This window comes from Sphingobacterium paucimobilis HER1398 (assembly GCF_000416985.1).
Lineage (GTDB): Bacteria > Bacteroidota > Bacteroidia > Sphingobacteriales > Sphingobacteriaceae > Sphingobacterium > Sphingobacterium paucimobilis.
In genome coordinates, this window is sequence record NZ_ATDL01000015.1 from 1 (window position 1) to 57671 (window position 57671).

Here is a 57671-nt window from a genome sequence, read left to right on the forward strand (position 1 = left end):
GAAACTGAGCAAGGTTGACGGTACATATCTCAAGGAGCTGGAAAAACTGACCAAGTCGGAACTTTTGATACTCGATGACTTCGGACTGCAGGCCTTCGATAACCAGGATCGGGAAACATTGATGGATATCATAGACGATAGGCATGGCAAAAGATCCACCATAATATCTTCCCAGATACCGGTATCAGCCTGGTATGAAATCATCGGCGGTGAAGGGACTATCGCTGACGCAATACTGGACAGGATCGTAAACTCCTCGCATAGGATAGACCTGAAAGGTGAATCCTTAAGAAAAGGAATATTGAAAAAGGAATAATCACAGCTTTTTTATATAATTGTATGATCTTTTGAGTGGCACGGTTTGACCGAAATCACTGGCATCAACACTCCGAAATACCCACTATCTGAATATCTACGAATTTTATTTAAGTCTATACTTCTCATTCATACTGGTTTTAGGTTTCTCACGCCGTCCCCGATGAATGATAGTTCAAATTTAAACAAAAGAACCCAACACAACAAATTTGTTTTGTCTATTTTTTCATTTAATGCCGTTTTTTAGATAAAATGGATGAAAAAGAGTTACGTTTTAGGAGACTGCTTGGAGCAAGGATTCAGGAAATAAGACAAAAGAAGCCAATGACTCAACCTGAGTTAGCTATTCTCGTGGGCTACAAAGATTATCAAGCTATAAGTCGAATTGAAAATGGAGGTACTACTGCATCTGTATATACTATACATTTGATTGCAACCGCACTAGAGGTAGGTATAGAGGAACTTTTTATATTTGATTAGGCTTTCAAAGAGCTAATCCGTTGTTGAGAAAGCTCGACGACAATCCGTTCTAGGTCTTCTATTTTTTCAATCAGCTTTTCTACATCTACTCGTTCAACGAAATAGTCGTCTTTATACCTAGCATCGATATAGCTTTTTTGCAGAATAGTAAACAACCTATCTTCTTCCTGATTATCCGGAGGAAAACAGAACAGCTTGTTTATTTTATCAGAAATACTCTTTATATGATTCTGATATTCTTGGATACTATGTGTTTTTGGTTTATACCCTGTAAAGACCAAGCCAAGACCTGCATAGAGTTTTTCAGCAGTTTGATGAAGCAAGAACATAGTGTCATTCAATTCATACTCTTTTTGAATGGAATTTTGAAAAATAAGCTTCGTATGTTCCAACATCACAGAACCACTTTCTATCCACTTTTTATAATAATACTCCGCTTCTTCTAGCTGTTCTTCAACTGACAAAGGTCTTGCATCAGCAAATTGAAAATTTCCTGTATCGAACAATTCGATTCCTTCTTTAACAATTTCTGCGAAGAAATACTGTCCCCTTTCCAAACCAAAATTGACATGATCCATCTCATAAACATTAACGCTCACTGGATGTCTGTACTTCTTCGTTCTATTATTGATCTTACTTTTTATTTCAAATTCTTTTAGACGCGAGCCATTGGTCACGACCATAAAATCAAAATCACTTCGATAGGTATAAGTCACACCATTTTCAATATACTCATCATCCACCCAATTCCCACGAGCAAAACTACCATAAAGAATTATCTTCTCAGGCTCAGCGATATCCTTGATTACTTCAACGATTTCTGCGATATCTCTTTGCTTGTCTTCCGGTAAGTGGGCTAATTGATTCATATTGTAAATATATGGAATAAAGAAGTTGGAACCATAAAATATAGAAATATTGATGCTTTTGACGATATTGAATGACAAGTCGGTGATTGCTGGATTGTAATAACAGGTATGCAGATAGATATGTAATATTTACAAATTAACTTGAGCTAGTTATTACAATCAACTTGAACCCCATCTTTTGGAATCATATTAGAAAGGACTTTTTTAATTCAGTCTTTCTATCCTTTATAATACGCATCATACCATTCTTTCACTGCCTGACAGAAGGGAATGCCTTGCTCAATCGAATCAAACCAAAGCAAGTCCCGCGTATAAGGTTCCTGAAATTGTATCGTTCCATTTAATTTCGAAATGTAGTCACTTACCGATTCTCGACATTTGCCGAGAACTATAGACAATACCCTTCTATCCACTTAATCACGCGGCTTTGCCAAAAGCAAAGCAATGGAAATTTCCACTTTATAAGCGTTTTGAGCATCTATATTTTTCCGATACTACCGTAGGGCTAAATCCGCTGATAGCTTAACTAGCATGATGTCTAATCATGCTCCTTAAGCCAGGGTTAAAATTGCTGAAATACGATTTTTAATCATAAAATGAGCCAAGCCCTTTGCGCCAAATCGGCTTACTATAAATTAAGAACGCGATGAAAAGGTCCTTCCGTTACCAGGACCTACCATAAATCTTTTCCCGCTCTCCGTCTTGGACAACCCATTCATTGAAGCTTAATTCAATCGGCTGAAATTCCAGTCCAGTACATCCCGAATCTTCAATTGTCGCCTTAAGCTTTTCAGATACGATATATTTATTCCCACCTTCAACATACCGGACCAGAAAAAAGTCTTCCTGCACAGACTCCTTTATTTTAAGATTTTCAAACCGAAGTTTTCCTTCGAGATCCTTCCCGGTCAGCTCATCCATGAATTCTGCCAGTGATTCAAAATGTACCTCTTCCAGATACGACAAGCCATCGGGATTCCGTTTTGTTAAAACCACTTTCGAAGCTTTTACATCAATAAAGTCCATATCGGTTTCATACATGTTAAGCAGCCAAAAATCATCATAAAGTTGGTCACTTTTAATAACCGGGACATTGAAAAACTGCATTCCCGAAATTCGGTATTGCTCCAATATAGCTTTCAATTTTCCGCTTATGACCAACTGGTGGGCTATCGGTCCACCAGGTATAAGCAAATCATTGATCTTTGATTTTGCATACAGTTCTATACCCAACAGGATCGGTTCAAAATCTATTTTTTCAAGATGGACATTACCGATAAATCTAGGCTCCTGCCAAAACAAGTTACCATCTGCAATTTTAAGATGGTACTTCTTTATGTAATCATTCGTGCCTCTTATCTTTGGATTGGAAGTAAACCAGATCGCGTAATAGTTCATAGTTTAAAAGATTAAATCATTCAAGTGTACATTCGGATTCGCTAAGATAGCTTGTTTCGCCCCCGCTGGTACGAGCTTTAAGCTCGTATCCACATTAGGCTTTCGAATCATTAGCCTCCTATACGACTGGGATGCTCTCACACTCCTCTCCCTAAAAATAAACAGAAAACAGCAGATATGAAAAAGCACCATTCTTTTGGACAATAAGGCTATCCATCTAGCTTTAGGCAATCCGGACACCTAATTATCAGTTTCTTTCTCGATAGGATTTCGTTCTACATATCGATCTATACAAAAATAGAGTATCGAGGCTAACAATGTCCCTAAACCTAATAGAATCGTAAAAAGTTCTATCCGTCCTCGCATTTCCGTCAATGGTGCACGGAATAAGAAAGCGAAATTGGAGCTATTACTGCTACCAGATTCGCGATAAGTAAATTTCCGATAATCTTTCTAAACATAAAATTCTATAAACAATCAGTTCGAGTTTTTCTATACCTCTAAGTGCCACAGCTGCCTAACCTCCTTCTGATTCACTAAGTTAGCTATTCTCTTCTGAAAAGAGATCCAGACAACGCAATTATTGGTATACCAAGGAGAAGATAGTTAGACAATACCAAAATGTAGTAATTATCGCTTGTTTTACAATCAAACATTGAATACCTTAGAATAACGTATTTAGTGAAAAAGGTATACTTAAAAGTAAAGTTGCACCTATCAAGAAGCAAAATGGAGAATACGGCAAGAGAAAAGTCAATGTTTACTATTTATAATAATTCAACTATGATTATTAAATACTTAATTTCAGTAGCTTTTTTAGTTTTTACTGCAAATCTCTGTCTAGCGCAACTTCCTCAGAATCTAGCAAAAAGCGACTCGACTCTCCTAGAAAACTTCAACTATACAGTTGATGCTCCTCGGCCAAATGAGGCAAAGGCTGTAGCAGTCTTGATGCCTGGATTGTATGACCCTCCCTTTTCTATTTTCTTTGAATCAACCCTACCCCAACTCCTTAATAACTTAAACTATGCTGTGATTATCCCTGTGCTTTCTCAAAAAGGAGATCGCTTTGATCTCTCCTCGAAGTCTGTCCTTCAATTAAGCGGATTAATTAAACAGTACATTCAAACGTCAAATTTACCACAGGATATACCTGTAATTTTAGGAGGTTTTTCTATAGGTGGAATGAGAGTTCTCAAAGCCTGTACAGCCAAAGATAGCCCAATGAAGGAGTTGAACATTAGCCACGTCTTCGCTATAGATCCACCGCTGGATCTAAATAGGCTACTGGCATCCGAAGCCAAATATGGTCAGACTTTTTTAAAAGAAGTGCTCGAAAAGGAAATTGGCCAACTAGACAACGAAAAACTCGCCTCACTATCGTTAGTTAATATCAACAACATTGGGTCTATCGTCCCTCCTGCTATAAAAGACGTCAAAGTTAGAATCTACAATGAACCTGCCATTGAATGGCAGATCGAAAGCCGTAAGAGAGACCTGCTGGACTTGAACTTATTAGATCAATCCGTCTATGTAAACTTCTTAAAAAGAACCCATCCTGATGTCAACATTGAACTTGTGCTCAGCAAGATAGAAGGCATGAGAATACAAACTAAAGAAAGGAATCCGCACTCTTGGAATATCGTGGACACCGATGAATTTATTAAGTGGATAAGTAATTGATACCAGAGTCCTTCCCTCGTATCTGGAGCCGTCACAACGCTATGTGGCAAACACAAGAAACCTAAGTTCCTGCCTCACAGAAAGCTTCCCAAAACAGACGAGAAGTGACTGTTGTATAAAGAGCACCGTTCTAAGAACGGTACTCTTGTATGTATATAGACTGATAGCTATACTTTACTTAACACGTTTGGAAACTGAAGTCATCAACTCTTTACCACCGTCTACAAACTCTTCTTCCAGGAAAACCATGGTAAGAACATTATTCTTAATAGTAAATGGCGCCTCGATCACGATTTTTCCATCCTCTTCAGTCTCACCAGTCATGATAATCTTATCACTTTTTATCGTATAAGTAAACTCAATTGGATCAGAAGGTTCCCCATCTGCTTCGAAGTCAACAATCGTCATTGTGCCATTACTCCTGATGTCGTAATATGGTTTGTTAATATAGTCCTTATATTCTGTCACTCTTTTTTCATCCTTCAACTCGACACCTTTTGCATCATAGTACTGGAAAGTATTGGTAACAAACTCCCACTTGCCAACAATAGAAGGAGAACTTTCATCTTTGTCTTTTGAACAAGAGAATAAAACTAATGGAATTGTAAATAGTAATAGTAAATGTTTAATGTTCATAGTGTTTTATTTTTATAAATAATTTGAATAATCAAAAGTAAACATATAACAGCTCGCTCTATTACGGGAAACCGTAAAAGCTTCTCGTACTATGTAGCAGTTTGTCTACTCGAAACAGATAGTAAAAATCCCCTTTCTTGATTATCTACTGGCACGACGAAAGTTTGAAAACAGTTTTCTTGGTATCTACATTTCACACCAGTAGAGTGCCCTTTCTTTGAGATCATTCTATAATTGGTGTTTTTGACAGATGATCGAAGTCGAACACATAGTATCGGTGCGCAAACCTGATCGATTAGTTCTGTATACAGAAAAAAAGCCGTCCCGAAGTAATTTCGGAACGGCTATAGTGAAAGGTCAATTTTGGCTTCTTATCTCTCCAAGATATCCGCTAGAATCTGATCCACCTTGTCACTGAGACCTATTTCCTTAAAAACTATCTTTCCTTCAGGATCGAGCAAAAATAACGTAGGCACTGCTGTCACCAACAGTCGCTCCTGCATATGCTCGGATCTATCGATACCATTGATCCATGGAAGCTCATGCTTTTTATAAGCTTTTACCCAATCTTCCTCTTTCTTATCGATCGATATTCCCAATATTTCGAATCGCTCTCCTTTATACTTTTGATAGAGACTTCGAAGATGCGGAAATCCTTTGATACAGGGGCCGCACCAACTCGCCCAGAAATCCAGAAGCACATACTTGCCTTTTAGATCTGCAAGAGACTTCAACTCTCCCTCCTGGTCCGTATAGGTCAATGCACTGATATCACTTCCTACTCGAGCAAAGAGTGCATTGTCGATATAGCTCGCAATTTCTTTTCCTTTTTCTGTATTTTGCTGTTCAGAAGGCAACATGCTGTACATCCGCTGCAGCTCCTCAACATCTAAGAATGTCCTTACTTTGTCCAGCACAAAGACTGCTGCATATGAAGAACGATAGGTCTTCATGTATGCATTAAGGTCGGGAATAAGCAGTTTACCCAACTGTGCATTCCTCGTAACTCTATCGGAAGAAAAGCTTTTCAGGCTATCTTTCAGTGCAAAATAACGATCCAGAAAGATCTGATAGTCTACCATGCTCTGCATACCGCTCGCTCGTGCTTCATGCAATTGCCTGCTCGGGTCAATATTTTTGAGGTACAGTATCCCAGGCCGATCGATCACAAAAGGAAAGGGCTCCTGCATTCTTCCTGGTCGCATGTAGGCTTCCATAAAGAGATAGGGCTCCATTCCTGCTTTATAAGGAAGTCGGAGTTCAAACTGTCCATTCGTTATCACAGCAGAGTCTCGCCCTTCCGCACCATCCATCACATATACCCTATTGTACCCTTCAGTGTCACCGGATACTTCTCCTTTAAGGATCACTACTTCCTGAGACAGGGTCACTTGGGCAGACATACATAGACCAAGCGCCAGCAATATTAGTTTCGCTCCCATTTAGTACCGATTTTGTTCAATAGCACCATTGGAAGCCACAATTTCCTGTAAAGGAATAGCAACCGCATATTTGCGGTCTCCAGGTCCTAATTTATATTGGATCGGAGTACCATTATAGTCTACTGCACTGGCCTGAACAGAAAAAAACGTCTTGGTCACGGTCACATCATCAAAGCTGTCTGCATTAAAATTGATCCGTCTCAGATCAAACCAACGAACAGTATAGGGAAACTCTCGATGTCGTTCATTAAGTATCTTGAGTACAGCGTCATTCTTGTCCGTAGCCTGTAAGTTTATTATATCTTGTGGTGTTTGCTTATCAAAACGGAACGCTCTAAACTTATTCAGTTCGGTCATTGCTTGCTGAAAGTCTCCCAAGCGGGCCGTAGCCTCTATTTTTGTAAGCATCATCTCCACTACATTTGGAGCGATATTCGTATAGAAATTACCATGTTGATAGTATCCAGGAACTTTTACCGACTGATCGAAGTTATTTCCTACGAAGATCTTCATGCTGCTCACGTTTTTCATATCTTCTAGCACAAAGAATTTTTTCCGTAGGTCATACTGACCTTCACCATACAAACCCATCAGTTTGCTGCTTACTATAGGCATACAGGATTCAAACAGATAAATGGGCGTTCTATTATAATAGGCCCGATCCCAATCCGCCAAAAAGGTGGTGTGAAAATTGTCCACTATTGTATTGGAAGCCACTAACTGACCTGAGAACAAATCAACCTTTTGGGTAATCTCTCCTGATCCATAGTCTCTAACTTGGCTATCAAAGGAAAGTGCCTTCTCTGCTGTTTGCTTGGCCATACTATAGTTTTCAGTAGCCAAGTAAAAGCGAGCCGCTAAGGCATTGGCTGTTGCCGTCGTTTCTTTCCAACTCATGCGCTTGCCATCCTGAAATAAGGGCTCGTCCAATAGTAGGGCTTCTTTGATATCGGCTTCTATAAAATCATAGGTCTCCTGTAATGACACGCGTGTGGCATCCTCTTCATACCCTGTAGTCCTTTTGATCGGCAGTCCATGATCATCGCGGGTGGCTGCACCGTACGGTTGACAGTAATACTGTGCCAGTTCAAAGTAACTATAGCCTCGTAACAGATGTGCTCGAGCCTTTACTTTAGCTTTTTCAGCATCTGTTCCGCTTACTTTATCCAGATTGGTCAGCACCAGATTGGCCATATATACGCCCTCATAACAGGATCCCCAATAGCTTATCAGATGATTGGTATTTTCCGTATAAGGCATTTCCCATATACTCATCTGTATGATATCCATATCAGTACCCGTAAAACGAAACCCCTTAGCATACTGCTCCGGAGTCATTTCAAAGCTATCTGAACTGTACATGATGGCAGGTGCCATCTGTGTTCGATGGTCTGAAAAAGAAGCTTTGTTCAACAAGGCTTCTAAATGCTCTATCGTCTTAATCTCCACGCCTTTATTCTTGGAGGGTGGTTCAGCCAGGTATTTATCACACGAAGAAACTCCTATCGCCAACAAAGAAGCTAAAATTATATTTCTTATATACATTATCTTATTTTTTAAAATCCAACTTTAATCCCAAACATAAAACTTGGCAACAGACGCATCCTACCATATAAGAATTCGGGATCTTCTCCTTTGCCTTTTATAGTTAGATTGTTCGTTTGCAAATACAATTGAGCCCGATCTAACTTAAGCATATTCGAAAGTAACGGCTTCATATTGTAGCTTAAGGTGATATCATTGATCCGAAGGTGATTGGCACTCGTGGTCAGATAATCCATATAGGACGCATACGACACCGAGTACAGGTCATCATTTTCATTGTATGGCAGTGCTGGTAGCATCGCCTCCGGCTGAGCTGTCATCGCTTCCTGAAGCATGGAGTTTGCCTTGCCATTGCGCCCTGGGTGATTAAAAGGTGTTTTTCTATAAATATGTCCCAATTTGGCAATCAGCGAGAAGGATAGATCCAGATCCTTATAACCGAAAGCATGTCGCATGCCAAATGTGTATGGTGCTACTGCTGCACCCTGGTAAGCCATAAATTCGAGTCCGTCGAGTTGGGTCTGACCGTTGATGACATCCATTACATCGCCGTCTTTCAGGTGTACTGCAGGACGAATCTGTGGTGAGCTCTCCGTGCCAAAATCATGTGGCCCGGCATAGCGAAAGGAGTACACAGCAGACATAGGCTTGCCTTCTACATATGTCGTCCCACCCGAACCTGACAGGTGCCAGTAAGGATGACTGGATAAAAACAAACGTTTTACTTCATTGTGGTTGTAGGCCATATTCAGCACCCCTTCCCACGAAAAGCCTTGTTCATTCTTCCACCGAGAGCCAATCTCCAATTCGATCCCGTTATTGAGGATCTCTGCGCTGTTAAAATTTGCTGTATACGAACCATTGATCAACGGGATAGCGACATAGGCAAGGATGTCTTTTCCGTGCTTGCGGTAGTAGTCCAATTTACCGAACAGCCGTCCATTCATAAATTCGTAGTCAACGCCTAGATTGAGTGTACCGGTACGCTCCCAACGCAAAGTAGGATTGCCATAACTGTGTATCTGAGCCTCCATATGGCCTGATTCGGCACTGACGCCATTTACCTGTATCAAAGGCTTGAACGACGTCCCGGTATTGGACGAACCATTGTATCCGTAAGTACTACGTATTTTCAATGCATCTACCAATGTATTGTCCCTCAGGAAGGCTTCATTTTTAACATTCCAACTTCCTCCTACGGACCAGAACGGTGAATAGCGATACTTGGGATCATCACTGATAAAATTGGACGCATCCACACGGAACGAACCGCTGACAGTATAGCGACGGTCGTAGGTATAAGCTACATTTCCATAACTGGAAAAATAACGGTCCATCGTATAGGTGTAAGAATTGGTGTAGGGAATAGTCAACCGATTACCCAACCAGTTGGTCAACTGGAGACCATTGCCGGTACCATTGGGCAATATACCTACCGTAAGCTGATCATCATTATAACCGTAAGTCCTAGCCATTGTGGTCCCTTTACCATTTCTTTGGATAATCTCTGCTCCGACCAATGCATTAACCTCATGTACTCCGGCGAAGGTTCTGTTAAAATTCAACTGGTTACGCCAATTATAGGCATTGGTAGCTGTCGATTTTTGATCTAGCACTTGGCCCTTCGGAATATTGGGACGTACGACACCTGTCGTCTTATTCCATTCGGATGTGGTATTGACAAGGTTACGGACCGTAAACGAATCTTCGTAATAGAGGCTACGATTATCGTACTGCAATTTTTCAAACATAAACTTGGTCTGTAAACTGATACCATAACCCAGTTTAAAATCTAATCCCCCTTGCACGCGCAAATTGAGACCACTATTAGTCAGTTCACGGTTCTTTATTTCATTGAGGATATTATAGCTCCAATCACTGTAAGGGAAGGAAGATACGGGTACGGAACTGTTGAGCAGCGGTTGATAATATTGTAGGTAGTTCATATTCATAGGCTGACCATTCTCATCGACCAACATGTCGTAACGTTGTAAGGCGGTGATATCTCCGGCCGATACGCCAGAATCGTCCCCTTCTTGGTAGCGTAGCATACTGGACAATGAAAAATCTAACCAAGACGCTAACGTGGCCTGCCCCCTGTAATCCATCTGCATATTTCTGTTCTTTTTGCCGACAAAGCCGCTACGCTCTTGGTTATAAAGTAAAGAAACATAGTTCGACATTTTTTCGGAAGGGCTAGCCAAGGAAACATTATATTGTTGAGTTAGTGGTCTCCTGATCAAAAGGTCTTTAATCTGCTGTGTATTGTCAAGTTTTGAAAGCCTATCTAAGCCATCCTAGTATGTTTTTTCATCAATTTCCTTGTAGAAATATTGATTATATAGAGTTTGTGCCTGTGAGTAAAGCTGTGTTATTCCCTCCTTGACATTCACTGGTGGCATTACGCCCAGCATGGTTTTATATTGGTACTTGCCAAATGTAGCACGTTCATAAGCAATGGTCTCCTCGGAAGGCGCCAAGTTACGTAGATAATCGATGTCGTACATGCTCCCTATCTGCAATTGATTGGAGAATTCCACACGTAACTTACCAGATTTCTTCGCACTCTTGGTAGTCACCACGATTACTCCATTGTTGGCCCGAGCTCCCCATATGGAGGCTGCGGCAGCATCTTTAAGGATAGAAATCGATTCTACATCGTTGGGATTTATAGATTCAAAACCACCATTGATCGCAAAACCATCCACCACGAGCAACGGGGCTGATCCACCAAACGTCCCTCTCCCCCGAAGCACGAATGAAGCCTTACCATTGGAGTCGAACGAAGGCTGTAGACCAGGAGCTGTGCCAACTAGCTTATTGGCCAAAGAAATACGCGGGGTCTCCAACACTTTTTTGTCCAGCACATCAAAAGCCCCTGTAGATCTTTCCTTCGGTAGACTTTGATAACCTGTATTGACCACTTGTATTTCTTCGATCTCTGCCGTAGTCGCCTGAAGGGATACTATTCCCATTTGGGTGCGAGCCGCGAGTATACGTTTTTGATAGCCTACAAAAGTAAATTCCAAAAGACCATTAATGGGTACTTTATTTAATAAAAAGGCTCCGTTTGCATCAGTCGATCCGTATACGCCAGACTCGTTACCTTTAGAATCTAAAACTTTAATGGATGCGCCTTGAAGTTTCGCACCTTCTGTTCCTTGAATCGTGCCACTCACTTGCATATATTCTTGTGCATATTCTGCTACCTCATTTCCTACTGGATTGCCCATGCGGACGACAGGAACCTTACTTAAAACAACGGTTTTATCGTCGATATGATATGTTAATGGCTGTCCTTCGAACGTACGTCTCAGCGCTTGATCCAACGTGACGTTTTTGAGCTGGATCGATACTGGTATGGTACGTACCAGGTCCTTATCTGCAAATACGAAATCGTAGCCTGTCTGCTTGGCGATCTGTTTGATGACATGACGGAGAGAAGCATTCTTCTCGTTAATATTGATCTGTGCATTTGACTTGGCAGAAACCTGCATTAAAAATGCCGTCAACAGAAAAAATGTAATGCGCATTACCTTGTTCATAAAATGGTAGTACTCCATAAGTCTGCGCACTACCAAATAGTTATCTAAATTCATTAACTTTGGTTGTGTTTTGGTTAAAAACTCTTGTTAGATCTTCATTTGATAAGAATCACCTCGAAACACAAGCGGAAGGGGTCTCAAGCACTTCCGCTTTACTTACTGATATAGGTGACCTTATCTTTAGGCTATAAGATAGGTTTCTACATGACGATTACCCTCCTCCCTTCTATACGGAAGCTCACTTGTTTAGTACCTCCTATTTTGTCTAATATGTCTTTAAAGGATGATTTACGGTCCATAGATCCTGTAAAAAGAATCTCTTCTTTAGGTTTTTCAAATTCGACCTCAATATCATACCACCTTTCCAGTGTGCGCATGATCTCGGCGAGCTTCTGGCTTTCAAAGACAAATCTTCCCTCTTTCCACGATACATAAGGCTCTACATCAACCTTTTTAACAGATAAGAGACCATTACTCCAACGAGCCTGCTGACCTGGCAGCAAGAGTCTGCCAAGATCATTTTTATCACCTCTTTTGTAAATGCTTACTTTTCCTTCTAACAAGGTGGTCTCCAATCTATGTTCGGTATGATAAGCCATCACGTTGAAGGTAGTGCCCAAAACTTTGATTTCCTGTTGATCACTCACGACTAGGAATGGGATATAAGTATCAGCTTCCGCAGCTCCTGATGTACGATGTTGACGCGTAACTTCAAAATAAGCTTCACCATTCAAAAACACTTTTCTTTCTGCCCCCATCTGTCCTATCTGATACTTGAATTCGGTATCTGAATTGAGCCACACTTTGGTACCGTCTGCCAAGGTCAGCTTGTACTCCCCTCCTTTGGGTGTGACTACAGTCACCCACTGTGCAGGATGGGGTTTCGTAACTGCCATACCGTCTCTGTAATAGATGGAGTCACTAAAAACTATCCCCTCTTGGCTTTGAAGAAGCTCTATCCGTTCTCCATTCTCCAATACCAAAGCTGCTTTACTACTGCCAGGTACAATAGCATGTTGCTCACCTCCATTTGAATTCCACGCTGGAAAGTCTAGACGTCGTACTCCTATAGCTATACCTAACAATATGATCACCGCCGCAGCGGCATATTTCCATAACGATAGGAACCTTGCCTTTTTCTTATGTATTACCTCATTCTTAAACTTCGCTAATGCACTATGTTCGTCAAACCGATTGTACTGCATCAATACTTTAGCAAATAGCGCTTCATCTCCCAACTCCTCTACGAGGTGTTTACTTGCCGGATTTTCATCCATCCAATGATGCAACTCTTTTTGTTCAGCATCGGAAAGTCCTCCCATTTTATGTTTAAATAAGAGATCTATTATTCTATCTAGTTTTTGTGGCTCCATGAGAAATTATTCCTATTACAGTTAATATATACACCGCTCAGGGCATAACGTACTTTGAAAAAGTGAAAAAAGTGAAAATTCTAGTTAGGACATCATTGTTATCAGCAATAAGAACGCCATCGGAGAGATACGTTTCCTTATTATTTCGAGTCCACGCGATTTATAATTTTTTACTGTCTGTATACTTAGGTCCAATCGATCTGCGATCTCCTCATTCTTCAACTCTTCAGCAAATGCCAAACGCAACACCTGCGCATAATGCTGTGGCAATTGGTCAATGGCTTCGAATATTTTGGTTATCAGTTCCGCCCGGATTACCCCCGACCAGTAGTCCTCTCCCACTTCGGATAAGTCTTCGGCAAATCGCTTTTTAAGCAGAAGATTACGTTGGCTTCTCCGCAAGTGATTCAAACATGCATTATAGGTCGATCGATATAGAAAATTACGCAAATGATCAAAGTTTTCGAAAGGAGCCTTGTCCTTCCATAACTTGGTAAAGACACTGCCAACTAGATCTTCGGCGTCACCATCATCAAGAACATACTTACTCGCAAAGAGACACAATGGGCTATAAAAGCGTAGATACATCGCTTCAAAGACAGACTCTTGTCCGATCTCTATCATCTTTGCACATACCCTATTAGCATCCATTGAAACCAAAGTATTGGAAAAATTTAGATTAGCTGATTAGTTGGTAAACTTACATAAAAAACTAACAAAAAATAAGAAACTATGTTAACTATATTAAGTGCCATCTAAATGTACGGTCTGAAAACAAACAGCAGTACAATCCGATGGCTTCAACAGCTCTTCTATCCGAGACCGCTGCAGATAGATACCAACCAGTAGATCTATCGGATGATGATGAGATCATCAGCACCCTATTGCTAGGACAGGCCCCGACGCCCTAGCAGAAAGCCCATATCGTTATCTAGTAATCAAGGTGATCTGTACTTACGTCCTATAACATTAAGCCATTGGTGATCAATGGCAAAATATGTATTTTTGCCTTAAACGATTAATACCTGAGCGGATATGCTGATGTGAACAGAGGAATCAATTAACCGGATAACTAAATGATGAAGAGCTTAAACTTTAATATAGAACAATCTACGGGCAATATCTCTGCCTCCTTTGTTTCTCTTGGCCTTGATACGTTCACAAAAGCGGCTGAATGGGTTTCCAATTTAGATTACAGACGTAATATCGATAAGGACAACATGCTTTGCCTTTTTGATGAACAATGTGGCACCTGCAGTACCAAACATGCCTTATTAAAGCGCCTTGCAGATGAAAACGGTAATACCGGGCTACGACTAATGCTAGGTATATTCACGATGAATGCTGGGAACAGTCCTGCGGTAAAAGAGGTCTTAAAAAAGTACAGGCTTGACTACATACCTGAGGCACATAATTACCTCAGAACACACAACTATCTCTTGGACTATACGGGTATTGGTATTAACGAAACCAAATTTGAGCTGGATATCTTAGAAGAGATTGAAATACAACCAGAGCAGATCACGGATTACAAAGTTTCTTATCATAAGGATTATCTCGATCGCTGGATCAGAGAAAATGGAGTCCCTTACTCCCTTGATGAACTGTGGAAGATTCGGGAGGAATGCATCAAGGCGCTAACGCTGTCACGATTAGAACTACAGACAGAAAGACTATCACTTCGCCCCTTTCGAAAGGAAGATGGTAAGGCCATGTATGAATTGAATGACGATCCAGAAGTATTACAATATACAGGTGATGTACAGTTTGAAAACGTAGCAGCAACGGAAGTATTTTTGGAGGGCTATAATCAATATGTGGCGTATGGTGTGGGACGCATGATCGTAACCTTAAAAGAAACCGGTGAAATCTTGGGTTGGTGTGGCCTGAAATATCATCCTGATACCAATGAATATGACATCGGCTATCGTTTCTACAAAAAGCACTGGGGTAAAGGCTACGCTACCGAAAGTGCTATTGCCGCAATGGAGGATGGCTTTGCTCGGCTGGCTGTGAAACAGATCGTAGGAAGAGCGCGCGTAGAGAATACAGCTTCCATACGAGTCTTTGACAAACTGAATATGGAGTTTGTGGAAGAGTTCGTCGAAGATGGCGAGAATTGGGTACTGTATCAGATTAGCCGATAAAGATGGTAAGGTCTTAGGATCTATTCCCTACATAGACTTCTTTAAATATTTTTTATAATAACACGAGTAAATAAAACGGATAATATTTTATAAATACTGGAGGAGATATCTCATGTCTAGATTCTGTATTTTTGCTATAAATAGGTACATCCTCAAAAGACATTGCTGTGAAAGAACATACATATCAATCAAAAATTGAATGGACAGGAAACATCGGTTCGGGGACTGAAAATTATAGGAGCTACGAGCGAGATCATCGTATCATATTCGAGAACAAACCTGTAATAGAAGGTTCTGCTGCCCCTGCTTTTAGAGGTGATGCAACGAAGCACAATCCGGAGGATTTTCTGGTATCCTCACTTTCCTCTTGCCATATGTTGTGGTATTTACACTTTTGCGCTGTAAATGGTATCGTTGTCGTGGAGTATAGCGATATCGCAGAGGGAATCATGGTGGAAGAAGAAAACGGAAAAGGGCGATTCATAGAAGTAACGCTAAATCCTCATGTAAAAGTAAAAAGTCAGGACATGACTGCGCTTGCTGCTGAATTGCATAAAAAAGCACATGAATACTGCTTTATAGCAAATTCGGTAAATTTCCCTATCAAACACCGACCGACAGTAAGCGTGAAAGTATAAGCATTTGAATTCTCTATAGGTCGCACAGAATTAATCTTGTGGACTCGAAATACCTATTTATTCTCTTCTGCAGGATATCTTTCCATAGCAAATCTTTCGGCAGTTCAGTCGATAATCCAAGGCTGTGGTATTTTTTACTGACTACAAACTCTAGGATTAGATTGTAGTCAGTAAAAATAAAGCGTCAACTAATCAATATTCTTCACCACTCGGAAATTTATATCCTTTAGATATCCAATACTTGGTCAGGTTGTTGATGTTGTTTCGGAATCTTTCATAATTCTTATGTGATATCGATGTCCACCCTGTTTCTGCGTATGCAGCTATACGTGGATAGGTCTGATACTCAATTTCGGTAGCCGTAGGTGTCCATTCGCCCCACATCTGAGCCCCCAGACCAATGATCTGCTTTTTCTGCTCATCATTTATTCCTGATGGAACTGGAGTAAAGTTATATGCCTTTTCTAGATCGATCTGCTTATAAGTATAATCAAGATATGTGTATCGATGGTCTGAATTGATGATCTCGTGACCTTTTTCAATTCCGAATAACAGGTCTTCTGCATTTCCTTTCCAAAACTGTATGATAGCATTCTTGGAAAGAGTTGTGTTGGCATTGCTTTCTTGTGCCCACTCGTGAACATTTCTACCTAATATCTCATTCCATCCGATGACTCTTTTGTGCAGAGAGTTGTCGACAAACCTAGATACTTCATTGGTAAAATATACTTGTAGATCATAATAAGTATCAATGTTGTTGGATTTCATGTATTCCTGTATAGCGGAAGAAGCTTTCCACTGATCGTACTTAACTTCATCTCCTCCGATATGTATAAAGTTTGAGGGAAAAAGTTCGGCGACTTCTTTGAGCACTGTATGTACAAATTCCTTAGCCTGTGGACTGCTAACATCGAGTACTTCGGTCACTACCCCGAAATATGAAGGGATGCTTATTTTTTTCTTTTTTGTACCCAAAAATGGATAACTAGCTATAGCTGCAGACATGTGCCCAGGCATACTGACCTCTGGAATGATCATAATGTGACGTTCGGATGCGTAAGCAATAATCTCTTTGATGTCTTCTTGCGTATAAAAACCTCGGTGAACCTTATGGTCAGTCCGTGTGCTCTTCCATTTTTTTCCACTATCATTGATCTGTGAACTGTCTCTCGTCGACCCGATTTCTGTCAAAAGCGGAAAAGACTTTATTTCTATCCGCCATCCTGCATCATTCGTTAGATGCCAATGAAACCTGTTCATTTTCAATAAGGCCATGTCATCCAATAGCTTCTTGACTGTCTCCTTGCCCTGAAAGTACCTTGCATCGTCTAGCATAAAAGATCTCCATTTGAAAGCTGGAGCGTCCTTGATAGTCAGCAGAGGTAGTTGCTTCGAATGCAACAAAAGCTGCTTTAAACTTTGTATAGCATAGAAAACACCTGTTTCGGAAGATGCTTGAATGTCAATTTGATTCTTTTTGATATCCAATGTATATGCTTCGGGGCTTCCATCTGTATTGGCTGCGATTCGCAATTGTATGGGTAAACCTTTGTCTGTTGGGATTGCAAATTCAGTCTCTAGCATTTTTTTTATATAGGATAGATGATCTGATTTGCCTTTAGGATATAGGCCCTGGCTAACATCGATATCCCCTATTTTCGCTATGACTTCATTTGGGTAGGGAATTATTTGAACCTGAGCGAAGGTGATACTGCTTATGATAGAAAATGAAAGTATAAAGATATTACGTAATTGTCTCATTAAAATAGATTTAAGTGTTTAATTGGACTTCCTTTTTGTTTACCTTATAGAAGTGCTGATAAGATAAGTTTTTATAAAACAGACTTATCAGCACCGAAACATATATTATTTATAAATTATTTTTCGAATCAAATGATTGCTTGCATCAGCTACATATATATTACCTTTAGAATCCACAGCAACATTATAAGGATTATAAAATGTTGCAGTTGTACCTGATCCATCAGCTTTACCTACTGTCCCTGTTCCCGCAATTGTAATTACATCCGCTTTAGTGTAATCGCCTGCTTCTTTTGGTACAATCATTCTAATTCTTCCATTGGAGGCGTCTGCAAATAAAATATTACCTTTTTTATCGATAGCTATTCCGAATACATCCCCTATCTCTGCTGTTAGGGGATTACCCAATTCGCCGTCTGAATATCCTTTTGTCCCAGTACCAACGATGTTGGTAATTATACCTGCTTGGCTTATCTTTTTTATTCTATAATTTTTCTGGTCAACTACAATCAAATCACCGTTTTTATCTAAGACGATACCTTGAGGTTGATTTAATATTGTAGTGCTTCCATCTCCGACGAACGTACTTACTATACCATTTGGAGTTATTTTTCTTATTTTATTGTTGTTCCTATCTGCGACATAAATAGTTCCTGTAACATCTGTAGTGATGTACATAGGATTATTAAAACTTCCAGGAGTTCCTTCTTTATTTCCTGTTGTTCCATCTCCTGCCACAGTACTGACCACTCCTGCAGGAGTTACTTTTCTGATTTTCCGACTGTCTTTATCAGCGATCAGCATATTGCCATTAGCGTCAATGGTTACGTCCCATGGAAAATTAAATTGCCCAGGTGTCCCCTCTGCACTACCTGCCGTACCATTACCTGCTACTGTCGTGGCGACACCTTCAGGCGTAATCTTACGGATGGTATGATTAGTTCTGTCGCATACAATAAGATTGTCAAATGCGTCTATAGCAATCGAAGTGGGATGCTGAAATTTGGCATTAGTCCCCGTACCATTGGTTAATCCTATTGTGCTCCCCGCAAATGTACTGACGATATATTCATAGACTTTCTCCATATAAATAAATTTGGGACCGATACCTTCATAATTGTTCACGGTCACTGTGACAGGGCCTGAGCCACTGTTAGGTGGAACGATTACTTTTAGAAGGTTGTCCGCAGCTTCTATTACCGTCGCTGGCACACCATTTATTTTAACGAGATTATTCGATATTGTTCCGCTGAATTTCCGACCGGAAATGGTAACAATTGTCTCTTCTGTCCCTCGGTCAGGTTGAATATTGACAATCACTGGTTCAGGAGGTGCCCATAAATTTGGTTCTTTGTTTTCTTTGCAACTTAATAAAATAATTGTGGCCAAGAAAAATATTATAATCCTTTTCATATGTGTATAATCTATTTTTTATCTGTCATATGGATTACTCATGGGTGTTTGTGCTTCGCTAAACATGAGCATTTCATATACAAATAATTATTCGTGCTTTTAATTGTTTTCTTGATGGAACTCACGAATGCTTCGCTGTCATTCCTCTTTGTGCCTTCCAATCATGGACATTTCATGGTTTTTCTATTAATCGTTATTTGAAATGACTAACCACGAATTGGCAACTTCTCTCTCGGATCCATCAGAAGGTTTGTTCTTGACTTCTAGTTTTTTAGAAATTGGATCTTTGACCATGAATGTCGATGAACCTCCCCCATCTAAATTCACAGCATCTTTTACGTCAAATGCTTTCATTATAATAGAAAGTTCAGCATAGGTAAGTCCATTTGAATAGGAGGGGTTTCTCCCGTCGGCTACAAGAAAATATATTTTATCATCTTCGGTATAACCTAAAGCTGTACGCGGGTCAACACCTATAAAACTCTGTGTAATGATATTCTTGTTTTTCAAAAATATGATTCCTCCCCCTAGAGCTTCTTTGAGCTCGGCAGCCTTACTGTTATATTCGCTTTTATCACCTATAAATGGCTTACCATTGTTCAAAATCCCAAAAAAACTAAGTGCTTGCTGTGGAGCATCTGAGTTATCACTGAAATTATCTTTTATAATTTTTCCATCTTTGTGCACGATGCCCCGAGGTACTAATGTGGAAATATTATAAAAGTCACCATTGATACCACCCAATACAATATTCCCCGGCTTATCAACCACTTTAGCCATATTCAAGACTGTTTGTTTAGTGAACTCTGTCTTGTCAAATGGTGTCGCAACTTTAAGGGTTACATTTTTCTGCTTTAGATCCATCGCTAAAATGAATAGCTGCATAGCTTTTCCTTCTATGTTTGTATAACGGATTTCTGTTGCATCTACACCATTAGATACTTGGAAAGTCGTATCGCCTACAACAGTAGAGATAATCTTTTTGGTGTTTATTAATTTTTGGGTTAATGCTGTATAACTTCCCTCTTCAGGTTTTTCAACCGATGGTTTACGATCTCCTGGATAAAACGGGGTGTCCTTTACGCAACTGACATTCAAAATCAACAATAAAAGCACCAAACAATTAATCTTTAACAATCTCAATTTCATCGTATTTTTATTTTAAATTAGGATTAAGGTCTGTTTGTGTCAAAGGGACTAGCCACCAATAGTCTTTGTTTGCATTAAAAGTTCTATTTATAATGGGCTGCCCTTGACTATTATATATCGTCCCATTCATTACAGTCTCTGCTGTTTTCCAACGTCGAATATCATTATAGTAAGTGCCTTCGCACGCGAACTCTACTCTTCTTTCTTTCCGAATAATTTCTCTCATTTGACTTTTTGTTTGGCCAGTACTTATCGGAAGGAGTCCTGCTCTTTGTCTTACTTTGTTGATCGCGGCATATATAGTCAGCGTATTAATGTCAGCGTCTGGGCTTGCCAATGCTTCATTCATGGCTTCAGCATACATCAACAATATATCTGCATAGCGAATAACCATATAATTAATCTCGGATCTATTTTCATTGATTATATTACTGTTTGCTTCGGTATCGTAAATGCTGTATTTTTTCACTCCGTATCCAGTATTCTTAAAAGGAGATGTATGTGTGGTAATGGATCCCATATAGGTGTCTCCTGGGAACACCAACGTCTGATACATCCTCGGATCACGGTTAGCATAAGGTTTTGTTGGATCGAATGTGAAGCCTGGCTTCATTTCATAAGCGTTGACCAGATCCTGTAGTGGCGCATTGTCATTCCACTGGCGATTTTCAACATCGAATGAACTTCCCTGCTCTGGAGCTTTAAACTGTACGTCAAAAATGCATTCAACACTATTCTCGTTTTCTGGCATGAACAGTTTGCGATAGTTCGGAAATAAATCGTATCCTGCTTCGGATGCCCCGTCGATTACTGCCTTAGCAGCATCAGCAGCTGTTTTCCATTTTATAGCATCACCTGTAGGATTTTCTGCGTCTCCAGAATTATTGAGAGGACTAGCTTCGAAAAGTAACACACGTGCTTTTAGTGCCAGTGCCGCTCCTTTGGTCGCACGGCCGATATCGTTTGCAGCGTATTTAGCAGGAAGGACGGCAGCCGATTCATCCAAATCTTTTATGATTTGCATTATTACCTCACTTCTGGCTGTCTTCGGTAATTTACCATGCTTCTCCGTATTCGGCGTTTCTAAGATAAGAGGTACTGAGCCAAAGTAAGTCGTCAACATGGAGTAATAAAATGCCCTAAGAAATTTGGCTTCCGATTTCATTCTTGTTTTGAGACCATCATCCATCGGAATGCCGTCAATATTATCCAATAGTGTATTGCATCGTCCTATTCCACGATAACTATCTACCCACCTTGAATTAAAAATTGCAGCATTTGAGTTGGTATGAGTGCCTTGTGCTATTACACCATACCCCATCCGATTCGTATAATTATATGCATTGGGAGTAGCGGTTTCTTCTAATAAAGCTGTTGCTTGCCCCCCATCAAATAGCCCTTGATTCTGTAATACCTTATAGCATCCGCTCAATGCTGCCAAAGCATTTTTTTGGGTTGTCCAAAAATTTTGGTCTGTGTACCTATCCTTAGGAATCGTATCGAGATCTTTGGTGGTACAGCTCCACAATACCACTAAGAGCGTGAATAAATAGATATATATATTAATATTTTTCATCTTTTTGACTTTTAATTGCTTAAAAAGTTAAGTTCAAACCGAAACTGTACGTTTTCAACGATGGGTATTCATATAGGTTATCATTGCTTATATTCTTTTCAGGATCAAACATTTTAAACTTTGAGAATGTAAAAAGATTATTTGCATTGGCAAATAACGTAAGATTGGATATGGATAAACGCGATAACCAATCATTAGAAAGACGATAGTTTAGCTGTATATTTTTTAGCCGTAAATATGATGCGTCTTGTAGCCAAAATGTCGAGTTCTGGAAGTTTTCCGTAGCACCAGTCGCTGTAGTTAATATTGGAAGCCTGGCGTCTTTGTTTTCTGGTGTCCAAGATTCTGTTTCCCATTCTTTAGTCACAGAAGCTCCATTGTTAAAAGGGAAAGCAAGATTTGCTGTAGGATAAATATTAATCCCATATACTCCTTGAAAGAATGTATTCAATCCGATATTTTTATAGTTGATATCAAAGCCAAATGAATAGGTGTATCGGGGTATGGAACTGCCTATAATTACCCGATCCTCGCCGTCAATTACCTGATCATTATTATGGTCTACATACCTGATATATCCCGACTTGACGGCTCCACTTATCGTTACGCTATTTTGGATTTCCTCTGTATTCTGATAAATTCCGTCTGCCTCCAGCAAATAGTACGCATCAATGGGAAACCCTTCTTTGATTATCCTTCTGCCGTTGATTATGGTCTCCCTATTCAAGTCTACAACTTTATTTTTGACATAACCAATATTACCGTTCAGTGAATAATCGATAGCTCCGATCTTATTACGATGGTACAATGTAAGTTCATAGCCTGTATTGTCTACAACACCCACATTCATTATTGGTCCCGCTAGAGCACCAACTTGGGCGGCAAGACCGACCGTCCTTAAAATATCTGTTGTCCTTCTTTTATAAACATCTAAACTCCCCCCCAATTTACCATTGTATATTTCGAAATCAGCTCCTACGTTATAGCTAGTCGTTCGTTCCCATGTAATATTGGGATTCCCCTGTGAAGTAACTGCTGTCCCCGAAGAAATCGTATTATTGAAATTGTAGTCTTGATTTAAAACAACTGTATTCATATATCCGTACAAACTGACAGTCTGTTGATTACCCATCTCTCCAATAGAACCTCTGAATTTTAAGAGGTTAACTTTGTCTGCAAGACTTTTGAAAAAAAATTCTCTATCCAGACGCCAGCCTACCGACATAGCTGGAAAGAATCCCCATCTTTTTTCGGGAGCAAATCTCGATGAACCATCATAGCGAAACGTTGCTTCTAAAAAATATCGTTCTTGGTAGTCATACCCTAATCTACCAAAGTAAGAAGCCAGCACATCTTCTGAACTTCCTCCTGAAACGGTGGGATTAAGTGATCCTGCATTTAAATCTTCTAAAGTATTGTCGAAGTACCCCTCGGTCCTTGCAGTCATTGTTCGCTTATTATATCTTTCATAGCTTTGTCCTAACATGGTCGATATATTATGCTTGTTATCAATTGTTTTAGCCCAATTGAGTGACTGATATATAGTCGGATGTATTAGGTTTTCATTATAGCTTTCTGCACTAGCATTTGGCTGCGCATAACCAGGTGTCCATGTCTGTGGATTATATGCTACTAGAATGGGTTCGAATTTATGAGAATATCCATCTAACTTATCTAAAGCGAAGTTGAGACTGTATTTAATCTTAAATGGAAGTTCGTATTCGGCAAAGACCTTTGCTAACAAGCGTTGAGGAGTATGTACATCGTTGCCCTCTTTTAGATATTGTATTAGGTTTTCTGTCCCTGACCTACTCGGTGTGGGGACTGCTAGATTGGCATACCTTCCGTCAGGTAAATAAGTGCCGTATATAGGCAGTGCTCTCATCAATCTGTTGAAATAATAATTAGTCGCATCTGATCCTTGTGCAGGCTCCGTATACCGACGATAATTTCCAATGAAACTACCTCCAATTTTGAACTTGCTAGACAGATCTGCTGTTACATTCATATTGATCGAATATCGCTTCGCATTGTTAGCATCTATCAATATCCCATCATGATTACTATAGCCTGCGGCTAAATTATATACGACAGCATTACTCCCCCCTGTGAAACTTAGGTTATGCTGTTGTAATAGTCCGGTTGTTAGAACTTCATTGAACCAATTGACGCTGGGATAAGCTAAAGGATCGTATTGCATGCCTCGCTTGTAATCTTCTATCAAGGCATCACTATAATCTATAGCTGTTTTTCCTTCATTTTTTAATGCCGTGTTTTTTAGCTCCATATATTTAATGGCATCCCACTCAACATCAGGCAATGCGGTAGCTTTTTGAAATCCTTGCGAAAAATTATAATTAATCTTTGTTTTTCCTTTTAATCCCTGTTTTGTAGTTACTAGAATGACTCCGTTTGCTGCTCTAGAACCATAAATTGCAGCTGAAGCATCTTTAAGAACTGTAACTGTTTCGATAAACTCGGAGTTAACGTCATTCATATTATATTCTATACCGTCAACTAGCACTAAAGGATTGCTGTTATTCAATGTCCCGACGCCTCTTACTTTTATTGTTCCTACATCTTGTCCTGGTTTTCCTCCAGCTTGATTGACCCAAAGACCAGAGACTCCATGCAATGCCTGACTAACATTTGTATGAGGCTGATTTTGCTTATCACTCATATTCAACACGGATAAGGCTCCAGTGACGCTAGACTTCTTCTGTGTTCCATATCCTACTACAATAATTTCATCGAGTTCTTCATTTAACTTCTTTAAGGTTATGTTAAGTTGGGGATTGTTTGCAACTATTTCCATAGCATGAAATCCAATAGAACTTAGAAGTAGTGTGCTACCTAATGGGGCTTCAATGGTGAATTTGCCATCAATATCAGAAGTCGTACCCCTGGATTCATTTTTCACTTTGATCGAAACAGCTGAAACTGGGGTTCCAGCTTCATCTGCTATTCTACCAGATATTACTTGTTGCTTTTCATTTTTCTCTACGATAATCGTATTGGTTCGTTTGGGTTTTATAATTAATGTATTCTGATCTACTGTAAAAGTTAACCCTGGTTGCTGATTAAAGATTTGCGTAAGCGCATCATCAAGTGGCATTTTTTTTGCTTCTATAGTTACAGGAAGACCATGTTGATTCACTAGTTTTGGATTGTACAATAGATCATATCCCGATTGCCTTTTAATTTCTAATAACACATCAGTTAGCGCGCTATTTTTAGTCTTGAGATTGAGTTTTTGCGCCTTTAAATTATTGGCTTGCAATTGTAATACCAATGAAAATAATATAATTAGAATAATCTGTATTCTCATAATAATTCGATGGATAGCCATGTTACATGTAGGAGATAAGCAGACACGCCGTCCTATTACATGATGAAAAAAAATCATATATTTGTTTATAAATGGGTTAATAAAATACTTGAAACACAATCGTTTTTGTTTCCCCATATTATTGTCCGGGTTCCGCTGCAATCGGAATCCGGCTATAATTATTTGGGATTTGGCTCTTTTTATTTTTTCACCATAACCCTCCTTTCTGAAATTTCAAAATGAACACTTTCTGTATGCGATATTTTTCTTAGTACATCGCGGATATCATCAAACTTGGATACAGATCCAGAGAATGTTATATTCTTTAGACTTTCTTCCCAGACAACTTCAACGTCATACCATCTAGCTATTTTTGTCATTACATCTTTCAGCGGTGTATCATTGAAATTGAATTTCTCATTTGTCCAGTCGATATAGTCTAGCGCATTCACATGTTGCTTTTTCAAATCGGCTCCACTCACAACAACCTGATCATTAGGCTCTAAACTTGACTTCTTTAAAATCTTGTTGTCTTTATCAACAATTTTAAGATCTACGGCACCTTCGAGCAATGTGGTAACCAATAATTTTTCTTTGGGGTAAGCGCTAACATTGAATTTGGTTCCTTTTACAAGGATTTGTTGACCTTGAGATAACACAACAAAAGGTCTATCTAAGTCTCTCTCTACTTCAAAGAAACCTTCTCCAATAAGGGTTACCTGACGGAGACTGGCTGAGAATGGAACGGGAAATTCAATACTTGAATTTGCATTGAGCCATACAATAGAATTGTCAGGGAGCTTAATTCTATGCTGTTTTGCACGAGGAGTCGATACGGTATGAAAAGCCTCCGATAATGCATCATGAGTTTGGTCTTGAGAAGTAAAGATTATTGTACCGTCTTTACCTTTGCTTATTACAGCACCAGTTTCTACAATCTCTGAACCTAACTGCAGATCATCTAGTGTGACTTTATTTGTTCCATTAATTGACAGTACCGTCTGGTTGTAAAAACCAGGCACAAGATTTTGATTTTCCACCAAATGTAAACGAGTATTTTCATCCTTTTTATAGTAAAAGTAAATCGGGATGAAAGCAAGAATCAGCAATGCTACTGCTGCTGCGATTGCTTTAAAAATTCTACTTGATTTTCTAGGATTGATTTCTTTGTCTACCTCTGACCATATGCTCGCAAAATGCTTATCAGCCAATCCTGTATCTATAAGGATATCTTTTTTATTGGAAATTTCTTCATAATATTTTTCAACCCATGCGATTTCTTCAGCGCTTGCTTTACCTTCGACATATCGGAGTAAAATTTCTTTGGCAGATTTTTCTCGATTTTTCAATTCTTTTCTTTTATTGGTTAAGACCTATAAAAGAAAGACAATCGAAAAGCTACTTGGGGGGTAGTAAATTTTAAAAATCTTATAAATAATAGAAAAACAATAATATATAACTCGATCCAAGCCTGAAACGTAATATGCGGAGAGAATTTTTAATATGAGACCTGACCCCTTGTTCAGAAATCTGTAGTTGCTCGGCAATCTCTTTGTGAGATAATCCTTCTTTTCTACTCAAATTAAAAACAGTTCGCATTCGATCGGGCAGAGCCTGTAGTTCTTTTTCAATTAACTCATTTAACATGTTTGTACGTAGAAGGTGGTCAGTATCATTCTGGTAATAGAGAAGCTTAGTAGAAAACTCATTAACAAATTCATTGCTCTTACCTTCCTTCAAATGATAGTTAATTACTCGATTACGTACGGATCTAAATAGATACGCCGACAAATTTTTATTTATAGAAATGGAAAACCTATCTTTCCAAAGATTCAGGAAAATATCTTGAACAATATCTCTAGCTACTTCTTGATCTTTCAGAAGCTTATTAGCATGTACATATAGAAGTCCCTTGTACCTATGAAAAATAATTTCAAAAGCTTGCTTACTACCAGATTGTAGATCATTTATCAAAGCCTGTTCATCGGCTATCGGAAAGGTACTCATAATTAATTAGCTGTCCACTATTACTAAAGGTAAAAAACAAAAGGCAATTAAAACAAATTAAAGTTAATTTATAAATTCTTTACTATTCACGTTTCGATGTTAACTTTTTATGAAGAAAATATAACGACTTGACTAGGAAAACGAATATTATGGCAGTGAGAACAGTAAGTTAAGTGATTAAAGAATTCGAACTCTATCGTACTCTGCTGCTCCGCCAGCTCCTATTCAGAAAGCTTGTTCTCCTGTAGCGCTTGCTAGTAGGTCTTGATAGTTGGGATGTACTCACAGTGTATTCTCATAGCTTATGATTATAGTTTCTCCTTATAGTTTTGCATAACTATTATTACAACCTGTTTATTTTGTAAAATTGACACCATTAAAGACTGTCATTTTCAGTCTATAGAGGATGTTTCTTTATTAAAAGAAGTTTCTACATTTGTCTTTTGAAAAAATCATTCAAGACATATTCTATTAAATAATTAAACAGATTTGAGGATAAACAAAAAGCTAGGTAAACTAACGGCCTTTTTAAATAAATTCATTTCAAAAGAAAGTACTTCAGAGGAGATTATTAAGGATATTATTAGCAGCCAAAAATTAAGATACCTGTTTTTTGGATCATGCAATGTTGTACTGAGTTGGGTTATTTACTTTGTCTGTATTCATTTCATTACTTTTAAAGAGAATGTAGTTTTATTCGAACGAATTACGATTAGCCCACATATTTTTTCTCTTCTAATATCGTTTGTCATTACATTTTTCTCGGGTTTCTTTTTAAACCATTTCTTAGTTTTCAGATCGCCTGATTCACCCGATCTATGGCGTAAATTGGGCAAGTATTTAATAGCTAATATGGGGTCCTTGATATTAAACTATGTGTTGCTGAAATTTTTTGTAGAAGTATTGTTCTTCTATCCGACTCCCTCACAGATTTTGTGTACTTTCTTGGTCACGATATACAGCTTTCTAATGCAGAAAAAATTTACGTTCAAAAACAAGTTGGTACAGCGACACCATTAATTGACTCGCTGCCTTTCGTCTTCATTCGATTGCTGTATCTTCTTCTCTTCACTTTTCTTACCTCTCGAAATCATATAGGTAAAAGAAACATTGAATGTTCTGGTGGGACGCTTTTGATAAAAATTGATCACTGTCCCCTCTGTAGCTGTAAACTCACGTTCTCTTTGGGTATTGAAAATATCATCTACCTGAAAAACAATCCGACCTTTACCCTTAAAAAACGGTCGAGATAGGACTACGTCCGTGTAAAACTGATCTGCATATTGGGTATTGCCTCTATAAGATAGGGTCCGATAAGAAAAAGCGCAGGTAGTATCGAATAGATTGTTGAACTTTAGAATATGGTTTAAACGACCTTCAAAAACGGGCTGTGACTGCTTCATATCCTTATGGATATACTCGGAGTTGAAAAATGAAAAATTGCCCTGTATACTCCACTGTTTATTGATACGCTGCGGAACAAATGCTGTAATACCGTAATCTTGCTTGCTATTGAAATTGATCGGCTGGTATTTCAACAACTTACTGTCCATTGCCTTTACGGACTGGACAATGCTATTCTGGGTATCGGAGTAGAACAAATCGACGACTACTCCTTTCTTAAATGACAGGCCTGCTTCGACTTTATGTATAAACTCTGGCTGGAGCAAGGCATTGCCCTGGAGCACCACAAAATCATCGATCTGCAGCGTATAGGGATTGATATCCTTGAAGGAGGGTCTTCGGATTCGCTTCCCATAATTCAGATGAATCGTGCTTCCTGTCCCCCTCCACGCCTGTGTCAAATAAATAGACGGAAAGAAATTGAGATACTGCTGATTCACCTTTTCCAAACTGGTTGTTGAACGCCCATCAATAAAAGTCTGCTCGGCCCTTATCCCTGCTTTAACTGAAAAGTCCTTTATATTTCTGTTAAATGACGCATACCCCATCAACAAGTCCTCGTGATAAACAAAGTTATTGCTATAAGCTGCATCTTGTTCCCACTGATTGTCCAGGTAGTTGTTCCGGATCACGGTATTGTTTCTTCGGGTACCGACGTATTTCATTCCAACGGCAAATTTAGATCCTGACAGGTACCGTTTGTCGAGATCGGTCTGAAAGCTATATATATTGGTCGTGCTGGGGGAAAGATTCTGGTATTGCTGAACACCAGCCGACGATAGTGCGCGCAACTGATAGTCATTCGATTCTTCATTATCGTTGTACAGATGGTCTGCCAACAATTTAAAAGTTGACGACAAGGTATCTAGCACTAAGGTGTAATTTAAAGTCGTATTCGACATGGTACCTTTGTTGATCCAGTTGTTCTCTGTCTTTTTAAATATCGTATCGTTCTCCTGTCGGTGTTCATTATCGGTATAGAACTTTTGATCAGAATGGGAAGTTAGCAGAACAGACTGTAAGCCCAAGCTCTGTCGATCATTGAACTCGTAGCTGGTTGTTATCCGTGCATTATACCCCGTATTTTCTTTGAAACGTCTGGTATCACTCCTATATTCCGAGGCGTCTGCATAAAAGTTGTGGTAGTTAGCAACATGTCGCTGCTTATCGATCTTATAACCTAGAGCACCGGAGGCTTTAAACTTGCCACGGTTATAGTCGAACATGCTGCCTCCATTATAAAAGGGATCTTTCCCCTGCTGCTTGTACCTGCTTGCCAAGATAATCTTATATCCCTCATTAACGCCTTTCTTAAGGATTATTCGGACTATACCTCCTGTGCCTTCAGCTTCGTACTCCGCACCCGGATTGGCGATTACTTCTATCTTGTTTATGTCTTCGGAGGGTATGGAACGGAGGTATTCGGACAGTTCAAATGAAGACATTCTCAGTACGACATCTCCTATCATCACGACAACAGACTGACTACCTCTCATAGTAATATTCCCGCCAGCGTCTACCCAAAGACTGGGCGTCCTTTGCAGAAGCTCTAAAGAAGATAGGCCTGTGCCTAATAGGGTGCCATCGATATTGACGACCATACGATCTACTAACCGAACATACTGAGGTTTTGCCGTTTGGACATGGACAGTCTCTAAAATGGTATTGTCTTTCTCGAGAACGACTTCGAAGCCAGGAGTCATTGTACGTAAAGCTACACGTTGGGTAATATACCCCAGACTGGAAACCTCGATAGATAGACGTTGAAGTTCGGCATTTACTTTAAATCTAAATCGCCCCTGATCGTCACAGACCAATGTACTTAGGGTAGAGTCGCCCATTGTAATCCGTACAGAAGCATAGGCTATCGGTTTCCTCAAATTATCCACAACTATACCTTCAAAATTCTGTGGATCGATTCTCTCTGAATTCGATTTTCCAGCAAGCTTTCCATCTGATGCATACGGATCTGAAGATAAAAAATGCTCATGTTTAGCGAAGCACATCTCCCCAGGAGTATTCCATATGACCATTAAAAAACAAACCGACCTTACGAGCTTATCGAAGATAATCATACGCATATGAAAATAGAAATAAGTGTAAATAAAATAACCTGTATCCTTACTGACATTACATTTTTATTATCTGGGTACAATTAATTAGCTTGGCTGCTCAATGAGCTTCCTTAATCAGCCCTGAAGATAGAACAAGTCTTGAGGTAGGTGAACGTAATTTAGGTGGGCTGTCTTAATTATTCGGTAAACGGGGGATTGACCTCGGTTAAATTATAATACGTCTGGGATCAAATGATACGACACCATGAGATCACCGACAGCGAGCTGAGGGCAAAAATCCGTAAAGGGAAAGTGTGCTGCTGGGCGGGCAACAAGAGACTGAAAATTTACGGTACATTAAGCTGTGCTTCCGGTAAACGGATGAAAAGGGAAAACAGACGAATGCTTACTTTTTCTTGAACTGCTGCAAACGCTGCTTGGCCGAAGGAATGACATCATCATCGCCTTCATAATTTTCAAGGATGCTTTCTAACGTACTCTTGGCCTGGACAGCATTGCCTTTGCGCGCATAGGTATCGGCGAGGAGGATAAAACTCTTTGCCACCCAATAATCATGGGAGTCCATATTCTCGATTACATCAAAGGCGGACTTTTGGGCTTTGTCGTACTCCTTGTTTTCATACTGCAATAGCCCTACACGATACCGCGCCTCTGCACTGACGGCAGCCTGGCTTTTTAGAGCGGCCAAGTTCAGTTCCTTCAATGCAGATTCCTTATTCCCCTGTTGTAACATGGCCTTGGCAGTATAGAGGTGCGCAGTCGCCAGTTCTTCGTCGGAAGCCCGATCATAGTTTTTGATCAATTTGACATACTTATCCATCTGCTTTAAGTCACCGATCTCGAAATAACAGATCATCAGATTGGTGACGGCGTATCCGTAGTTGTCTTTGTAATCGGTATTGAGCTCAAGTTTCTTGAGGTGTACAATGGCTTCATTGTATTCCTTCAGACTCAAGTATAGTGCAGCCGCGGTAAGGAGTGTATTCTCTGTATAGGGGCTGGTCCAATCGTTGAGGATAATGTTGAGATCCTTCAGCGCTTCTCTGGGGTGCCCTGTATGGTATAAGCTGACCCCACGGATATAGCGTGCGTGCTTCTCTTGTCTGGGTTTTGGAAACTTATCGAAATAGGCATTGATTGCCTCTACTGCGGGGCCATATTGGCCTCTGGAAAATAGTGTCTGACTTGCCTTGAATGCCAGATTGTCCTGCTCCGCGGGACTCAGATCGGTGATATTGTTGCTGAGGGCGTACTGAATATAGCTGGTCGCATCGCCTTGATCGAGATAGATGTTTTCAATGGATCGCATGGCTTGTGCTGCTTCCCTGGTCGTACTGTATCCGGTCACCACTTTCTGAAAAGTGGCCATCGCAGCTTCGGTGTTATCCTGATTGTACTGGACAAGTCCGATGGTCAGCAGTGCTCTCGGTACATAGCTGCTGCGCGGGTATTTTTTGATCATCTTTTCCAATCCTTTGATAGCATCCTCATAATTACCTGCCAGGAAATAGACATAGGGTATCTCGAATGCTACGTCATCGGCGTAGTCTGAGGTCGGAAATTTTTCAACGACGGAGCGCAGGGTCTTGACCTTGGCTTCGTTGTCGCCCTGCAAGCCCTGAATAATGCCGTGCTGGAACAAGGCGTAATCTTGGTTGGGCGCTTTGCTGTTGATCAGCCGGTCATAATATTGATTGGCCCGTTGATAATTTCGGGTCGCCAAATAGGAATCTCCCAGACGTGCGATCACATCGTACTGTATATTTTTGTCTAAAGAACTTTCGGCGGTGGCCAGAAAGCGTTCAAAATACTGGGCTGCCATGCTATATCTGTGAATACGGAAAGCGGAATAGGCCAAAGCATAGTTGGCATAATTGTATACATCAGTGTTCCGTGCTGCAGGCAGACTGAGGAATCTGGAAAAGTTGTCGACCGCCTCGCTGTATTTACGTACTTCGTACATGGCTTCTGCTTTCCAATAGGTTGCCAACGCTGCCATTTCGATATCTATTGGCAATTTTTCTGCCCGCATCAACATGGATATGCTGTTTTCAAAGGCGCGTTCGTTATAAAACTCCAGCCCCCGATAATAGGTTATCTTTTGATAGACCGCATCGGCTTTCTGTTTTCTATTGGGAAATGACTCAAACAAATAGACAGCTGTCTCAAAATTACTGCCACCGGATAGGATTTCGGCGGTGCGTGTTTCGCTATTTTCGTTTTGATCCTTTTCGAGATTAATATGGGCGTACTTCATCGCGAGGTATTCCTGAAGGGGCCTCAGTGCGACCTGAATCGAGTCCAATTCGCCTAGAATTTTGGCGTAGTTATACAGGGCATCTGCCTTCAATTCCTGGTCAAAATCCATTTTTGAAGCCTTGGAAAATGCAGCCCTGGCGCCTTGTTTGTCTCCTTTCTCTTGGGCAATCTTGCCCAGGGCAATCGTCGAGCTCTGGTAAAAAGCGTCCGATGGCCCTACTTTCTTCAGAATGGAGGCTGCTCTTTCATACTCGCCGGCGTGATAGGCCATGATACCGATTCTGTTATTATCGATATTGTTGCGCGCAGCATTGGGATACCTTTCGGGCAAGGGACTATGAAAAGGGCGTCTAAAATCATTCATATCAAAATAGATGCTGGCCACGACTTGGCGCAATTCGGCTTCCAGGTCTTTCCGCTCTATCTTCATATTGGGACTCCGGCGGATCTTGACCGCATCGGCAAGCATAGGACGGTAATCGCGTACGACCTCAATGGAATCTAAAACTGTTGATTTACTATTGACCTTTTGATCACCAAGTTGTCGATTTTCGTCCTTTTGTTTTCCTTGATCCTGTGCATACCCTGCCAGCAGCAGCACTGAAAAAATACCGGTAAGTATATGTCTCTTATAGCCTATGTGTTGTTTACCTATCATTGTTATTCCCTTTTTCTAAGCTTTTTCACGAATCCTCTTAACGAAGGCTACACGAATGAGCCCGCTAAGTTAACCGACTAAAGATGCATTAAAACCATGCCACAATTTAAGTTTTAATAACTCTTAACTTTTGAAGCTGGAATTTATGATTCCCATAAAAGATAAAAAAGCGGTAGCGGGATTTACGGTGTTTCAGGCACAGTATCTTTTCGGACTAGTTTCCATTTCGGACGTTCGTCCGGATCATATTGAATAGATTTTTTTTCATTTTGGTAGACGCTGATTATAGAGTGACCATCCACTTCTTCAATAAACCGAATCTCAGAATTTCCTGACAGAGAAAGCATTCTCCCTTTGGGTTCAAGCCTGCTATTTAAAACTAACAGTAGCAGCGGTACTATAGAAGATATCAGAAATAGAACGGGGAATCGATGACGAAATCGCTTGACAAAGATCAGGCTCCAGGTCAAGATAAACGTACCAAAGAAAAGGATATTGACTATAATGAACACCTGGTCCACCTGAGAATCTGGAATAAAGGAATAATGAGGAAGTTGATAAAAATGTTGATAAAAGACTCCCTGGAAGAGAATGGGGTAGAAATACATACCAACAAGTAAAATATAGATTGTTGGGAATAATATGAATATTATTCCCAACAATTTTATTAGTGTATTCTTTTCTAGCTTCATGACCTTGTGTTGGACTATTGCTAATATACAACTTTTAGATGATGTCTTCCTTGTACTGCGCCAAATAAGGGGCGTTCCCTCCCATATCGCGTACGGTAGTGATGCCATGCCGAAGCATATTGTCCAGTATTTTGTCTGTGGCTCCCCTTGCCCTGTCTACATCGGACAGGTCGATCGCCGCCAAATGAATATGTGCGTCAAATAAACCAGGTACGATGAATTTACCCGTGCAATCTATCTCTTCAACGTGGCGACCTATACTGATCTTGGTTTTAGAAATCGTCTTGATAAAACTATCTTGGTAAAATTAGGACAACTATTCAGATACCGTTTAAAATACTACATTTACTATTTGAAACCTTGCCTTTGCTGTTTTAAGCTTTTTGTTTTACTATTATTGTGACAAGTTTGATGTAAATTAAACTAAAGGCCATGAAAAAGATCATTTTTACATTTCTCAGTTTCCTGTTAATATCGTCTGCAACATACGCGCAAAAAGGCATCAACTTTAATCGCTCCTATGCTGGAGGGGGCAGATTGCTGATGTTCCTAGATAGCACTGCTAAAAATGTTTATTACGGCACCACCTTTCCAAATCTAGATAATACCTCCTTTAGTTACTTACCAGGAGAAAACAGTGTGAGTATCAATACCTATTTTAGAAAGAATGATCGTGTAGAGGATTATCGTTATACGATTCTAATTGACAACACTCCGCTAACAGTTAATAAATCGATCGACATAAAGGAACTAAAAACTGTCGATCATGCGGGTGAAATACTCCGCACTACGTCCCTTGGCGATTTTGTTATAAAAGGCACAGCGATTACAGTATTAATCTACAGTATTAATAACCCGTTGAATATCCAGAAGTCCGTTTTTTATGGAAAACAATTTCCGAAAGCGAAGATTACCGCTTTTTTAAAGAATTTCACAACGGATAAAGGATTTGATTCTAGTTGGATATTCGATCCAGAAGAGAAATCAGATTTCACTTTTACGGAAAAAGACCTTGACTTAACCCTAGTAAAAGATAAAACTGATATAGACTACCTTTATTCCACAAGCATAAAAGATAAGCAAACTAATAAAATAATCTTCGAATCAACGGCTTGGAATTACAGTATCATTAGTGAAGATGAATCTGCTCTTTTAGCTAGTGTGAAAATCGATAAAAACGTTTTTAGAAAGTCGGGCGATTATGAGATTATCATTCAGCCATTGATGAACTGGAAACATTGCTGGGAATGTGGTATTTCGGCAAAAGAAATAGAAAGTTACATTAGCAGATATACACTTTCTGTGACACTGGAAAACGAAAGTTACAGTCAAAAAGAGGTTTGGACGTATGTTGGTCTAGCCTGCTCAATCCTAGGTATATTATCGGGTCTCACTATGGTTTATATTAAACGTAAGAACAAGAAAAAGCTGGCTGAAAAAGAGCAACAGGAGAATATTGCAAAGCTTCAACTAAGTTCTATCCGTAGTCAGCTAAATCCTCATTTTCTGTTTAACGCACTTGCTGGCATTCAGAACCTGATGAACAAGAACGAGGTAGACAATGCCAATAAATATCTCACGAAATTTGCGCGGTTGACGCGTACTGTACTGGGTGACAAGGAGCTCATCAGTTTGTCTCAAGAAAAGAAATTATTGGATGATTATCTACAGATGGAGCAATTGCGGTTTGGTTTTAAGTATGAGATCAATCAGGCTCAGGACCTGGATTTAGATAATGTCGAAATACCGAGTATGTTGCTGCAACCTTTTGTAGAAAATGCGGTGAAGCATGGTGTCGCCCAAAAAGCGGACGATGGAGATATCGTTGTCTCCTTTATCAGGCAAGCAAACAATCTCGTGCTGACGGTTGCTGACAACGGGAATGGATTTGATACAGACAAACCGAATAAGGGACTGGGAATCGTGTTAAGCAACAATAGAATAGCTTTGTTAAATAGGATTTATAAAGAAAATCACTTTACTTTAGCGATGCAATCAAGCGACAAAGGCACTAAAATAAGCATAACTTTAACGGAGTGGCTATAAGTATGATGAAAGCAATTTTAATTGATGACGAAATTTCGAACTTAGAAAATCTGCGGACTTTGCTTGAAAAGCACTGTCCGCAGTTAACGATAATCGCAACAGTACAAACGGTCCATGACGCTGTTGATGCTATTGTAAAGTATTCGCCGAATTTGGTATTTCTAGATATTCAAATGGGAGAACAAACAGGCTTTGACGTGCTGCGGTTGCTTCCTCAGCGCAATTTCGAAGTTGTTTTTGTTACTGCTTATGACCATTATGGTATACAAGCTGTAAAATTTGCCGCTTTGGATTATCTTTTAAAGCCTATTGATATTGAAGAGTTGACAATAGCAGTTAATAAAGCGGAACAAAAGGTGCGGGCACAGACACAAACCTCGCAACTCGATTTTTTAATGCAGCAGTTAAGAAAGCCTGATGCGACCATGAGTAAGATAGCTTTACAGATGCAAGGTGAAATAAGATATGTAGCTTTATCGGAAATCGTACGCTGTGAAGCGGACAATACCTATACACATTTCTTCCTGTCGAACAACGAAAATCTGTTGGTCTCGAAATCGCTTAAAGAATACGCCGATCTCCTACGTCCAAATGGTTTTTTAAGAACGCATCAAAGTCATTTGGTAAATCCTAAATACGTAAAAAGCTGGTTGAAGGAAGACGGTGGTACTTTACTTTTATTCTCAGGAACAAAAATTCCTATTTCTAAACCCAATAGGGAAACGGTAAAACAGGCTTTGCAACAATACAACCAGTCAGCTATTTAGCAATATCACCTTCCGGGTTTCTAAAAGTGACCGGTGCCTCGGAGACCGATTTGCCCGTCATGCAAATCTTCGCAATGCTGAATACTCTAGTAATTGCGGGGAGCTGCTGCTTGTAATTCGGATAGCTGACAAAAAATGTAAAAGAATCTTATCATATTTTGATTTTATAAAAGCATAATAATGTGGAGATTTGTATAGTCCAACAGACGAAACATGATGGTAAAATCTTTGCGAATAACGCATTTTATTGATGAACACTTGTGTTTTCAGCAGAAACGAACGGAGGATACGGACTATTCGGTGTTTGCTGTCCAGAAATCCCTGAAGACTATCGAGGCTACTAAACTTGATTTTCATCTGATCATCCTGTGTGTCGAAGGTAGCTGTGATGTTTCTGTAGGACATCACGATTTTGTAATACGCTCATCGACAATTTCTATTGTTCCGCCCAACACTGTTTTTTCCACTAGGTATTCCTCGGCAGATTTTAATGCTTACTTGTTACTTTTCAATTCTGATTTTGTAAAGAAGGGATTTGTGAAAAGTGAGATCATGGAAGAGTTGCTGTTCATCAGCCCGGATTATGCGCCGATATTCGATCTAAACGAAAACGACTTTGATGATGTATTGTATAAGTTTAAAAAAATAAAAGAAGAGGCAGATAACCAATCGCCATTTTGTATCGAAGTGTCCCAGTTATATATCATACAGCTATTGTATAGCTATAACCGGATCTGTGAAATATGTCTGCTGAATTCGGATAAGCTCATTAACCGACAGTATCAGGTTATGTATCAGTTCCGGAAATTGGTCGACACGAATTTTCGTCAATTGAAATCGGTAAAGGAGTATGCGGACATGATGTTTTTGTCGCCAAAGTATATCAGTGAATGTGTAAAGAATCAGACCGGTGTATCCGCTCTTATTATAATCCAAAACCGCATTATTCTGGAAGCAGAATTTCTATTGACTTATTCGCAGCACACGATCAAATCGATCGCTGCTAAACTGGGCTTCCCTTCTACATCTGCATTTTCTCGTTTTTTTAAAGGCGTAAACGGTATGTCGCCCGACCATTATCGTAATAAAAGGGAAAATTGACAACATAAACAGAAGTCCTGCGATTGATTCGTACGGCGTTTGTACGGATTTTTGCTTCCTAAAGGTATTCTATAATTTAAATATATTTTTATGAAGCAGAAAGCATTATGCGCTATTGCGATAGCTACGGTATTGGTATCGGGTGTATCCTCTAACCATCAGACAAAATCAAACACGACGAACATGGAAAAGGAAATGAGAGCTGTACAAGTTAGAATTGCAAGACCAACAAACAACCTATTGAAAGTTGTGAAATTCTATCAGGAGGGTCTGGGTTTGACAGTGTTGGGAAAATTTGAAGATCATCTGGGATATGACGGAGTGATGTTAGGCATGCCGGACAAAACGTATCATCTCGAATTTACACAGCATATGGACAAAGAACCTTTACCGGAGCCTACTAAAGAGAACTTGCTCGTTTTTTATTTTGACAGCCCTGAAGAATATCAAAGAGCCAACGAACGAATACAGAAATTGGGGATAGTTCCGGTCGAACCTGAAAACCCTTATTGGAAAGGTAAGAGTGAAACGTATGAAGATCCGGACCGCTGGCGAGTGATATTATTCAACGGGACTTATAATCCTTAGGCCTCTGCTGATAATAGGGTTATCCTTGTTTTTTGGTATATTGCCGATACGAATAGGCTAACATCTTATACCACAACCTTACGAAGCATGAACAAATATTGGTACTTTATTCTTTTGCTGTCGCTGACGAGTGCAGCATGCCATGAAAAAGGCAATAATTACCAGAATGAAACGTACGTCTATAATGACGGAAGGGATACGATCGCTGTAGCGCTGAGCCTGATGGATAACGTATTCCATGGGTCTTATGAAAAGAACAGTCCTGGTGGCGTGGTGGTCACTGGGGATATCAGTGGCAATATCAAGGGGGATACGCTACTCGGCAGTCTGTATTACACGCCCTATAAAGGAAGAAACAAACAGCGGAAAGCATTTGCATTATTGAAGCAGAATAATGACTATATCATTGGAAACGGTACAGGATATATCTATATGGGAATTCCTTACTTTAGTGTTGAGACGTTAACTTTTGACGGACAGATCTTGAAAGGGACAAAGAAATAGCATTTTAAAGGATTATCTAGTTGTTCAGAAGCAGCCTATGCTCAAAAATACGGGAACCCGTAATATCAAAGTCATGGATTTAGCTAGCTTTGCATTAGCTTAACAAACAACCGCTCATAGCTCACCATCGGTATATTTAGGTTAAAAACAAAAACGGTGAGTATTGCGCCCTTGCAATAATGGTGGATCCAGGTCACCGCGGGCGGTGCTGTTAAAATATCAGTAATAGTTAGTGCGAACAGAAGAAAGCTGCCTCTAAAGGGTGGCTTTCTTTATAAGAAGTAACTGGATCCGTACCAGAATATACGCGTTTTCTATTTTATTCATAATAATTTAATATCTTGGTCACATTATAAGCCGAAATTCGTTCACACAATGGATGAGACCAATTTAGTCAGTTTAGTCAGCAGGTTTTCAAAAGGTGATGAAAAAGCATTTCTTCATGTTTTCAATTTGTACTATGCAAAAATTCACTCTTTTTTGCTGAAATATGTGCACTCCAATGATCTCGCTGAGGATCTAACTCAAGAAGTTTTTATCAAAGTATGGGAACAGCGAGAAAAACTGATCGATGTAAAGTACTTTAAGTCTTACCTATATTCCATTGCAAAGAACCATACGTTAAATGTTTTAGAAAAAGCCTCTCGCTCGCGATTGGTAATGGGAGAAATAGTAGATGCCTATCTGGAGGGGAGCAATACGACTGAAGAAAACATATGGAGTAAAGAATACCTCCACTGCCTCAACCTGGCAATCGAAAGATTGCCTGAAAGAAGTCGGGAAATATTCCGGTTGTGCAGGGAACAGAAGAAAACTTATGAAGAAGTTGCTGCTCTTATCGGTATCTCCAAGAACGCCGTAAAGAACCATATGGTCTTCTCTATGAAACAACTTCGACAGACGGTAGAACGCCAACTCGGCATCTCGCTAAGTATACTCATTACCGTATTTTTCCACTAATTTATTTTTTTACTACCCTTCGCTTCTTTTTTATTGTCTTAGCTAATAAAGAGCAACATAGACATGGAAGAAAAATTCTACAGGGAATTAGTAGACAGATATCTGAGCAAGGAACTCGGTGAAGAGGAGTTACAAGTTTTCTTTCATTTACTGGATGAGGGGAAACTAGCCCCCTACTTGCTACAGGCAATGGATGAGGACTTGGCTGATGAGCAAGATGACGTCCTCGTTCCAAAAAAACAACTGCGCTATATTAAGCCTTTATTGAGAGGTGTGGCGGCGCTATTAATAGCGTCCTTTGCTCTAGCAACCTACTTCTATCTGAATACTCCTGCGAAAGACAGCATAATAGCCGAACAACAGTCGAACAATACTGTTATGCCAGGAGGAAATAATGCTATCCTCACGCTTGCCAATGGTCAACAGATCATATTGAATGATGCTATAAATGGCACCGTAGCCACGGATGAGAGCTTTTCGGTGGAAAAAGAAAAAGATGGCTTGCTTGTATTTCGAAGTGCTAGCAGCTCGGATAATGTATCAACAAACCAATACCATACTATTGAAACCCCAAAAGGCGGTATATATCAAGTCGTACTGCCCGATGGCTCCCAAGTATGGCTGAACAGTGCTTCCAGTATAAGTTTCCCTGTTCATTTTGATGGATCCGAACGAAGGGTATCGATCAAAGGCGAGGCTTACTTTGATGTCGTTCATAATAAAAATACGCCTTTCAAGGTATTGAGCAAGGAACAGGAGATCCAAGTATTGGGTACCAAGTTTAATGTAAATGCTTACGAGGATGAGCGGTCTACAAAAACCACGCTCGTGGATGGCAGCGTCCGAGTCAAGACATCTGGTAAGCAGCTATTGCTCCGTCCTGGATATCAAGCGATAAACCCCTCTGACAAGCCCATCTATGTACAGCAGGCGGATATACAGTCTGTAACCGCATGGAAAGAAGGGTTCTTCCAGTTTGATCGAGTAGATGTACAGACTCTGATGAGACAGCTGTCAAGATGGTATGACATAGAGATCGAGTACAGAGGCGAGATTCCCAAAGATGAATTTGTTGGTAAAATAAAACGAAGCGAGGACATAAATACTATTCTTGAAATTCTAAGATATGGAAAAGTAAAGTTTGAGCTGAAAGGAAGGAAACTAATTGTTGGATAAATAGCAGCAGATATGATATAATAGAAAGAGCAGGATGAGATAAAAAACGGAAGTGCTACCAACACTTCCGCTGAATGCCTTAAGAAGGCTGTTCAAATCTCAAAAATTATTAACGCAGTATCAATAACCATTAATTTAAACAGTACAAAAGTATGAAATTAATCTTTTGGGATAAAATACCAATCGGTATTGGCTATCCGTCAAAAATTTTCTTGATAATGAAACTTATCGTTTTTTTTATGGCACTGGGCTTACTCCAGCTAAGTGCAAAAAGTTACTCGCAGAAGGTTACCTATTCAGGTAAAAAGATTCAATTAGAACGTGTGCTTAAATCTATAGAGAAACAGACCGGGTATTTTCTCTTCTATAAGCACAACGAAATAAAAGATCTCCAACCGATCGGTAACATCAATTTACGAAATGTAGAGCTGAAGCTAGCGTTGAAGGAAATCCTTAAAGACCAACCGCTTGATTTTTTCTTAAAGGAAAACACGATTATCATCAGTAAAAAAGAAGAGCAGGCTCCCTCCGCGCCCCACTACACGCAAGCAGATCTAATACAGGTCAAGGGACGTGTTACGGATCAGCATGGAAAGCCTCTTCCCGGTGCCAGCGTGCGAGTGAAAAATGGAAAACAGGAAACGATGACGGATGCCAACGGTGTATTCACTATTAAGGATGCGTCCCCTGGAATGGTGCTACTCATCACATTTACAGGTTTTGAGGGAAAGGAAATCAAAGTAATTAATAATTCGGAGCTGTACGTATCACTCCACATGATAGAAGCTCAATTGGATGATGTCGTTGTAATCGGCTATGGCAAACAGAAGAAAGAACTGGTGACCAGCGCTATAGGAAGTTTGAAAATCCAAGACGAAGATGTCAGACAGGTGTCTTCACCAACTCGACTATTGGAAGGACGGATCGCTGGGGTAAATCTGTCTTTGGGATCGGGCAACCTTGCATCTGGAGAACGTGTCTCTATCCGTGGGTTTTCTTCGATAACGGCAGGCAATGACCCATTGTATGTAGTAGACGGCATCCCCCTGAATACTTCTGGAATGTCGCTAACTAATTTTGGGGAAGAATATAGCCCATTAGCTGCCTTGAATCATGCTGACATCGAGTCTATAGAGGTGCTTAAGGATGCGGCATCTGCAGCTATATATGGGTCTCGAGCAAGTAATGGTGTCGTCCTGATCACGACTAAATCAGGAAAAGACGGCAAGTCACAGGTGAGAGTGGATATCTCTACTGGATTCAGTGAATTTGCCAATAAGAATAAACTGAAAATGGCAAATTCGGAGCTTTACACGCTTCAATATAACGAAGGCGCTCTGAACTACAACAACCAATACAATCTAAAAGTAGGCGATTCTGGCTTTAGAACTCCCATTATGAATCCTTTTTATGATAGCCCAGATACAGATTGGTTGGGTCTGATCTTACAGAAAGGATATTTCAAAAACCTGAACTCTTCTTTTTCAGGTGGTACGGCAAAGACGAATTACTATTTTGGAGTTGGGCTAACAGAACAAGAAGGCGTAGTGAAAAACAATGAGGTCAAAAAAGTAAACCTCAATACTAAATTCAGTCACAAACTCTCTGACTGGTTGGAAATCGGCACGTATAATAAAGGCAACTTTATCCGCAATAATCAGGTTCCTGGAGCTAGTTTAGGATCGACTATCATTGCGAGAGCTATAGAGCAACGACCGTTTGACAGGCCATTCAAGCCTAATAAGGATTATTATGTGGGAGGTACGGACGAACTGGTGAGACATAACCCCGTGCAGATACTCAATGAACAGGATGTATACGTGGACAACTATCGCTATCTAGGGACATTTTACGGACAGATCAACCTTTCCAAACATCTGAATATCAAATCTTCTTACAGTGCTGACATCGGATATACCTATGACTATACTTACTACAACGAAAATCATCCCTATGGCACAGGCGTGGGCAAACTGGTCGATTATAACCGGTTTATCATAAATAATCTGTTCGAAAATGTATTGAGCTACAACCAGAGTTTCAAACTGCTTAATATAAGCGGGGTATTGGGGCATTCTTGGCAAAAGCAGAGTCATAGAACGGTTGCTGTGGATGCCAGAGGCTTTCCTTCTCCGTCTTTTGGTACGCTGACTGTTGCTTCGGAAATATTTAATGCCAATGGATCGGTCAGCGAATATGCTATGGAGTCCTATTTCGGACGTGCTACTGCAGCATATGCAGACAAATATATGCTAACTGCTACATTGCGTACGGATGGTTCGTCCAAGTTTCCAAAGCATAATCGGTGGGGTGTATTCCCATCGGTCTCTGTGGGATGGAATGTATCGAAAGAAAGCTTTATGGATCACACAAATGTGGATCTTAAGCTGAGGAGTAGCTGGGGAAAAACGGGCAACCAAGAAGGCATAGGCAACTATTCTCACCTACCTCTTATATCGGGCGGGAAAAACTATGGCAATGTGAGTGGTATCGCTGTCTCCAGTTTTGGCAATGAAAACTTGGCATGGGAAAAGGCGGATCAATTTGACCTGGGATTTGACCTGTCCCTATTCAACAGAAAAGTAGATATTACCTTCGATACTTATTACAAAAAAACAACGGATCTGTTGTACAGTATGCCTGTGCACGCTACGACAGGTATGACGGCATTGCTCAGCAATATCGGCTCCATGGAAAACAAGGGTATGGAACTAAGTATATCCTCTACATTACAACTGGGGCCTGTCCAATGGAGAACCAACTTCAATATCGCGCGTAACAAGAACAAGATTCTCTCCCTACTGGATGGAGACGCTCCTATCGCTATCGGAGACAATAGAGCTCTACAGGTCGGCAGAGATATCGGTTCGTACTATCTTTTTCAAGCCAATGGACTCTATCAATATGATGGTGAAGTGCCACAACAACAGTTTGACCTCGGTGTAAGAGCTGGTGATGTCAAATGGACGGACGTGGATGATAATCAAATAATCAATGACAACGACCGGGTAGTCTTAGGTTCATCCAATCCTAAATTTAACGGAGGATGGAATAATACATTTAAATACAAAAACTTGCAATTGGATATACTGCTGACTTATATGTATGGTCAAAACTTGTACGCCGCGTGGAAACCGACAGGGCTTGCCAGAATAGGACATACATTCGGTCAGTTGGAAGAATATATCACCAACAGATGGACAGGTCCTGGAACAACGAACGTGTACCCGAGAAGTGTTCTTTCTCTATCGCATAACAATAAAAACTCGACTCGATTCCTAGAGGATGGTTCTTTTATCCGACTGAGAGCGGCTACACTAGCCTATACATTCCCTTCTGTCCGTGTCAATAACTTTGAAATCAAAAATGTAAGAGTTTTCGGGCAAGCGGACAATCTGTTCTTACTGACTAAATATTCGGGCTGGGATCCTGAAGTAAATACCAATCTTGATCCGCGGTACTCGGGGGTAGACCTGCTAAACAACCCGCAGCCCAGGACATTCACTATTGGAACAAACATAAACTTCTAAATCACATGAAAAAAACACAGTTCTATATATTGATAGCTGCTGCCATGTGCAGTACTCTTGGCGCGTGCTCTGCCAAACTCGATCTCTATCCAAGCACAGGGGTCTCACCAGATGCAATCACAGAGAAGGATCTACCGGCATTGCGCCTCGGCATGTATAATGAGGTACAGAATGCTCCCGGAGCGGAGTCTTATATCTTGTTTGATCTATTGGGAGGAGATCTCCATACGGCTTCGGGAAACCCCATTGATCTTATCAATTCGATACTAAGTCCGCTAAACAGTGTAATAGCCAATAATTGGAACGGTTATTACAAGGCTATATATCAAGTGAACAACATGATTGCCGTTGGCGAACGATTCGGCAGTTCCCAAGCTCGTAATATCGCTTTGGGGGAAGCCCATTACTTTAGAGCATATATCTATTATTCCTTGATAACAAGATGGGGTGCTGTACCAATATTACGACAGAATACGCTTGAAAAGGTCTCGCGCAACCCGGAAAACGAAGTGTGGGATTTTATAGAGGAAGACCTGAATACTGCTGAGGGGCTACTTGGCACATCTACTAATTACTACTACGTATCCCGAGACGCTGCTACTGCGCTAAAAGCAAGAGTAAAACTGAACCAAGGAAAGATGGGAGAAGCTGCGGAACTAGCGGAGTCCCTGATCAAGAATGGCAAATACAAGTTGGATAGTTTTGAAAAAATATTCCGAAAACTAGCTAATACGGAGGTCATATTTGCCTTTGAAAATCTTTCGGAAGAATCGAGCAATAATATTTCCGACCTGTTCTACACCTACGCACATACCAATAAAGGACAGGGCAAATACAGGGTATTTCCAGATATGCTGAATGCATTTTCAACATCTGACAAAAGACGGGCGATATCGATTGTCAACATCTCTGGCACCGACTGTATCAATAAGTATCCAAGTGGACAGACTGGCCGAGACCCTGTGATTCTATCACGCATAGCGGAAATGTATCTCATTAGTGCAGAAGCACAGGGACGAGTAAATGGACTGTCAAGATTGAACGAATTGCGGGCAGTCAGAGGGCTGAGCCCTGTAGCTTTTGGATCGGATACCGACTACCTAGATGCTATCATAAAGGAGCGCAGGCTGGAATTCTTGGGTGAAAATATGCGTTACAATGACTTAACAAGAACAGATAAAGCCATCCAAACACTGCATTTGCTCCCACATCAGACTGTATTGCCTATCCCTGGCAGAGAATTGCAGAACAACACTAACATAACACCAAACGAAGGTTATTAAGCTATGAAAAGATTTAGTTATATATTATGGTTGGGAACAGTACTATTTTTTTATTCCTGCAGTAATAAAGAGAATTATATAGAACCCTACGAAAAATTTGAAGCTAAGGCCAGTACTGCAATAGGACAAAAGCTAGTCGATGGTACAGACTTAATAGCTCGTGTATATAAAGACAGTACGTACCAAATAGTCCCGGGACTGGATGCAACCGAGTTTAATTATCTAAGTACTAAGGGATACCCGATGAAGCTATTTGTATTTGAAGTCGATTTACTTCAGAAAGACATTAGCATAGAGGTCTCGACGGCTCATAATTCGGTAAGCTATGGTCGTCAGAAAATGACAGAGCAAGCGGTTCTCAGAGATTATACAGGCCATAAGGTATGGGCAGGTACCAATGGAGATTTCTTTGATGGGGATACTGGCGTACCTCAAGGTGTCCTTCATAAAGAAGGTGTGGTCTTAAAATCAACGTTCGCCAGTTCGGTAAATACTTTTTTTGGCATCACAGATCAGGGAAAGGCCGTGATCGGTAATGAAGCACTCTATACTTCTGTCAAAAATGATCTTGTCGAAGCACTGGGTGGACGGGTGACATTACTATCAGCAGGTATTATACCTACCACAACTGCTCCTGTAGAACCGCGCACGGCAGTAGGTGTCTCCGAAGATGGAAATACGGTGTACATGCTGGTCGTCGATGGACGACGCTACCATTATTCCAACGGGATGGATTACCTGGACCTGGGCAAGTGTTTTAAAGCTATGGGAGCATATAATGCCATTAACTTAGACGGTGGAGGATCAAGTACGTTCTTTGTCCGAAACACTCCCGCCTTTGAGGACAACAGATTTGAAATGCGAAACTGGCCATGGGACAATGGTGGAGAACAAAGATCTGTCTCCAATGGACTACTGGTGGTTTCAAAAGTAAATTAAATGACATAATGAGAAAGTATCTATATATCTGTATGGCAGTAATGAGTTTACTGTCATGCCGAAAAATTGATTTGGAGAGTTTTGTGCCGGAAATCCCGCTACTGACTATCCATGAAGATATAATAAACGTATCCAATGAGGGAATTACAGCGGAAATAGAAATCGAATCGAACTTGCCGTGGCGGATGACTTCTGATGCGAGTTGGATAACGGTTGTAGAAGGCAATGGCCTAAAGACAGGCAAGGCGAAGATTACCATCAGCAAAAACACCATCCAAGAAGAAAGGTCTGCTATACTGACGGTATATATCGACAACAATACGCAGAGGAGTATCCAGGTCATACAGGCGGCAGGTGCCCCACTGCCTAATGTATTCAAACATTATTATGTAAAAGCTGCGGGAAGTGAGACAAATGATGGCTTATCCTGGGAAAATGCTTCCTCTTTACATAAAGCCCTCTCTAGTGCTGCAGAGGGAGATATTATCCATATTGCGGCTGGTACATATGTGCCGACATTGCCGCTTACAGGAGGAGCAATCGAGGATGTGGCATTTGAAATAAATAAGAATGTGACGCTGATCGGCGGTTACCCTGCCGATGCGGTCGAAGGAGATATTTCTCAACCAGAGATCCATAAAACACTACTGTCAGGAAACAATCAGGCATACCATGTCGTGGTCGTACATGCTGAGCGTATCGAAGGCGTACAGGTGCTGCTATCGGGTCTGACGATAGCAAATGGAAAAGCAACAGGAACGGGCTCTGTAAATGCTGGTGGGACTAATGTGTCTCGTAACTATGCTGGAGGACTCTACGTCGCCAAATCACTTGTAGAAGTAGAGAATTGCAGCATTTCTTCCAATAATGCGACTAATGCTGGGGCAGTTTTTATCGCGGGCAACGCTCAACTTTCGATTAAAAACTCTACTGTGAGCGGGAACTCGGCAACAGGTAATGCGGGTTCTATTTGGAACAGTGACGGAACTTTATATCTCTACAATTCGGATGTAAGCAACAATACTGCTACAGGTATTGCTGCAGGTCTATATGCTATCAATACAACGAAGCAAGTATACAACTATGTCTACAATACGACGATAGCCAATAATCAATCTGGTATGCGATGTGCTGTTTTTGCGCGTCAGAATGCGATATTCTACCTCGTAAACAGTACGGTATATGGCAACACGAGCAATACTGGGGCGTCTGGTCTGGTCACTCATGCCTCGGGCAGTGAAATCAATGTCATCAACTCGACTATCGCAAACAATACAAGCACCAGCGGTGAGGGTAATGCCCTAAATATCTTAGCTACGGGAGGCTCTATACGCTTGCACAACTCGATTGCGATCCATAACGGTTCAAATGCCAGTATAGCCGCCAGTAGCGAGATCAAATATCAGGCATCGATTTTTGACCAAGTACTGTATGATGAGGATGGACATCAAACGACATTAGTCGACGATACGAACAATCTATTGAAAAGCTTTGATTCATACGGCGCTTTAGGCTATACTGCTCCGCTGTCAAACACGAATACGAGCGCCCATATACATGGATTGACCAACTTACAATTGGAAGTATTGTTCAATAACCTAAGTCTCGACATGTCGTACTACCTAATCGATCAAAATAATAAAAGTAGAACAAATCGAAAAGCTATGGGGGCTGCCATAGAGTAACCAAGTTGCGGTAGTAGTCGTTAATACGTGCTACTACCGTTACTTATCATTATTTCTCCTTATGAAAACATACAGTATTGTTTTGTTATTGTGCCTATTGACTCCATACCTAGGTAACGCACAAGAGAATTTTATTTTTAAAAAAGCGTACGATCTTAAAGTACTGGGAAGAGTATCTGAAGACACCTCACACTTCCAACGCATAGATTCGGCTGACCTTCAAAACCTCCCTCCTGCTGTACAGCGTTACGCTAAATTCTCTGCGGGAATGAATGTGGTTTTTAAAACCGATTCAAAAAGCATCAAGATCCATTGGAAACTAAAGAAAATGAACACCTTATGGAATATGCCTTCAGTAGCAGTCAATGGGATCGATCTATATGGATGGAATGGTCAAGAGTGGCAGTATATCTCTTCAGGAAGACCTAATAGTGAAGATAACCAAATGATTATGGTCGAAAATCTAGATGGTAAAATGCGAAACTATCGCATTTTCCTGCCTATCTATGCCGAAGTTAAAGATCTGGAGATCGGTGTTCTAGAAAAAACGACCTTAAGCCCACCTGACACTGCGCTTGTACCCAGCTCAAAAATAGCGATATACGGATCTAGTATCACACAGGGCATAGCCGCCTCGCGACCGGGAATGGCCTATCCTTCGATCTTGTCTCGAAGACTTGATTTCGACTTTATCAATCTGGGATTTAGTGGTAGTGGAAAGATGGAGCTTCCAATCGCAGACCTATTGGCTAAAATCCCTGCTCAACTATATATACTAGACTGTGTCCCCAATACGCTGCCCGAACAGGTTAAAGACAGGGCCTATCCCTTGATTACACGATTGCGTATGCTCAAACCGGAGATACCAATTATTATGGTCGAAAGTGTGAAAAGAGAAATCAGCAATTGGAACTCGGCGATGTATACACGTGTAAATGGGCAAAATGATGAATACCGAAAAACCTTTGACAAGTTAGTTGCTGAGGGGTACCAAAACATCTACTACATCTCCACAAGTGAGCTAATGGGCGACGATCATGAAGCTACAGTTGACGGGACGCACTTGACCGACCTGGGCTTTATGCGGATATCTAAAACTATTGAAAGATATATAAAGGACAGTATTGCGCCCTTGCAATAATGGTGGATCCAGGTCACCGCGGGCGGTGCTGTTAAAATATCCGTAATAGTTAGTGCGAACAGAAGAAAGCTGCCTCTAAAGGGTGGCTTTCTTTATTGAAACTCTTGTTGCATCGTGCTAAAAGATTGAATATATTAGAGGGGACATTATTTAGTGACCGATAAATTAGATAGAAATGGATATAGAAACATTGGTTCAAAGGCTCAACGCTATAAATCCCAATGATGAATCGTTGTATGAAGTCGATGCGATCATAGCGTTGCTAAATAATCTGGACGTGCATGAGGCTAAAAAAGCCATCGAGCCTTTGTTAAAGATATTTGAACGATTGGACGAAGGGCATTATGATGGTGTACTGTGGTCTATTATTCATGGAATCGAGGGATTAAAAGAGTATGAAGATGACCTTATAGTTTCTGTCAACAGATGCCCCAATGAATACAATCTCTTAATGATCAACAGAATCCTGAATTCGGGTCAACGTACTTTCAAATCGACAGATTATCTGTCTCTCTTGCAGGATCTGCACAGGGACAATAAGCTATCTCCATACCTTAAAGGAGAGATTGGTGATTATATAGATAGACACTCCTAATCCAATAGCATGACAAAAGATCAAATACTCTATTTAGAGAACAGTCTCTATTACGCGATTAGAGAAAGTGATGTACAAGCGCTGGATGAATTATTACATCCAGATTTGCTGTTTATTGCTCCTAGTGGCGATGTAATAACAAAGGAAATCGACTTGGAGACCTATCGTAGTGGTGCCCTAAGGGTGCAAGAACTCATCCCCCAGGTTGAAAATCTAAACATTATCGACGACCTGGCTATTATCACGCTGACACTGGAGCTGAAAGGGCTCTATGCTGAGGAGCCATTTGAAGCAAAATATCGTTATATCCGTTTCTGGAAGGCTTGTTCTGATGGGATCAAGGTTGTTGGCGGAAGTGGCATTCTAATCTGATGACAGCAGCTCCAATGGGATGCACAGTGGTAGCCCTATACCGTCATTAGCGTCAACAGCATGTGGTATGCACATGCACTAAAAAGGATCATCTACAAAAATCTTGTTAAAAACTAACGTTAAAAAAAGACTGTAAACTACATTTTATATGTTAGATTAGCAAAATACGATGCATCAACAGGATATCATATGATCGAAACGAATACTATTTTAATAAGCGAAAATCCCCAAAGTGTATATACACTGGAAATGCGAGATGGAAAGCCTTTCAATGGCTATGAAGTAACACAAGAAAAACTGGTAGGTGAATTTCCTTTTGTCAATTATTACGAGAACGGCGAATTGACCATAAAATATGCGGTAGACTTTATCGCCAAAGATCAATATGAAGCGCCTATAGAATATACGCTGAAAACTACGTATGAAGCAGGCGCTGTAGTAGATGGAAATGTATATCGCTATTCGCCTAGCCGATTTTTGCTTACAGATCTGTATCTCAAAGGTGAAAAAGTAGGATTGACGGTCGACATCTTTGCAATGCATTATTTCAACCGGATCACTTTTAGAATAGATAACGACCAACTTGTCATCCGAAGTTTTGACTCTAAGGATGAAGTCAAAATCTATAAAAAAGAAGGATGGGCTGTAGCTGATTATTACATTGACGGCCAACTGGTGCAGCAGTCGGAACCTATGTTACTACGGGTCGCAGAAGGCACAGCAAATTCCAGTTCTATATTTTACTACGATTCGGACAATTTATTGCGCCAATATAATATGCTTCCGAATCTAAATCGTAGGCCATGTTCTGACCACGAACTGTTGTCGCAATTCTACGCACAGTTTTCTTTTGAATATGCCGGTCAAATTGAGGATTTGCTGAATCAGATAGACCGCTATTTTACAACGGCTACAGCAGATTCGGAAGAGCCTATAGAAGCTATATTCGAGCACCTGGCGATACCCTACACCCAAGAGACTATCCTAGGTTATGTGAGCTTTGACGAAGCCGACAAACCGCACACTGCTGTGCTGTTCCGAAATATGGAGCAGGAAAAATATCAACAGTTTACAACGATCAACAGCCCAATAACGGATAGGGATACTGTCGTACAACTATTGGAGGTGATGAAGCAAGATATTACGCTGGAATAAGACATAGCATGATGAGGTCTAGGATATGCTCCCTAGAATGTACGCTACAGGAATCGCGCTGTCCCCAGTAACTTGGTATCATGTTTGCGATAGAAATCTGCGAATCAGGCTCACTTAAAATCGTATACTGTTATATACATATGAAAATTGCTTTAACTACACTATGCTTGCTACTGGGCATAGCTATCAGTCCTCACGTTCAGGCTCAAAGTTATCTTTTGGGTCCAACGGTCAGTTATCAATACCAAAAAGGAAGTATCCTAAAAACGGGCGTGTACTACGCTACCAGCATTAACACGAGGAATATATTGAAGCTCGACGCTACAGCCAATTTTACATGGATACAAAACAAGCATGCTGTAATTCCTGAAGTAGCCGCAACGTTTTACTCAGACATGTATATATTGGGGCTATTCGCCAGAACTGAATTCACCCCCTATACGGTGACACCCAAAATTGGAATTTCTGCTCTTACTGTGCTTGAGCTGGATTTTGGTTACGGATTCCCGATGGCCAATAAAACCAACTACCGGCCCATCAAAGGATTTACAACGTCTTTGCGTTTTAACATTCCCCTCAACAGTAGCCTATAGTTGCTATAACATCTAATTGCAGCACTTAGACGTTTACGAAAAAAAGCACTATGTTTTATCAAGAGTTTCCTCCAATCAAAGCACTACAAGAGTATATCCAATACTTCTGGGTATTGGAAGACTACACAACCAGCTCTAGCCAAACTTTTTTCAGAGTAATCCCCGATGGTGTACCCGCATTGATATATCAAGAAGGGCCATCGCTTTTTTATGACAAATGCGGCTTGGTCTTGCCTGAACTCTATATCTATGGGCAGTCATCCCGACACATTGAAAATAGCATAGGTGGTTCTTTTAGGATTATTGGAGCCTACCTACAGCCTACGGCTTTGAAAACTATTTTTAACATGGATGCTTTTGAATTTAACAACCAGAATATCCCTTTAGCGGATATTGTCTCTGACAATATCCTTGAGCGATTGATGAACGCAAGTGCTATAGCTGAAAAGATAGGGGTTATATCCGACTTTTTTCAAAAGCGAATACAGTCTGGAAAAATAAACCATAAAAAAGCGAATTATGCCTGTGATCTATTCCAGAAAGGCATCTCTCTGAAAGATACTCAGACAGAAATGGGCTTGTCTGAGCGTTCTTTGGAAAGGTTGATAAAGCAATACGTGGGTATGTCTCCTAAAATGTTTTCAAGAATTATCCGATTTCAGTCTGGTCTAAATATTTTGCGGAAATCAGATTTGCACAATCTTACAACACTGGCCTACGAAAAGAACTATTTTGACCAATCGCATTATATCCGGGAATTTAAAGAGTTTACGGGAACAACGCCTAAGAATTTTTTGCTCTGTTCGCATGAAACGTTAGCTAATTTTCCAAAATGGAAGGTGTAACGCATTTCTCTTTGTTTTTAAATGTCGGTTTTATCCAATTTTGCTAAGATCGATTCCTCTAATTTTGCTCCGATACAGCTCGGGAACGATCAATATGATAGATCTATATTGTCCTGTGCCAGTAGGTGAATATGTATAAAACAACAAAAAAATGAGTACAGAAAAAAATCAAAAAGTAGTTCGGCTAAACCCAGAATGTGTTCCAGCACCTGTCGGTAATTATTCGCACGTCACCATAATCCCTAGAAACTGTGACCTATATACTTTTTCGGGGCAGATTGGCATTGACAGTAATGGAGATATTCCTAATTCTATTAATGAGCAAGTAACTTATACGTTTGCTAATATCGAAAAGCTCTTGAGAAATCAGGGCTTATCTCCAGATGATGTAATCAAGGTGAACATCTGGGCTACTGAGGAAATTGACTGGAGTTATATGGATGCTGAATGGGAAAAACTATTTGGAAAGTTATATCCCTCCATGACGATAGCCTATGTGACAGCACTAGGACTACCAGAACTGAAGATAGAAATTGAAATATGGGCCGCAAAAAATTAAGCAATCAAACTATTATCAATCTAACTATAAACAATAAACAAAGTGTTTCAATAACATTATGCACATGAAATTATACCCTACAATTGAAGAGGTCTTTGACCAACCTCTGAATTTTTACAAAACAGTATTCTTCCCACTCCTCACCATTGATCTAGAGGCTATGGACAAAGGAAAAGGAAAAGTTCATTTTCTGACCGTATGGGGAAATGGAAATCCTGAATTAAACTTTAAAGACGAACTGTTTAACTACGATTATATCAGATTTGATTGGTCAGGTGACAAATACAGTTTTAAAGGAGATCTGAGCAGTATAGAAACATTCGGCAAATTAGAAGAATGGTATCTAGAAGCCGAAGAGGAATATGTACAAAATAAAGTGGACTATCTTACACATAAAACCTGGGAAGAGGTCAACGACAGCCATCTGGCTAAGCAGAATAGACGTCGAAAAAAAATATCGTTTGAATACTACCATTATGTAAAGGGACTGATCAACTACTGGGTAACAAGAGACAAATATTTGGAAACAGGCAAATTTATCCAGGGAGGAGCCTATACAGATGATGACTCTGATCATGAAAGAAAGATCTATAATAAGCTAAGCAAAACAGGAATAACAACCCGTAGCAACGAATTGATTGGCAAAGTAACCGGATATGATTACAGTGGATTTGGCGAAGACGAAATCAGTCTTTATATCGATCGGAAGCAGAGCCAAGTGTTTCAAAAGTTCAGCTGGTCTTAATCAAGAAATCGTATACATAGTCTAACAAAAAACTGAACATGGATTACAGTTTTTTGTTGGGCTATCTCCATAAAACGCCACAACATAAGGATATGCGTTGAATTATTTTGTTTGCCTCTAGAGCAATAGCAAAACAGACGTCTCGCTAAAGATGGACGTTTCGATATGCTGACAGCTTGCTCAGCAATTATCTTTTATTCAGCTAAAAAGCAGTAGTAAAATAAAAATTACATTTAACCAAAAGATAAGGCTTGTTTTAAGCGATAAAGGATTAATAGGGTTGTTGGTTTGCATAAAATTTTCTATTAAATCTATACGCTACGCCACTCTACGCTAATCTCATTCCTAGTATTTATTAGTTAGCTATTCCAGTTCTCCAACAATATAGATGTTGTATAGAATCTGTCAACGTTAACAGCTATGGTCAAAAAAACACGAAAAAGATATTAAGTACTGCTTAATCAATACCTGAAAAACACGTTGGCTGTTCAAGGTACTATAGGTAGATGTCTTGTAGCACTCCAACTCATAACAAACTAGCCGCTTATTTGTTTTAAATAATTTTAAATAATTTTTTATTATTTAAAATTATCATCATAGGTTAGAATATGCGGGATCAGGTATAGTATAAAATCAATATACGATTAGCGACTTTTGGGATATACATAGCTCGAGGTATTGTCCACTCCTGCCAAAAACACAAACACCCAGCCCCAACGATTCTGTAACCTGTCCACATGCAGCTGTCCATCGTTATCAAGCCACAACTGAAACTGGTTATTTGCGATATGTCCATATACCAATGGAATCGGTATGATCGTTCGACTGTGTCGGGACACGAAATAATTATCTTTGAGTTTGCCATGGACTAGTATGCTCTTTTTTTCGACTCCCCCCTGAAGCCAGATTGCCTTGATCTGCCTGTCTCCTTTTGTCTCCAGTACAATCTCTGCATTCTTAAAATCAAGTGTGTCGATTTTATCATTCAGACTGAGTTGGTTCCACAGTGACAGTAACTCCATATCCGGATTGTTGACCGGAGTATTCCTATAGACACCGTCAAACGTCTGCAGACGAGGTATCATCTGTCCGCCCTCCTGTGTGGGTTGCTGAAGTGCCGAACAGCCGGATAGCACCATAAGGATAAGCAGGTACAACCTATCTAACCTCCATAGACTCTTACTTTGTTGATCAAATAACATATGCTGAAGATTTATTCTTCTTGGTTACTGCCGCTATCATTGTTTACCTATCAAAGATGCTGAATTTGTACTGTTCTTCAAAACGATTCTCATCTGTTGCAAAGTAGATATACGCCTACAAAATGACTACAATTAAGATATTCACTGGTTATCGGGATATAAAATCTGTTCTAAACACGCTACCTTTACATCTCACAAAGGTCTACCTTAGAAAATGAAGGATTATCAACTGCAAATACAGCGTATCAAAGACAAGCTCGCGGAAGCTAAAATAGCCGATATAGATTTTAAAGTCTTTGGTGCGGATGCACACCGATACGAATTGAACCCTCCTATTTCCTTAAAGGAGGTAGAGGAATTTGAACGTCTTCATAAGGTAAGCATTCCTATTGCTTATAAACTCTTCGTTACACAGGTGGGAAATGGAGGCCGATCGTATAATGGATCGGGGGCTGGACCTTTTTATGGTCTGTATGCGTTTGGAGAGCATTTTGCGATTTCATATGATACTTATGAAACGATGCAGATTCAATCTCCAACGAAGGTCTGTCCCGAAATGACAAAAGTAGAATGGCAGGCAGAAGTGGACTACATCGATGCTGCCGGGACTGATGATGTTGAATTTGAAAAGAGAGAAGCCGCATTATGGGGCGGTGTTTTGGTGATAGGTACACAAGGCTGCACCTTTCATCACGCATTGCTGCTCAATGGTCCACATATGGGACGAGTAGTGAATATTGATGATGGAGATCGACAATTGCCTCAATTTTCCTTTGAATCCGACTTTCTTGATTGGTATGAACGCTGGCTAGACGATGTCATAGAAGGCAACCTTTCTGAACGTAATTCAGGATCATTTGGTTATCAGATGGGCGGCCAGCAGGAAGACCTGCTGACTTTGTATATGAAAACTCCTGATCAGGCAATTAAACAGCACGCCTTGGAAGGTTTATTATTCAAGAAAAAATTATCGCCTTCTATCCTATCTCAATTAGAGCAGCGCTTTGATGAGCAACCACAAGAAATACAGTCTACCCTAACTGAAGTTCTATTGGCAAATGACTATGCCCTTGCTGTCCCCTATTTGAATAAACTGTTTAAAAGCAACATCAACAGAGCTGTAAAGCTGATTCATTGGTATGCTAAGGAGCATAAAAAGGAATGGGTACCACTTGTCAAAGAAAGCCTCCATAATGGAATGGATGAGGAAGCATTCCGTTTTGCATCCTATATCCTACAAGAGGATCCAAGGCTGGATTTTGAAGTTCTTAAACCTTTTGTTCAGCATGAAAATCCGGCCATAAGATCGCAGGTGTTCTATACATTCAGTTTTCTGAAAGACAAGAGCAATTACGAACAGGAATTCTTGATTGGACTGGATGAAACCAACAAGAGCGAAATCATTACGGTATTGCAATCGCTTGGTGATTTCAAGACGAAGGCTATTTTAAAAAAACTACAGGAACTGGTGTATAAATTTCCCTATACGGTT

Annotated in this window: 47 protein-coding genes (1 of these 47 running past the window's edge); 27 read left to right on the forward strand and 20 right to left on the reverse strand. The window is 40.2% G+C overall.

Features of this window, described 5'->3' with window-relative positions:
* Both M472_RS33030 and M472_RS33035 read left to right on the forward strand, forming a co-directional pair.
* A partial coding sequence (locus tag M472_RS33030) for an ATP-binding protein (RefSeq protein WP_021068468.1) occupies window positions 1–316 on the forward strand: 316 nt, incomplete at its 5' end.
* Between the two features lie 251 nt (window positions 317–567).
* Window positions 568–795, forward strand: coding sequence for a helix-turn-helix transcriptional regulator (locus M472_RS33035; protein ID WP_021070179.1), 228 nt, complete (start codon window positions 568–570; stop codon window positions 793–795).
* On the opposite strand, the gene M472_RS33040 is transcribed toward M472_RS33035, so the two are convergent.
* Together M472_RS33040 and M472_RS33045 are read right to left on the reverse strand one after the other, a co-directional pair.
* Window positions 792–1664 carry a HEPN domain-containing protein gene (locus M472_RS33040; protein WP_021070180.1) on the reverse strand — a complete coding sequence of 291 codons (873 nt, stop codon included), beginning with the start codon at window positions 1662–1664 and terminating at the stop codon, window positions 792–794. The genes M472_RS33035 and M472_RS33040 overlap by 4 nt on opposite strands.
* A 663-nt stretch (window positions 1665–2327) precedes the next feature.
* Window positions 2328–3062 carry an imm11 family protein gene (locus M472_RS33045; protein ID WP_021070181.1) on the reverse strand — a complete coding sequence of 245 codons (735 nt, stop codon included), beginning with the start codon at window positions 3060–3062 and terminating at the stop codon, window positions 2328–2330.
* 783 nt (window positions 3063–3845) lie between these two features.
* On the opposite strand from M472_RS33045, the gene M472_RS33050 reads away from it, so the two are divergent.
* Window positions 3846–4745 (forward strand): hypothetical protein, encoded by a 900-nt coding sequence (locus tag M472_RS33050; RefSeq protein WP_021070182.1) that lies wholly within the window; start codon window positions 3846–3848, stop codon window positions 4743–4745.
* Between the two features lie 174 nt (window positions 4746–4919).
* Here M472_RS33050 and M472_RS33055 read toward each other — a convergent pair whose 3' ends face one another.
* The 7 genes from M472_RS33055 to M472_RS33085 all read right to left on the reverse strand — a co-directional run bounded on the left by M472_RS33055 (window position 4920) and on the right by M472_RS33085 (window position 13937).
* Window positions 4920–5381, reverse strand: a complete 462-nt coding sequence (locus tag M472_RS33055) for a lipocalin family protein (protein ID WP_021070183.1) — start codon at window positions 5379–5381, stop codon at window positions 4920–4922.
* A gap of 371 nt (window positions 5382–5752) precedes the next feature.
* Entirely contained in the window at window positions 5753–6823 is a 1071-nt protein-coding gene (locus tag M472_RS33060) for a TlpA family protein disulfide reductase (protein ID WP_021070184.1), read from the reverse strand.
* The gene (locus M472_RS33065; protein ID WP_021070185.1) at window positions 6824–8368 is read right to left on the reverse strand and encodes a RagB/SusD family nutrient uptake outer membrane protein; all 1545 of its coding nucleotides are present in this window, start codon (window positions 8366–8368) and stop codon (window positions 6824–6826) included.
* Between the two features lie 11 nt (window positions 8369–8379).
* Window positions 8380–10551, reverse strand: coding sequence for a SusC/RagA family TonB-linked outer membrane protein (locus tag M472_RS33070; protein WP_144062699.1), 2172 nt, complete (start codon window positions 10549–10551; stop codon window positions 8380–8382).
* A 114-nt stretch (window positions 10552–10665) separates the two neighbouring features.
* Complete coding sequence (locus M472_RS33075; RefSeq protein ID WP_021070187.1) at window positions 10666–11967, reverse strand: SusC/RagA family TonB-linked outer membrane protein; 1302 nt, start codon at window positions 11965–11967, stop codon at window positions 10666–10668.
* A 146-nt stretch (window positions 11968–12113) separates the two neighbouring features.
* Window positions 12114–13235 (reverse strand): FecR family protein, encoded by a 1122-nt coding sequence (locus tag M472_RS33080; protein WP_158499899.1) that lies wholly within the window; start codon window positions 13233–13235, stop codon window positions 12114–12116.
* A gap of 135 nt (window positions 13236–13370) precedes the next feature.
* Window positions 13371–13937, reverse strand: a complete 567-nt coding sequence (locus tag M472_RS33085) for an RNA polymerase sigma-70 factor (protein ID WP_021070189.1) — start codon at window positions 13935–13937, stop codon at window positions 13371–13373.
* Window positions 13938–14362: 425 nt separating this feature from the next.
* Between M472_RS33085 and M472_RS45620 the strand changes: the two genes are divergently transcribed.
* Window positions 14363–15433: a GNAT family N-acetyltransferase gene (locus M472_RS45620; protein WP_021070190.1), complete on the forward strand. Its 1071-nt coding sequence runs from the start codon at window positions 14363–14365 to the stop codon at window positions 15431–15433.
* Between the two features lie 167 nt (window positions 15434–15600).
* Window positions 15601–16071, forward strand: coding sequence for an OsmC family protein (locus M472_RS33090; protein WP_021070191.1), 471 nt, complete (start codon window positions 15601–15603; stop codon window positions 16069–16071).
* A 192-nt stretch (window positions 16072–16263) separates the two neighbouring features.
* On the opposite strand, the gene M472_RS33095 is transcribed toward M472_RS33090, so the two are convergent.
* The 7 genes from M472_RS33095 to M472_RS33120 form a co-directional block, all read right to left on the reverse strand.
* Window positions 16264–17832 carry a beta-N-acetylhexosaminidase gene (locus M472_RS33095; protein ID WP_021070192.1) on the reverse strand — a complete coding sequence of 523 codons (1569 nt, stop codon included), beginning with the start codon at window positions 17830–17832 and terminating at the stop codon, window positions 16264–16266.
* Window positions 17833–17937: 105 nt separating this feature from the next.
* Window positions 17938–19245, reverse strand: a complete 1308-nt coding sequence (locus M472_RS0122680) for an IPT/TIG domain-containing protein (RefSeq protein WP_021070193.1) — start codon at window positions 19243–19245, stop codon at window positions 17938–17940.
* A 186-nt stretch (window positions 19246–19431) separates the two neighbouring features.
* Window positions 19432–20394: a phosphodiester glycosidase family protein gene (locus M472_RS33100; RefSeq protein WP_021070194.1), complete on the reverse strand. Its 963-nt coding sequence runs from the start codon at window positions 20392–20394 to the stop codon at window positions 19432–19434.
* A 7-nt stretch (window positions 20395–20401) separates the two neighbouring features.
* Window positions 20402–21970: a RagB/SusD family nutrient uptake outer membrane protein gene (locus tag M472_RS33105; RefSeq protein WP_021070195.1), complete on the reverse strand. Its 1569-nt coding sequence runs from the start codon at window positions 21968–21970 to the stop codon at window positions 20402–20404.
* 19 nt (window positions 21971–21989) lie between these two features.
* Window positions 21990–25298, reverse strand: coding sequence for a TonB-dependent receptor (locus tag M472_RS33110; RefSeq protein ID WP_021070196.1), 3309 nt, complete (start codon window positions 25296–25298; stop codon window positions 21990–21992).
* A gap of 200 nt (window positions 25299–25498) precedes the next feature.
* On the reverse strand, window positions 25499–26647 hold the full coding sequence (locus M472_RS33115) for a FecR family protein (protein ID WP_021070197.1): 1149 nt from the start codon (window positions 26645–26647) through the stop codon (window positions 25499–25501).
* 79 nt (window positions 26648–26726) lie between these two features.
* Window positions 26727–27305, reverse strand: a complete 579-nt coding sequence (locus M472_RS33120; RefSeq protein WP_021070198.1) for an RNA polymerase sigma factor — start codon at window positions 27303–27305, stop codon at window positions 26727–26729.
* Window positions 27306–27794: 489 nt separating this feature from the next.
* Here M472_RS33120 and M472_RS45970 point away from each other — a divergent pair, with 489 nt between their 5' ends.
* Complete coding sequence (locus M472_RS45970) at window positions 27795–28325, forward strand: GtrA family protein (RefSeq protein ID WP_021070199.1); 531 nt, start codon at window positions 27795–27797, stop codon at window positions 28323–28325.
* Here the strand turns inward: M472_RS45970 and M472_RS33130 are convergent.
* Both M472_RS33130 and M472_RS33135 read right to left on the reverse strand, forming a co-directional pair.
* Entirely contained in the window at window positions 28322–30715 is a 2394-nt protein-coding gene (locus M472_RS33130) for a TonB-dependent receptor (RefSeq protein WP_158499900.1), read from the reverse strand. The two genes, M472_RS45970 and M472_RS33130, sit on opposite strands and share 4 nt — an antisense overlap.
* Window positions 30716–31169: 454 nt before the next feature.
* Window positions 31170–33701, reverse strand: a complete 2532-nt coding sequence (locus tag M472_RS33135; protein ID WP_021070201.1) for a tetratricopeptide repeat protein — start codon at window positions 33699–33701, stop codon at window positions 31170–31172.
* Between the two features lie 431 nt (window positions 33702–34132).
* Here M472_RS33135 and M472_RS33140 point away from each other — a divergent pair, with 431 nt between their 5' ends.
* Entirely contained in the window at window positions 34133–34321 is a 189-nt protein-coding gene (locus M472_RS33140; RefSeq protein WP_021070203.1) for a hypothetical protein, read from the forward strand.
* Window positions 34322–34427: 106 nt separating this feature from the next.
* Here M472_RS33140 and M472_RS45445 read toward each other — a convergent pair whose 3' ends face one another.
* The gene (locus tag M472_RS45445) at window positions 34428–34682 is read right to left on the reverse strand and encodes an amidohydrolase family protein (protein WP_081643144.1); all 255 of its coding nucleotides are present in this window, start codon (window positions 34680–34682) and stop codon (window positions 34428–34430) included.
* A 143-nt stretch (window positions 34683–34825) separates the two neighbouring features.
* On the opposite strand from M472_RS45445, the gene M472_RS33145 reads away from it, so the two are divergent.
* From M472_RS33145 to M472_RS33235, 19 genes are all read left to right on the forward strand, one after another.
* On the forward strand, window positions 34826–36439 hold the full coding sequence (locus M472_RS33145) for a sensor histidine kinase (RefSeq protein ID WP_021070205.1): 1614 nt from the start codon (window positions 34826–34828) through the stop codon (window positions 36437–36439).
* A 2-nt stretch (window positions 36440–36441) separates the two neighbouring features.
* On the forward strand, window positions 36442–37206 hold the full coding sequence (locus M472_RS33150; protein ID WP_031301633.1) for a LytR/AlgR family response regulator transcription factor: 765 nt from the start codon (window positions 36442–36444) through the stop codon (window positions 37204–37206).
* 213 nt (window positions 37207–37419) lie between these two features.
* Window positions 37420–38307, forward strand: a complete 888-nt coding sequence (locus tag M472_RS33155) for an AraC family transcriptional regulator (protein ID WP_021070207.1) — start codon at window positions 37420–37422, stop codon at window positions 38305–38307.
* A 90-nt stretch (window positions 38308–38397) separates the two neighbouring features.
* Complete coding sequence (locus M472_RS33160; protein WP_021070208.1) at window positions 38398–38895, forward strand: VOC family protein; 498 nt, start codon at window positions 38398–38400, stop codon at window positions 38893–38895.
* A gap of 87 nt (window positions 38896–38982) precedes the next feature.
* Window positions 38983–39399 carry a hypothetical protein gene (locus M472_RS33165; protein WP_021070209.1) on the forward strand — a complete coding sequence of 139 codons (417 nt, stop codon included), beginning with the start codon at window positions 38983–38985 and terminating at the stop codon, window positions 39397–39399.
* Between the two features lie 375 nt (window positions 39400–39774).
* Window positions 39775–40359: an RNA polymerase sigma factor gene (locus M472_RS33170; RefSeq protein WP_021070210.1), complete on the forward strand. Its 585-nt coding sequence runs from the start codon at window positions 39775–39777 to the stop codon at window positions 40357–40359.
* Window positions 40360–40422: 63 nt separating this feature from the next.
* Window positions 40423–41535, forward strand: a complete 1113-nt coding sequence (locus M472_RS33175) for a FecR family protein (protein ID WP_021070211.1) — start codon at window positions 40423–40425, stop codon at window positions 41533–41535.
* A gap of 152 nt (window positions 41536–41687) precedes the next feature.
* Window positions 41688–45065, forward strand: coding sequence for a TonB-dependent receptor (locus M472_RS33180; RefSeq protein ID WP_021070212.1), 3378 nt, complete (start codon window positions 41688–41690; stop codon window positions 45063–45065).
* A gap of 5 nt (window positions 45066–45070) precedes the next feature.
* The gene (locus tag M472_RS33185; RefSeq protein WP_021070213.1) at window positions 45071–46348 is read left to right on the forward strand and encodes a RagB/SusD family nutrient uptake outer membrane protein; all 1278 of its coding nucleotides are present in this window, start codon (window positions 45071–45073) and stop codon (window positions 46346–46348) included.
* A gap of 3 nt (window positions 46349–46351) precedes the next feature.
* Window positions 46352–47287, forward strand: coding sequence for a phosphodiester glycosidase family protein (locus M472_RS33190; protein ID WP_021070214.1), 936 nt, complete (start codon window positions 46352–46354; stop codon window positions 47285–47287).
* 8 nt (window positions 47288–47295) lie between these two features.
* On the forward strand, window positions 47296–48972 hold the full coding sequence (locus tag M472_RS33195) for a BACON domain-containing protein (protein WP_031301638.1): 1677 nt from the start codon (window positions 47296–47298) through the stop codon (window positions 48970–48972).
* A 61-nt stretch (window positions 48973–49033) separates the two neighbouring features.
* Entirely contained in the window at window positions 49034–50113 is a 1080-nt protein-coding gene (locus M472_RS33200) for an SGNH/GDSL hydrolase family protein (protein WP_021070216.1), read from the forward strand.
* 175 nt (window positions 50114–50288) lie between these two features.
* Window positions 50289–50708, forward strand: coding sequence for a hypothetical protein (locus M472_RS33205; protein ID WP_021070217.1), 420 nt, complete (start codon window positions 50289–50291; stop codon window positions 50706–50708).
* 9 nt (window positions 50709–50717) lie between these two features.
* Window positions 50718–51080, forward strand: coding sequence for a nuclear transport factor 2 family protein (locus tag M472_RS33210; protein WP_021070218.1), 363 nt, complete (start codon window positions 50718–50720; stop codon window positions 51078–51080).
* A gap of 189 nt (window positions 51081–51269) precedes the next feature.
* Complete coding sequence (locus tag M472_RS33215; protein WP_021070219.1) at window positions 51270–52235, forward strand: hypothetical protein; 966 nt, start codon at window positions 51270–51272, stop codon at window positions 52233–52235.
* Between the two features lie 140 nt (window positions 52236–52375).
* The gene (locus M472_RS33220; RefSeq protein ID WP_021070220.1) at window positions 52376–52828 is read left to right on the forward strand and encodes a hypothetical protein; all 453 of its coding nucleotides are present in this window, start codon (window positions 52376–52378) and stop codon (window positions 52826–52828) included.
* Between the two features lie 50 nt (window positions 52829–52878).
* Window positions 52879–53673, forward strand: a complete 795-nt coding sequence (locus M472_RS33225) for an AraC family transcriptional regulator (RefSeq protein ID WP_021070221.1) — start codon at window positions 52879–52881, stop codon at window positions 53671–53673.
* Window positions 53674–53824: 151 nt separating this feature from the next.
* Window positions 53825–54232 (forward strand): RidA family protein, encoded by a 408-nt coding sequence (locus tag M472_RS33230; protein ID WP_021070222.1) that lies wholly within the window; start codon window positions 53825–53827, stop codon window positions 54230–54232.
* A gap of 64 nt (window positions 54233–54296) precedes the next feature.
* Entirely contained in the window at window positions 54297–54977 is a 681-nt protein-coding gene (locus M472_RS33235) for a hypothetical protein (protein WP_021070223.1), read from the forward strand.
* A 644-nt stretch (window positions 54978–55621) separates the two neighbouring features.
* Here the strand turns inward: M472_RS33235 and M472_RS33240 are convergent.
* Window positions 55622–56179 carry a hypothetical protein gene (locus M472_RS33240; protein WP_144062700.1) on the reverse strand — a complete coding sequence of 186 codons (558 nt, stop codon included), beginning with the start codon at window positions 56177–56179 and terminating at the stop codon, window positions 55622–55624.
* A gap of 214 nt (window positions 56180–56393) precedes the next feature.
* On the opposite strand from M472_RS33240, the gene M472_RS33245 reads away from it, so the two are divergent.
* Window positions 56394–57671, forward strand: the 5' portion of a protein-coding gene (locus tag M472_RS33245) for an SMI1/KNR4 family protein (protein WP_021070225.1). The gene runs 153 nt beyond the window's last position; the window shows 1278 of its 1431 coding nt (coding positions 1–1278); the start codon lies at window positions 56394–56396; the stop codon falls past the right edge of the window.

Bases quoted from the DNA above. Each gene is read 5' to 3' on its own strand.
- M472_RS33230 (WP_021070222.1), top strand. From the start codon at position 53,825: ATGAGTACAGAAAAAAATCAAAAAGTAGTTCGGCTAAACCCAGAATGT.
- M472_RS0122680 (WP_021070193.1), bottom strand. From the start codon at position 19,245: ATGAAAAGGATTATAATATTTTTCTTGGCCACAATTATTTTATTAAGT.
- M472_RS33095 (WP_021070192.1), bottom strand. From the start codon at position 17,832: ATGAGACAATTACGTAATATCTTTATACTTTCATTTTCTATCATAAGC.
- M472_RS33070 (WP_144062699.1), bottom strand. From the start codon at position 10,551: ATGTCGAACTATGTTTCTTTACTTTATAACCAAGAGCGTAGCGGCTTT.
- M472_RS33130 (WP_158499900.1), bottom strand. From the start codon at position 30,715: ATGTGCTTCGCTAAACATGAGCATTTTTTATCTTCAGATCCGTATGCA.
- M472_RS33210 (WP_021070218.1), top strand. From the start codon at position 50,718: ATGACAAAAGATCAAATACTCTATTTAGAGAACAGTCTCTATTACGCG.
- M472_RS33135 (WP_021070201.1), bottom strand. From the start codon at position 33,701: ATGATAGGTAAACAACACATAGGCTATAAGAGACATATACTTACCGGT.
- M472_RS33050 (WP_021070182.1), top strand. From the start codon at position 3,846: ATGATTATTAAATACTTAATTTCAGTAGCTTTTTTAGTTTTTACTGCA.
- M472_RS33145 (WP_021070205.1), top strand. From the start codon at position 34,826: ATGAAAAAGATCATTTTTACATTTCTCAGTTTCCTGTTAATATCGTCT.
- M472_RS33045 (WP_021070181.1), bottom strand. From the start codon at position 3,062: ATGAACTATTACGCGATCTGGTTTACTTCCAATCCAAAGATAAGAGGC.
- M472_RS33165 (WP_021070209.1), top strand. From the start codon at position 38,983: ATGAACAAATATTGGTACTTTATTCTTTTGCTGTCGCTGACGAGTGCA.
- M472_RS33190 (WP_021070214.1), top strand. From the start codon at position 46,352: ATGAAAAGATTTAGTTATATATTATGGTTGGGAACAGTACTATTTTTT.
- M472_RS33155 (WP_021070207.1), top strand. From the start codon at position 37,420: ATGATGGTAAAATCTTTGCGAATAACGCATTTTATTGATGAACACTTG.
- M472_RS33035 (WP_021070179.1), top strand. From the start codon at position 568: ATGGATGAAAAAGAGTTACGTTTTAGGAGACTGCTTGGAGCAAGGATT.
- M472_RS33080 (WP_158499899.1), bottom strand. From the start codon at position 13,235: ATGGGAGGACTTTCCGATGCTGAACAAAAAGAGTTGCATCATTGGATG.
- M472_RS33110 (WP_021070196.1), bottom strand. From the start codon at position 25,298: ATGAGAATACAGATTATTCTAATTATATTATTTTCATTGGTATTACAA.
- M472_RS33185 (WP_021070213.1), top strand. From the start codon at position 45,071: ATGAAAAAAACACAGTTCTATATATTGATAGCTGCTGCCATGTGCAGT.
- M472_RS33160 (WP_021070208.1), top strand. From the start codon at position 38,398: ATGAAGCAGAAAGCATTATGCGCTATTGCGATAGCTACGGTATTGGTA.
- M472_RS33120 (WP_021070198.1), bottom strand. From the start codon at position 27,305: ATGAGTACCTTTCCGATAGCCGATGAACAGGCTTTGATAAATGATCTA.
- M472_RS33140 (WP_021070203.1), top strand. From the start codon at position 34,133: ATGACGAAATCGCTTGACAAAGATCAGGCTCCAGGTCAAGATAAACGT.
- M472_RS33075 (WP_021070187.1), bottom strand. From the start codon at position 11,967: ATGAATTTAGATAACTATTTGGTAGTGCGCAGACTTATGGAGTACTAC.
- M472_RS33175 (WP_021070211.1), top strand. From the start codon at position 40,423: ATGGAAGAAAAATTCTACAGGGAATTAGTAGACAGATATCTGAGCAAG.
- M472_RS33235 (WP_021070223.1), top strand. From the start codon at position 54,297: ATGAAATTATACCCTACAATTGAAGAGGTCTTTGACCAACCTCTGAAT.
- M472_RS33215 (WP_021070219.1), top strand. From the start codon at position 51,270: ATGATCGAAACGAATACTATTTTAATAAGCGAAAATCCCCAAAGTGTA.
- M472_RS33240 (WP_144062700.1), bottom strand. From the start codon at position 56,179: ATGTTATTTGATCAACAAAGTAAGAGTCTATGGAGGTTAGATAGGTTG.
- M472_RS33205 (WP_021070217.1), top strand. From the start codon at position 50,289: ATGGATATAGAAACATTGGTTCAAAGGCTCAACGCTATAAATCCCAAT.
- M472_RS33065 (WP_021070185.1), bottom strand. From the start codon at position 8,368: ATGTATATAAGAAATATAATTTTAGCTTCTTTGTTGGCGATAGGAGTT.
- M472_RS33100 (WP_021070194.1), bottom strand. From the start codon at position 20,394: ATGAAATTGAGATTGTTAAAGATTAATTGTTTGGTGCTTTTATTGTTG.
- M472_RS33225 (WP_021070221.1), top strand. From the start codon at position 52,879: ATGTTTTATCAAGAGTTTCCTCCAATCAAAGCACTACAAGAGTATATC.
- M472_RS33060 (WP_021070184.1), bottom strand. From the start codon at position 6,823: ATGGGAGCGAAACTAATATTGCTGGCGCTTGGTCTATGTATGTCTGCC.
- M472_RS33150 (WP_031301633.1), top strand. From the start codon at position 36,442: ATGATGAAAGCAATTTTAATTGATGACGAAATTTCGAACTTAGAAAAT.
- M472_RS33195 (WP_031301638.1), top strand. From the start codon at position 47,296: ATGAGAAAGTATCTATATATCTGTATGGCAGTAATGAGTTTACTGTCA.
- M472_RS33040 (WP_021070180.1), bottom strand. From the start codon at position 1,664: ATGAATCAATTAGCCCACTTACCGGAAGACAAGCAAAGAGATATCGCA.
- M472_RS45620 (WP_021070190.1), top strand. From the start codon at position 14,363: ATGATGAAGAGCTTAAACTTTAATATAGAACAATCTACGGGCAATATC.
- M472_RS33105 (WP_021070195.1), bottom strand. From the start codon at position 21,970: ATGAAAAATATTAATATATATATCTATTTATTCACGCTCTTAGTGGTA.
- M472_RS33170 (WP_021070210.1), top strand. From the start codon at position 39,775: ATGGATGAGACCAATTTAGTCAGTTTAGTCAGCAGGTTTTCAAAAGGT.
- M472_RS33055 (WP_021070183.1), bottom strand. From the start codon at position 5,381: ATGAACATTAAACATTTACTATTACTATTTACAATTCCATTAGTTTTA.
- M472_RS33200 (WP_021070216.1), top strand. From the start codon at position 49,034: ATGAAAACATACAGTATTGTTTTGTTATTGTGCCTATTGACTCCATAC.
- M472_RS33180 (WP_021070212.1), top strand. From the start codon at position 41,688: ATGAAATTAATCTTTTGGGATAAAATACCAATCGGTATTGGCTATCCG.
- M472_RS33085 (WP_021070189.1), bottom strand. From the start codon at position 13,937: ATGGATGCTAATAGGGTATGTGCAAAGATGATAGAGATCGGACAAGAG.
- M472_RS33220 (WP_021070220.1), top strand. From the start codon at position 52,376: ATGAAAATTGCTTTAACTACACTATGCTTGCTACTGGGCATAGCTATC.